The organism is uncultured Microbulbifer sp., assembly GCF_913055755.1.
Taxonomy (GTDB): Bacteria; Pseudomonadota; Gammaproteobacteria; order Pseudomonadales; family Cellvibrionaceae; genus Microbulbifer.
The window spans coordinates 1-56,629 of record NZ_CAJXKH010000008.1; the positions used below are offsets into that span (position 1 = coordinate 1).

55 protein-coding genes and 1 other RNA gene (1 of these 56 cut by a window edge) are annotated in these 56,629 nt (G+C 61.0%); 35 read left to right on the forward strand and 21 right to left on the reverse strand.

What is annotated here, in order from left to right:
- The 6 genes from mreC to QZ511_RS02975 all read left to right on the forward strand — a co-directional run.
- The coding region (gene mreC, locus QZ511_RS02950) for a rod shape-determining protein MreC (RefSeq protein WP_295798708.1) at window positions 1-453 on the forward strand (453 nt) is incomplete at its 5' end.
- A gap of 7 nt (window positions 454-460) precedes the next feature.
- Window positions 461-940 (forward strand): rod shape-determining protein MreD, encoded by a 480-nt coding sequence (gene mreD / locus QZ511_RS02955; RefSeq protein ID WP_295798712.1) that lies wholly within the window; start codon window positions 461-463, stop codon window positions 938-940.
- A 156-nt stretch (window positions 941-1,096) separates the two neighbouring features.
- Window positions 1,097-1,729 carry a nucleoside triphosphate pyrophosphatase gene (locus tag QZ511_RS02960; protein WP_295798713.1) on the forward strand — a complete coding sequence of 211 codons (633 nt, stop codon included), beginning with the start codon at window positions 1,097-1,099 and terminating at the stop codon, window positions 1,727-1,729.
- Window positions 1,730-1,757: 28 nt separating this feature from the next.
- The gene (gene rng / locus QZ511_RS02965; protein WP_295798716.1) at window positions 1,758-3,245 is read left to right on the forward strand and encodes a ribonuclease G; all 1,488 of its coding nucleotides are present in this window, start codon (window positions 1,758-1,760) and stop codon (window positions 3,243-3,245) included.
- A gap of 48 nt (window positions 3,246-3,293) precedes the next feature.
- Entirely contained in the window at window positions 3,294-7,637 is a 4,344-nt protein-coding gene (locus tag QZ511_RS02970; protein WP_295798719.1) for a YhdP family protein, read from the forward strand.
- A gap of 205 nt (window positions 7,638-7,842) precedes the next feature.
- Window positions 7,843-8,673, forward strand: coding sequence for a hypothetical protein (locus QZ511_RS02975; RefSeq protein ID WP_295798886.1), 831 nt, complete (start codon window positions 7,843-7,845; stop codon window positions 8,671-8,673).
- Window positions 8,674-8,723: 50 nt separating this feature from the next.
- Here the strand turns inward: QZ511_RS02975 and yjgA are convergent, their stop codons facing one another.
- The 12 genes from yjgA to QZ511_RS03035 all read right to left on the reverse strand — a co-directional run bounded on the left by yjgA (window position 8,724) and on the right by QZ511_RS03035 (window position 18,130).
- Window positions 8,724-9,251, reverse strand: a complete 528-nt coding sequence (gene yjgA / locus QZ511_RS02980; RefSeq protein ID WP_295798720.1) for a ribosome biogenesis factor YjgA — start codon at window positions 9,249-9,251, stop codon at window positions 8,724-8,726.
- A 47-nt stretch (window positions 9,252-9,298) separates the two neighbouring features.
- Entirely contained in the window at window positions 9,299-10,645 is a 1,347-nt protein-coding gene (gene mgtE, locus QZ511_RS02985; RefSeq protein WP_295798890.1) for a magnesium transporter, read from the reverse strand.
- A gap of 120 nt (window positions 10,646-10,765) precedes the next feature.
- Complete coding sequence (locus tag QZ511_RS02990) at window positions 10,766-11,035, reverse strand: HPr family phosphocarrier protein (protein ID WP_295798723.1); 270 nt, start codon at window positions 11,033-11,035, stop codon at window positions 10,766-10,768.
- A 25-nt stretch (window positions 11,036-11,060) separates the two neighbouring features.
- On the reverse strand, window positions 11,061-11,921 hold the full coding sequence (gene rapZ, locus QZ511_RS02995) for an RNase adapter RapZ (RefSeq protein WP_295798725.1): 861 nt from the start codon (window positions 11,919-11,921) through the stop codon (window positions 11,061-11,063).
- Window positions 11,922-11,990: 69 nt separating this feature from the next.
- Window positions 11,991-12,452 (reverse strand): PTS IIA-like nitrogen regulatory protein PtsN, encoded by a 462-nt coding sequence (ptsN, locus tag QZ511_RS03000; protein WP_295798729.1) that lies wholly within the window; start codon window positions 12,450-12,452, stop codon window positions 11,991-11,993.
- A 14-nt stretch (window positions 12,453-12,466) separates the two neighbouring features.
- Window positions 12,467-12,757, reverse strand: a complete 291-nt coding sequence (gene raiA / locus QZ511_RS03005; RefSeq protein ID WP_295798731.1) for a ribosome-associated translation inhibitor RaiA — start codon at window positions 12,755-12,757, stop codon at window positions 12,467-12,469.
- Window positions 12,758-12,944: 187 nt separating this feature from the next.
- Complete coding sequence (locus tag QZ511_RS03010) at window positions 12,945-14,396, reverse strand: RNA polymerase factor sigma-54 (protein WP_295798735.1); 1,452 nt, start codon at window positions 14,394-14,396, stop codon at window positions 12,945-12,947.
- A gap of 221 nt (window positions 14,397-14,617) precedes the next feature.
- The gene (gene lptB, locus QZ511_RS03015) at window positions 14,618-15,343 is read right to left on the reverse strand and encodes an LPS export ABC transporter ATP-binding protein (RefSeq protein ID WP_295798738.1); all 726 of its coding nucleotides are present in this window, start codon (window positions 15,341-15,343) and stop codon (window positions 14,618-14,620) included.
- A 71-nt stretch (window positions 15,344-15,414) separates the two neighbouring features.
- Window positions 15,415-15,951 (reverse strand): lipopolysaccharide transport periplasmic protein LptA, encoded by a 537-nt coding sequence (lptA, locus tag QZ511_RS03020; RefSeq protein WP_295798742.1) that lies wholly within the window; start codon window positions 15,949-15,951, stop codon window positions 15,415-15,417.
- Complete coding sequence (lptC, locus tag QZ511_RS03025; RefSeq protein WP_295798745.1) at window positions 15,938-16,501, reverse strand: LPS export ABC transporter periplasmic protein LptC; 564 nt, start codon at window positions 16,499-16,501, stop codon at window positions 15,938-15,940. Before lptC ends, lptA begins: the two co-directional genes overlap by 14 nt.
- 52 nt (window positions 16,502-16,553) lie before the next feature.
- Window positions 16,554-17,084, reverse strand: coding sequence for an HAD family hydrolase (locus QZ511_RS03030; protein WP_366935616.1), 531 nt, complete (start codon window positions 17,082-17,084; stop codon window positions 16,554-16,556).
- A 74-nt stretch (window positions 17,085-17,158) separates the two neighbouring features.
- A complete protein-coding gene (locus QZ511_RS03035) occupies window positions 17,159-18,130 on the reverse strand; it encodes a KpsF/GutQ family sugar-phosphate isomerase (protein WP_295798754.1) in 972 nt (323 codons plus the stop codon).
- A 472-nt stretch (window positions 18,131-18,602) separates the two neighbouring features.
- Between QZ511_RS03035 and QZ511_RS03040 the strand changes: the two genes are divergently transcribed.
- The 5 genes from QZ511_RS03040 to hisD all read left to right on the forward strand — a co-directional run bounded on the left by QZ511_RS03040 (window position 18,603) and on the right by hisD (window position 22,972).
- Entirely contained in the window at window positions 18,603-19,259 is a 657-nt protein-coding gene (locus QZ511_RS03040) for a phospholipid-binding protein MlaC (protein WP_295798757.1), read from the forward strand.
- Between the two features lie 96 nt (window positions 19,260-19,355).
- The gene (locus QZ511_RS03045) at window positions 19,356-19,589 is read left to right on the forward strand and encodes a BolA/IbaG family iron-sulfur metabolism protein (RefSeq protein WP_295798760.1); all 234 of its coding nucleotides are present in this window, start codon (window positions 19,356-19,358) and stop codon (window positions 19,587-19,589) included.
- 30 nt (window positions 19,590-19,619) lie between these two features.
- Complete coding sequence (murA, locus tag QZ511_RS03050) at window positions 19,620-20,882, forward strand: UDP-N-acetylglucosamine 1-carboxyvinyltransferase (protein WP_295798763.1); 1,263 nt, start codon at window positions 19,620-19,622, stop codon at window positions 20,880-20,882.
- Window positions 20,883-21,008: 126 nt separating this feature from the next.
- On the forward strand, window positions 21,009-21,647 hold the full coding sequence (gene hisG / locus QZ511_RS03055; RefSeq protein ID WP_295798768.1) for an ATP phosphoribosyltransferase: 639 nt from the start codon (window positions 21,009-21,011) through the stop codon (window positions 21,645-21,647).
- Window positions 21,648-21,655: 8 nt separating this feature from the next.
- Window positions 21,656-22,972 carry a histidinol dehydrogenase gene (gene hisD / locus QZ511_RS03060; RefSeq protein ID WP_295798770.1) on the forward strand — a complete coding sequence of 439 codons (1,317 nt, stop codon included), beginning with the start codon at window positions 21,656-21,658 and terminating at the stop codon, window positions 22,970-22,972.
- 17 nt (window positions 22,973-22,989) lie between these two features.
- On the opposite strand, the gene QZ511_RS03065 is transcribed toward hisD, so the two are convergent.
- Complete coding sequence (locus QZ511_RS03065) at window positions 22,990-24,123, reverse strand: trypsin-like peptidase domain-containing protein (protein ID WP_295798772.1); 1,134 nt, start codon at window positions 24,121-24,123, stop codon at window positions 22,990-22,992.
- 164 nt (window positions 24,124-24,287) lie between these two features.
- Here QZ511_RS03065 and sat point away from each other — a divergent pair, with 164 nt between their 5' ends.
- On the forward strand, window positions 24,288-25,478 hold the full coding sequence (sat, locus tag QZ511_RS03070; protein WP_295798775.1) for a sulfate adenylyltransferase: 1,191 nt from the start codon (window positions 24,288-24,290) through the stop codon (window positions 25,476-25,478).
- Between the two features lie 121 nt (window positions 25,479-25,599).
- On the opposite strand, the gene QZ511_RS03075 is transcribed toward sat, so the two are convergent.
- Window positions 25,600-26,061: a DUF1043 family protein gene (locus tag QZ511_RS03075; protein ID WP_295798778.1), complete on the reverse strand. Its 462-nt coding sequence runs from the start codon at window positions 26,059-26,061 to the stop codon at window positions 25,600-25,602.
- Window positions 26,062-26,263: 202 nt separating this feature from the next.
- Between QZ511_RS03075 and zapE the strand changes: the two genes are divergently transcribed.
- The 12 genes from zapE (at window position 26,264) to QZ511_RS03135 (ending at window position 38,097) form a co-directional block, all read left to right on the forward strand.
- Complete coding sequence (zapE, locus tag QZ511_RS03080; protein ID WP_295798779.1) at window positions 26,264-27,385, forward strand: cell division protein ZapE; 1,122 nt, start codon at window positions 26,264-26,266, stop codon at window positions 27,383-27,385.
- A 131-nt stretch (window positions 27,386-27,516) separates the two neighbouring features.
- Window positions 27,517-27,945, forward strand: a complete 429-nt coding sequence (gene rplM / locus QZ511_RS03085; protein ID WP_010132512.1) for a 50S ribosomal protein L13 — start codon at window positions 27,517-27,519, stop codon at window positions 27,943-27,945.
- A gap of 13 nt (window positions 27,946-27,958) precedes the next feature.
- Window positions 27,959-28,351, forward strand: coding sequence for a 30S ribosomal protein S9 (rpsI, locus tag QZ511_RS03090; RefSeq protein ID WP_295798788.1), 393 nt, complete (start codon window positions 27,959-27,961; stop codon window positions 28,349-28,351).
- A gap of 494 nt (window positions 28,352-28,845) precedes the next feature.
- The gene (petA, locus tag QZ511_RS03095) at window positions 28,846-29,445 is read left to right on the forward strand and encodes a ubiquinol-cytochrome c reductase iron-sulfur subunit (protein ID WP_295798790.1); all 600 of its coding nucleotides are present in this window, start codon (window positions 28,846-28,848) and stop codon (window positions 29,443-29,445) included.
- Window positions 29,442-31,643 (forward strand): ubiquinol-cytochrome c reductase, encoded by a 2,202-nt coding sequence (locus QZ511_RS03100; RefSeq protein ID WP_295798795.1) that lies wholly within the window; start codon window positions 29,442-29,444, stop codon window positions 31,641-31,643. Before petA ends, QZ511_RS03100 begins: the two co-directional genes overlap by 4 nt.
- 127 nt (window positions 31,644-31,770) lie before the next feature.
- Complete coding sequence (locus QZ511_RS03105) at window positions 31,771-32,400, forward strand: glutathione S-transferase N-terminal domain-containing protein (RefSeq protein WP_295798798.1); 630 nt, start codon at window positions 31,771-31,773, stop codon at window positions 32,398-32,400.
- 23 nt (window positions 32,401-32,423) lie between these two features.
- The gene (locus QZ511_RS03110; RefSeq protein ID WP_295798800.1) at window positions 32,424-32,816 is read left to right on the forward strand and encodes a ClpXP protease specificity-enhancing factor; all 393 of its coding nucleotides are present in this window, start codon (window positions 32,424-32,426) and stop codon (window positions 32,814-32,816) included.
- A 74-nt stretch (window positions 32,817-32,890) separates the two neighbouring features.
- The gene (locus tag QZ511_RS03115; protein ID WP_295798802.1) at window positions 32,891-33,568 is read left to right on the forward strand and encodes a response regulator transcription factor; all 678 of its coding nucleotides are present in this window, start codon (window positions 32,891-32,893) and stop codon (window positions 33,566-33,568) included.
- Window positions 33,565-34,830, forward strand: a complete 1,266-nt coding sequence (locus QZ511_RS03120; RefSeq protein ID WP_295798804.1) for a HAMP domain-containing sensor histidine kinase — start codon at window positions 33,565-33,567, stop codon at window positions 34,828-34,830. Before QZ511_RS03115 ends, QZ511_RS03120 begins: the two co-directional genes overlap by 4 nt.
- A gap of 163 nt (window positions 34,831-34,993) precedes the next feature.
- Complete coding sequence (locus QZ511_RS03125; protein WP_295798806.1) at window positions 34,994-36,598, forward strand: phosphoethanolamine transferase; 1,605 nt, start codon at window positions 34,994-34,996, stop codon at window positions 36,596-36,598.
- Window positions 36,591-37,328 (forward strand): phosphatase PAP2 family protein, encoded by a 738-nt coding sequence (locus QZ511_RS03130; protein WP_295798810.1) that lies wholly within the window; start codon window positions 36,591-36,593, stop codon window positions 37,326-37,328. Before QZ511_RS03125 ends, QZ511_RS03130 begins: the two co-directional genes overlap by 8 nt.
- A 151-nt stretch (window positions 37,329-37,479) precedes the next feature.
- Window positions 37,480-38,097, forward strand: coding sequence for a Yip1 family protein (locus QZ511_RS03135; RefSeq protein ID WP_295798813.1), 618 nt, complete (start codon window positions 37,480-37,482; stop codon window positions 38,095-38,097).
- A gap of 137 nt (window positions 38,098-38,234) precedes the next feature.
- Here QZ511_RS03135 and QZ511_RS03140 read toward each other — a convergent pair whose 3' ends face one another.
- Complete coding sequence (locus tag QZ511_RS03140) at window positions 38,235-40,214, reverse strand: M48 family metallopeptidase (RefSeq protein ID WP_295798817.1); 1,980 nt, start codon at window positions 40,212-40,214, stop codon at window positions 38,235-38,237.
- A gap of 11 nt (window positions 40,215-40,225) precedes the next feature.
- Window positions 40,226-40,822, reverse strand: a complete 597-nt coding sequence (locus QZ511_RS03145) for a LemA family protein (protein ID WP_295798820.1) — start codon at window positions 40,820-40,822, stop codon at window positions 40,226-40,228.
- Window positions 40,823-41,044: 222 nt separating this feature from the next.
- On the opposite strand from QZ511_RS03145, the gene QZ511_RS03150 reads away from it, so the two are divergent.
- Window positions 41,045-42,235, forward strand: coding sequence for an acetyl-CoA C-acyltransferase (locus QZ511_RS03150; RefSeq protein ID WP_295798823.1), 1,191 nt, complete (start codon window positions 41,045-41,047; stop codon window positions 42,233-42,235).
- 109 nt (window positions 42,236-42,344) lie between these two features.
- Here the strand turns inward: QZ511_RS03150 and QZ511_RS03155 are convergent, their stop codons facing one another.
- From QZ511_RS03155 to QZ511_RS03170, 4 genes are read right to left on the reverse strand one after another with little or no spacing between them, the layout of a single operon-like run.
- Complete coding sequence (locus QZ511_RS03155; protein ID WP_295798826.1) at window positions 42,345-42,911, reverse strand: BON domain-containing protein; 567 nt, start codon at window positions 42,909-42,911, stop codon at window positions 42,345-42,347.
- Between the two features lie 36 nt (window positions 42,912-42,947).
- Entirely contained in the window at window positions 42,948-43,541 is a 594-nt protein-coding gene (locus QZ511_RS03160; protein ID WP_295798830.1) for an SIS domain-containing protein, read from the reverse strand.
- Window positions 43,542-43,569: 28 nt separating this feature from the next.
- Complete coding sequence (locus tag QZ511_RS03165; RefSeq protein ID WP_295798833.1) at window positions 43,570-43,950, reverse strand: YraN family protein; 381 nt, start codon at window positions 43,948-43,950, stop codon at window positions 43,570-43,572.
- A gap of 28 nt (window positions 43,951-43,978) precedes the next feature.
- On the reverse strand, window positions 43,979-45,877 hold the full coding sequence (locus QZ511_RS03170; protein ID WP_295798835.1) for a penicillin-binding protein activator: 1,899 nt from the start codon (window positions 45,875-45,877) through the stop codon (window positions 43,979-43,981).
- A gap of 35 nt (window positions 45,878-45,912) precedes the next feature.
- On the opposite strand from QZ511_RS03170, the gene rsmI reads away from it, so the two are divergent.
- The gene (rsmI, locus tag QZ511_RS03175) at window positions 45,913-46,755 is read left to right on the forward strand and encodes a 16S rRNA (cytidine(1402)-2'-O)-methyltransferase (protein WP_295798839.1); all 843 of its coding nucleotides are present in this window, start codon (window positions 45,913-45,915) and stop codon (window positions 46,753-46,755) included.
- 74 nt (window positions 46,756-46,829) lie between these two features.
- An RNA gene (gene rnpB / locus QZ511_RS03180) (RNase P RNA component class A) lies at window positions 46,830-47,216 on the forward strand.
- Window positions 47,217-47,354: 138 nt separating this feature from the next.
- On the opposite strand, the gene QZ511_RS03185 is transcribed toward rnpB, so the two are convergent.
- Window positions 47,355-48,035 carry a phosphoadenosine phosphosulfate reductase family protein gene (locus QZ511_RS03185; protein ID WP_295798842.1) on the reverse strand — a complete coding sequence of 227 codons (681 nt, stop codon included), beginning with the start codon at window positions 48,033-48,035 and terminating at the stop codon, window positions 47,355-47,357.
- Between the two features lie 568 nt (window positions 48,036-48,603).
- On the opposite strand from QZ511_RS03185, the gene mraZ reads away from it, so the two are divergent.
- The 8 genes from mraZ to murD all read left to right on the forward strand — a co-directional run.
- On the forward strand, window positions 48,604-49,047 hold the full coding sequence (mraZ, locus tag QZ511_RS03190) for a division/cell wall cluster transcriptional repressor MraZ (protein WP_295798844.1): 444 nt from the start codon (window positions 48,604-48,606) through the stop codon (window positions 49,045-49,047).
- A 26-nt stretch (window positions 49,048-49,073) separates the two neighbouring features.
- On the forward strand, window positions 49,074-50,000 hold the full coding sequence (gene rsmH / locus QZ511_RS03195) for a 16S rRNA (cytosine(1402)-N(4))-methyltransferase RsmH (RefSeq protein ID WP_295798847.1): 927 nt from the start codon (window positions 49,074-49,076) through the stop codon (window positions 49,998-50,000).
- Window positions 50,001-50,004: 4 nt separating this feature from the next.
- Window positions 50,005-50,277: a cell division protein FtsL gene (gene ftsL, locus QZ511_RS03200; protein ID WP_295798851.1), complete on the forward strand. Its 273-nt coding sequence runs from the start codon at window positions 50,005-50,007 to the stop codon at window positions 50,275-50,277.
- Between the two features lie 64 nt (window positions 50,278-50,341).
- Window positions 50,342-52,108 (forward strand): penicillin-binding protein 2, encoded by a 1,767-nt coding sequence (locus QZ511_RS03205; protein WP_295798853.1) that lies wholly within the window; start codon window positions 50,342-50,344, stop codon window positions 52,106-52,108.
- A complete protein-coding gene (locus tag QZ511_RS03210; RefSeq protein ID WP_295798855.1) occupies window positions 52,105-53,649 on the forward strand; it encodes a UDP-N-acetylmuramoyl-L-alanyl-D-glutamate--2,6-diaminopimelate ligase in 1,545 nt (514 codons plus the stop codon). Before QZ511_RS03205 ends, QZ511_RS03210 begins: the two co-directional genes overlap by 4 nt.
- On the forward strand, window positions 53,646-55,016 hold the full coding sequence (murF, locus tag QZ511_RS03215) for a UDP-N-acetylmuramoyl-tripeptide--D-alanyl-D-alanine ligase (protein ID WP_295798858.1): 1,371 nt from the start codon (window positions 53,646-53,648) through the stop codon (window positions 55,014-55,016). Before QZ511_RS03210 ends, murF begins: the two co-directional genes overlap by 4 nt.
- A 12-nt stretch (window positions 55,017-55,028) precedes the next feature.
- Window positions 55,029-56,114 (forward strand): phospho-N-acetylmuramoyl-pentapeptide-transferase, encoded by a 1,086-nt coding sequence (gene mraY / locus QZ511_RS03220; RefSeq protein ID WP_295798861.1) that lies wholly within the window; start codon window positions 55,029-55,031, stop codon window positions 56,112-56,114.
- Window positions 56,115-56,166: 52 nt separating this feature from the next.
- Window positions 56,167-56,629: the beginning of a UDP-N-acetylmuramoyl-L-alanine--D-glutamate ligase gene (murD, locus tag QZ511_RS03225; protein WP_295798864.1), read on the forward strand. It continues 947 nt past the right edge of the window; 463 of the gene's 1,410 nt are visible here — the first part of the coding sequence; it begins with the start codon at window positions 56,167-56,169; its stop codon lies off the right edge, out of view.

Consider the following 56,629-nt stretch of genomic DNA (forward strand, 5'->3'; position numbering starts at 1 on the left):
GGTGTGTCGCCGGACCCGCTGGAGCACGTGCTGATCATCGACAAGGGGCGTAACGACGGGGTGCGCCAGGGCACTGCGATCATGGACGCCAGCGGTCTTTTGGGACAGGTGGTCGAGGCCGGGGATATATCCAGTCGCGTGCTGCTGATCACCGACGCCAGCCATGCACTGCCGGTGCAGGTGCTGCGCAACAGTGTGCGCGCGGTGGCCGAAGGCACTGGCGACCTGTATCGCCTGAAGTTGCGCCACCTGGCCAATACCAGTGATATCCGCGAGGGCGACCTGCTGTTGAGCTCCGGGCTCGGCGGGCGCTTCCCCGCCGGCTACCCGGTGGGCGAGGTCATTTCGGTGCGCCGGGATCCCGGCCGCGCCTTCGCCGATGTCGACGTCCAGCCCCGCGGGCAGATGAACCGCAGCCGGTTTGTGCTGGCGGTCATCGTCGATCAGGGCTGATCCCGCCATGGACGCTCACAACCGCTGGTTTATCCTGTTCACCATTCTGGTGGCGCTGCTGCTGGCAGTGATGCCGCTGCCCCTCGAATGGCTCTGGTTTCGCCCCGCCTTCTGTGCCCTGCTGGTGATCTTCTGGACCATACGCATGCCCCAGAGCCTGGGGGTGGGCTTTGCCTGGCTGGTGGGAATTGCCCAGGACCTGGTGACCGGGTCCACCCTCGGCGCCCACGCCCTTTCCCTGTCCGTGGTGGCCTATTTCAGTCTGCTGACCTACCAGCGCACCCGCGCCTTCAACCCGGCGCAACAGTTGATGTGGGTATTCGTGCTGGTGGGGATCAATCAGTTGCTCGGAAACTGGGTGCACAGCCTGGCGGGCAAGACGGTGCCGGGCCTGACCTTTCTGTGGCCGGCGCTGACAACCGCGCTGTTGTGGCCAGTGGTCACACCCTGGTTGCAGAGCATCGCTTCCCGGCTGCGGGTGCGCTGACAGGCCCGCGGGAAAGCTGTTACGGTGGTCATCCCAGGCCCCGGTTCGGCGTGCCCGCAGTCTGGCTGTAAAGCGGTGCAATGATTGCGGTTAATTTTCGACCGATACCGCTATAATCGTGTGCTTTAGCCAATAACCATAAGTAACTTTTTGCCCGTGCCCGAGATCAACCCTGAGAATCGACTGCTGCTCGCTTCAGCCTCTCCCCGCCGCGCAGAGCTGCTGGTGCAGGTTGGGGTGCCTTTTTCCACCGCGGCCACGGCGGTGGAGGAAGCCCGTGCCCCGGGCGAGGACCCACAGTCCTATGTACTGCGTCTGGCGGAAGAGAAGGCCCGCGCCGGGCGCGCCCTCGCCGGCAGCGCGGAGAATCTGTGGTCGCTGGGTGCGGATACTGTGGTGGTGGCGGAAAACCAGGTTTTGGAAAAGCCGCGGGATTTCAACGATTATGCGCGCATGATGCGCCTGCTGGCCGGTGCCGAGCACCGGGTGCTGACCGCCATATGCCTCACCGGGGCGGCCGCCACCTTCCGCGAGGTGGCGGAGACCCGGGTGCGCTTCCGCGACCTGAGTCGCCACCAGATCGAGGCCTACTGGGAGACCGGCGAGCCGGCAGACAAGGCCGGCGGCTACGGTATCCAGGGTATGGGCGCGCTGCTGGTGGCCGCCATCGAAGGCAGTTACAGCAATGTGGTGGGGCTGCCGCTGGAAACACTGGCACCGCTGCTGGAGCGCGCAGGTATCGGCTACTGGCAATTCGACAAGCGCAGTGAACTCGGCAGGGCGCAGTGAACCGGGAAGAATTGGGAGAGACGGGCCCGTGAGCGAAGAATTACTGATCAACGTGGCACCGATGGAAACCCGTGTGGCGCTGGTGGAGAACGGCGTGCTGCAGGAGGTTTACCTGGAGCGCAGCGCCCGCCGCGGCATCGTCGGCAATATCTACAAGGGCAAGGTTGTACGAGTATTGCCGGGAATGCAGGCGGCATTTGTAGACATCGGCCTCGAACGTGCAGGGTTTATCCACGCGTCCGATATTGCCCCGCTGGACGACGAGGGCATGGAATCCCGCGAGGGAGAGGTCGCCGATATCCGCGCGCTGGTGCGCGAGGGGCAGTCGCTGGTGGTGCAGGTGGTCAAGGACCCGATCAGCAGCAAGGGCGCGCGCCTCACTACCCATCTGTCGGTCTCTGCCCGCTATCTCGTATATATGCCCCAGACCCGCCATATCGGCATTTCCAACCGCATCGAGGACGACAGCGAACGGGACCGGTTGCGCAACCTGGTGGACCTGGCGTCGACGCGCCTGGCGGAAGAGGGCCTCAGCGGCGACGGCGGATTTATCCTGCGCACCGTGGCGGAAGGGGTCAGCGAGGAGGAGCTGCTGCGGGACATCCCGTTCCTGTACAAACTCTGGAGTGAGCTGGAACAGCGCATCAAGAGTGAAAAGGAGCCGGCGATCATCTACGAGGACCTGCCGCTGTTTATGCGCGCCCTGCGCGACCTTGCGCGGCCGCACACGGAAAAGATCCGTATCGATTCCCGCGAGGCCCACGCCCGCGCCGCCAAGTTCGCCGGCAAGTACGCGCCGGAAATCGCCCCGCGCATCGAGCACTATCCCGGCGAACGCCCGCTGTTTGACCTGTACGGTGTCGAGGAGGAGATCCGCAAGGCCCTGCAGAACAAGGTGACCCTCAAGTCCGGAGGCTACCTGATTGTCGAGCAGACCGAGGCCATGAGCACCATCGATGTGAATACCGGTGCATTTGTTGGCCACCGCAACCTGGAAGAGACCATCTTCAAGACCAATCTGGAAGCGGCGACCGCTATTGCCCGCCAGCTGCGCCTGCGCAACCTCGGCGGTATCATCATCATCGACTTTATCGATATGCAGGATCCGGAGCACCAGCGCCAGGTCCTGCGCACCCTGGAAAAGTCTCTCGAGCGGGACCACGCCAAAAACAGTATTACCGGAGTTTCCGAGCTGGGCCTGGTGGAAATGACGCGCAAACGCACCAGGGAATCCCTCGGCCAGATGCTGTGCGAGCCCTGTCCCGTGTGCGCCGGCCGCGGTACCCTCAAAACCGCGGAAACCGTGTGCTATGAGATTTTCCGCGAAATCATTCGCGAGGCGCGGGCCTATGACAGCGACAAGATTATGGTACTGGCGAGTCAGGTGGTCATCGATCTGCTGCTGGATGAAGAGTCTGCCAATGTGGCGGACCTGGAAGAGTTCATCGGCCGCCCGATCCAGTTTCAGGTAGAGCCCATCTACAACCAGGAGCAGTACGACATTGTGCTGGTGTAACCGCATTAACCTTGCCCGCTGCGCCGGCAGTATCGGGAGTGGGTCCTGATGCGCTGGTTGCGCTGGTGCGTGCGCAAGTTCTGGCTGCTGGTGGTGAGCATCGTGATCGCGCTCGCCATCCTGGTGCAGACCGGGCGTGTGCTGTCGCCGCAGGTGGGTAATTACAGCCCGCAGATCGGGCACTGGCTGTCGCAACGGCTGGGCGCACCGGTTTCCATCGGCGGTATCTCCCTGCGCTGGCAGGCGCTGGAGGTGGCGCTGCAGGTGGATGGCCTGAAGATGGGGGCCGGAGAAGAGGTGCACCTGGGGCGTGGGCTGTTCCACCTGGATCTGCTGGCGAGCCTGTGGCACCGCGAGCTGATCTGGAAAAACCTCGAGGTCGACGATTTCTCTGCGGATCTGCAACAGCGCGACGACGGCGGCTGGCAAGTGGTGGGTTTCCCCATTTCCGGCAACGCCGGCACTGCGCAGGCGGACAGCGGTGGTGTGCGCATCGGGGATCCGGCGCGGATATTTCAGCTGGGCCCCAAGGTGCTGGTGAGAAATGCGCGCATCGGCCTGGCGTTGACGGACGGTCAGAGCGCGGAACTGGAACTGCCGCGGGTCCTGCTGGAAAACAGCGGGATGTTTCACCGCCTTACCGCCAGGGCCTACGTCAGCGGGGCGATGGAAAACCTCCACAGTGGCGAAGAGAGCCTGCGCCTGGTACTGGAGGGCCGCGGCAACCCGCGCCATTCCGAGGATTTCACCCTGCACGGCTATGTGCAACTCAACGACCTGCTGGTGGACCGCGATCTGGTCGCGCTGCTCTATCGCCTGTCGCCATTACCGGAAAAGCTCCACTGGTACGGTCGCAAGATCGCCGGTGGACGCCTGTGGCTGGCGTCGGACGCCACCAGTGGATACAGCCTGCGCGGGCAGTTGAACCTGTCGCAGATGCCAGAAGAAAGGGATGAGCAATCATCTCCCGCGGCCGCTGCCACAAGCGCTACCGCGGTGAATAGCGAACCCACGGCCAAAACCCCGACACCCACCGGTTCCAATGCCCTGGCCTCCCTGCAGTCCCTCTCCAGCAACCTGTCCGGCCAGTGGCAGCCCGGAGAATCCTGGGGACTGGTATTGCAGCAGTTGAGCCTGAACTGGGAGCAACTGGAGGTTCCAGAGCTCAATCTGCGCGCGGGCGGTGACCGGGAGACCGGCGCCCAGCTGGCGCTGGATCAGATCGAACTCAAGGCCTGGCACCAGGTGTTGCGAGTGCTGGAACTGGTACCGGAAAAGGCGGACGAGTGGCTGGAAGCGCTGGAGCCCGAGGGGCAGCTGCGCAACGTGCGCCTGGCGCGCCGCCCGGATGGCGAGCTGACCCTGGCCGCCAACCTGCACCAAGTTGCCGCCGGCGCCCACCGCGGGGCGCCCGCGGTCAGTGGTGTAAACGGTTATCTCGCCCTGGATGGCAAGGGCGGGCGCGTCGAGCTCGACAGCCCGGCCGGCTTCAGTGCGCATTTCCCGCTGCTCTACGACCAGCCGTTCCAGTTCGCCAGCGCGCGCGGCACCGTGGCCTGGTCGCTGGATGCGGCCCACAACGAGGTGTCGGTGTACTCCGGCCCGCTGGCACTGCAGTCGGACAAGGGCAAATTTGGTGGCCAGTTCCTGCTGCAGCTTCCGCTGGTTCCCCATACCCGCCCATCGGATTTCACTCTCGCCCTGGGGCTTGAGGATGTGGCGGTTGCGGAGCAGCGCAACCTGGTGCCGACGGTGGTCAGCGACGACCTGCGCAACTGGCTGAATCAGGGCATCGGCGCCAACAACCGCGGCCATATCCGCTCTGCGGGCTTCGTGTATCGCGGATACGGATACAAAGAGGGCGAGGATACCGAACTGCTGGCACTGGGCAGCCACCCGGGGCGGCAGACGGTGCAGCTGCAGGCGGATTTTGAAGACAGTGACCTCGACTACGCCCCCGGGTGGCCCCGGGCCAGGCAGATCGACGGCCATCTCGCGATCAACGATGCCGAGGTAGTGGTCAATGCGCCCCGGGCGCGGCTGTGGAATATCGATGCCAGTGCTCTGCGGGTCACCGTCGCGCCGCAGCAGCGGGGTTCGCGGCTGGATGTGCGTGCCGACCTGTCCGGCCCCGCCGCGGATGGCCTGCGCCTGCTGCGGGAGTCCCCGCTGCGCGAGCAACTGGGAAGTGCGTTTGACGACTGGGCCCTGGGCGGGCGCCTTGACGGCGAACTGCGCCTGACCCAGGGGCTCGGCGGTGCGGCAATAGCGCCGCAGCAGCAGGTGGATCTATCCCTGAGTGAGGCGCAACTGGCACTGGAAAACCTCAGATTGGAATTCCAGTCGCTGAACGGTGAAGTGCATTACAGCAGCGATGCCGGCCTGACCGGAACCGCGCTCACGGGGCGCCTGTGGAATCAGCCCCTCAAGGCCCGCATTCAACACTTGGGGCAAGGGGATGAGCGCGACACCCAGGTCGTGGTGGAGGGGGCGGCGCGGGCCGAGGATATCGGCCACTGGAGTGGGCGTCCGGAGCTCACCTGGCTGAATGGGGCGCTGGACTACTCGGCCCTGGTCACTATTCCCGCCAGAGCCAAGGCCAAACCCTATGCTGCGGTACTGGAAATCAATTCCGACCTCAAGGGAGTGGCGGTAGACCTGCCGGTGCCGCTGGGCAAGACGGCGGAAGAGGAATCCCGTTTTGTGCTGCGGGTGCCCATTGGCGAGCAGGGCAACCTCTATCACCTGAGTTATGGCGAGCACCTGCAGGGACAGTTCTGGCAGGTGGGTAACCGGCTGGAGCGGGCATCCATCGCCCTGAACGCCCAGGCCAAATTGCCCAAGGCACCAGGGGTTTCAATTATTGGCGACCTGTCGGTAATCGAACTGCAGCCGTGGAAGCAGGCACTGGCGATCTATGGCGAACAGCCGCGCGGGGACGGCAGTGTCGATCGCGGCGCCGTGCCGTCGCAATCGGCGCAGGCGGATGAACCGCCCATGGCGGTGACCCTGGATCTCAGTACCGACAGCCTGAATCTGTCGGATAGTGTGCAGATCGAGAATATCCACGTACGCGGTCGCGGTCTGGGGGCGGACTGGCAGCTGGAGTTTGACAGCGAAACCGCGGCCGGCGCGGTGACCGGTATTCTGGATGCCGCGACCCCACTGCAGCTCAACCTCAGGCATCTGCGCCTGCCGGCAATGGCAACAGCGGAAGATGCGGTTCCCGAGGGCGCTGAGTCCGAGGCTGAAGTTGCGGCCCAAAGTCCGCTTGACCGCTGGCGCGGGTTCGATTTCGCCGGGTTGCCACAGGTCGACTTCAAGACGCAAAACCTGCAGGTCGGTGAGGAGTCCATGGGGCCCTGGTCTTTCCAGTTGCGCCCGTCGCCGGAGCGCCTGGTAGTCAGTGACATTCGCGGCAGCCTGCGCGGTGTGCAGATCGAAGGTCGCGGCGAAGGGGAGAACCGCCTCGGCGCACAGCTGATGTGGATGCGGAACGAGCAGGGCAGGGAATCCTCCCAGTTTATCGGCCGCCTGAGCGGCGGCAACCTGGGGCAGGTACTGCAGGCCTGGGGACAGGAAGCAGTGATCGAGAGCACCAGTGCCAGCTTCGACACCGCGCTGCGCTGGGATGGCTCGCCGGCCAATGCAAGTGCCGACGGATTGTCCGGCGAGATTCGCATCGATATCCGCCAGGGGCGCTTCCTGCGCGCCAGTGACAACGCTGGCACCTCGCTGCTGCGGTTGCTGTCGCTGTTCAACTTTGACACCTGGGCGCGGCGTCTGCGGCTGGATTTCTCCGACCTGGTGCAGAGTGGCCTTACCTTCGACCGGGTGCACGGGGAGGTGTATTTCGAGGGCGACGGCGAGCTGCTGATCGCGGTGCCGATCCAGGTGGAGGGGCCCACCAGTGAACTGCAGATGGCCGGGCGCGTGAACATCAAGCGCGAGGACCTGAACCTCACCCTGGTGGCAACCCTGCCGGTGGGCAACAACCTGGCGTTCGTCGCTGCCCTCGCTGGCGGCCTGCCGGCGGCGGCGGGGGTCTACCTGATCAGCAAGGTGTTCAAGAAGCAGGTGGACCGGGTCGCCAGCGTCAGTTACCGCATCAACGGTGAGTGGTCCGATCCGGAAGTGCGCTTCGACAAGCTGTTCGACGACGGCGCCGCCGGTCGCGAAGGGCAGAGCGCGGTGGCGGAGAGCGCCAGGCGCCGGCAACAGAACCGGCAGCAGCAAAGTGCCCAGCACGCCGAATCCGCCCCCGGGCAGGCTCAGCTGCAACCGGAAGGCCCGGAATCTTCCGGCGAACCGCTGGAGCCGCTACCTGCGACCGGGCCCCTGCGGCAGGACCTGGCGCCGGGTGGCACGCAACCGGGAACCGGTGAGGTCTGAGTGGCTGTCGCAGGACCGTTGCGGGATCGAGGGCGGGAGTCCGGCGAGCGCGAGGCTGTGACAGGTTCCGGCTTTCGCGGCAGGATGGCGTCAAAAGCTCCGTCGAGCCTTGAAAAAACTGAATAATTATTCGATATTGGCGGCATTAGCAACACGAACAATAAGTAATAATTACTACTACTAGAGGTTGTCGCCGATGTCCGAGGTGGTTTCTTTGGCCGGATTGTCCATTACCCGCTACGGGTTGTTCCGCCTTTTCAAGTACGCCGTCTATTGCCTGCTCAGCTATAACGTGTACGCCTTCTTTGTCGAAAACCAGGCTGCCGCGGGCACCGTTTTTGCCGACGGTGTGAGCTTCGGAAAGATCATTGAAGCCTACAACGACTCCATCGATACCCTGGCCTGGGTGTTGCTGCTACTGGTGTTCGAGCTGGAAACCTGGGGGCTCTCGGACGAGAAGCTGAAGGGCAGCACCAAGTGGGTGCTGAATGGCATATCCGCGTTCTGCTATGTGTTTATTGTCTACTCGTTCTACGGCTATGTCTCGGAGATGGTCTCGCTCAGTCATCTGCTGCCGGCGGCGGCTTCCGCCTGTGACCTGGCCAGTAGCGGTGGCTGGTCGATGGTGCTGGAGCAGGACGATTATGTGGCGCTGACTGCGGCCAACTGCGGTTCGCTGGCGGATGCCCACCTGCTGCGCCTGGCGGATGCCCAGATTGTCGGGGCGGCGACGGTGTGGCGCGAAATCCAGTGGCTGTCCTGGGTGGATGTGATCAATGCCGGCGCCTGGCTGATGGTGGTTGCGATCCTCTCATTCGATGTATGGCTGCAGCTGCGCCACGAGCTTTCCAACTCGATCATGCGCTATTCCTCGGTGATCAAGGGCCTGTTGTACTTCACCCTGCTGATTTGTGCCATTTACTGGGGAATCAACGGCAGCTTCCTGGATTTCTGGGATGCCTTCCTGTGGCTGGTGGCCTTCTTCTTTATCGAGATGAACCTGTTCGAGTGGCACGCGGAAACCAGTGCCGAGTAGAAGCTGTGCCCGCTGCGGCACCGGCGATACCGCTGCCGCAGCTCCCCTGATTATTGTTCCTGCATAAAGAAATCCCGCAGATAGCGGAACAGCTTGCGCTGGTTGGTGGGCGGCTTCTTGTTGGCGATTTCCTTGCCGGAAGCGCGGATCAGTGCGCGCAGTTCCTGGTGATCCACAGTCGGGTGGGCACTGAAAAATTCACTCTGGGCTTCTTTGCCCCCTTCCAGCAGGCGCTGGCGCCAGTCTTCCGCCATGCGATCAAAGCGCAGGTGCAGGTGGTCCTGCTCCTTGTGCCTGTTCAGTACCGCTTCAATGGCCTCCGCATCGGCACCGCGCATCAGCTTGCCGATGTACTGCAACTGGCGCCGGCGGGCCTCGTTCGACTTGATGCGGTGCAGGGTGTCGATTGCCTCGCGCAGGTCCGCATCCAGCGGAACCTCGGCGAGTTTAGCCGGGCTCAGTTCCGTCAATTGTTTACCCAGGTCCTGCAGCTCGTGCATTTCCTTTTTGACCTGGGTCTTGCTTTTGGGCTCGTCGTCAAAGCCTTCAAACTCGTCGAAATCGTCAGAATGTCCCATGAACTCTCTCAATATATACGTGCAAGATCTGCGTGATTTAGTAGAGGCTAGCCGGCAAAAAACCAGGTCGCGAGGCCGAGAAAAGACATAAAGCCCACAACATCGGTAACCGTAGTCAGGGCCACGCCGCCGGCCAGTGCGGGGTCGATGCGCATGGCCCGCAGCAATACCGGCAGTACCGCCCCGGCCAGTGCCGCGGTGATCAGGTTGATGACCATGGCGGCAATGATGATGATCGCGATGCGGTTGTCACCGAACCACAGTGCGGCGATGCCGCCCATTACCGCTGACCACAATATGGCGTTGAGGGCGCCGGAGCCCAGCTCCCGCGACAGCAGCCAGCTCAGGTTGCTGCGACCGATCTGGCCCAGGGCCATGCCGCGGATCACCACGGTCAGGGTCTGGCTGCCGGCCACACCACCCATGCTGGCGACAATCGGCATCAGCACCGCCAGCGCCACTACCTTGTCGATGGTGCCCTGGAACAGGTTGATGACCCAGGACGCCAGCAGTGCGGTCAGCAGGTTGATGCCCAGCCACACCGCGCGCCGCGGCGCGGTGCGCCGCACCGTGGCAAAGGTATCCTCTTCCTCGTCCAGGCCGGCGAGGCTCATCAGCGAGTGATCGGCGTCCTCGCGGATAACATCCACCACGTCGTCAATGGTGATCCGCCCCAGCAGGCGGTTGTCTTCGTCCACCACCGGGGCGGTAATCCAGTCGTATTTGGCGAACAGCCGTGCCACCTCGTCGTCCGGCATGTCCGCGGGGATCGCGTCCACGTCGGTCTGCATGACCTCGCGCACGGTGGCGGACGGATCCGTAGTCAGCAGCCGGGTCAGCGGCAGCAGGCCGATAAACTTGTCCTGGCGGTTGACCACAAACAGGTTGTCGGTGGATTCCGGTAGCTGTTCGTGCCGGCGCAGGTAGCGCAGTACCACGTCCAGGGTGAGGTTGGGGCGCACCGATACGGTATCCGTATCCATCAGGCCGCCGGCGGTTTCCTCGTCGTAGGAGAGTACCCGCTCCACCCGCAGCCGGTCGCGCTCGCTCATCGCCGAGAGCACTTCCGCCATCACCCGGTCCGGCAGTTGCTGCAGGATATCGGCCACGTCGTCCGCGTCGAGCCCCTCCATCACCGCCACCATTTCTTCGGTGTCCATGGTGGAGAGGATCTGGCTCTGGACGTCGTCGGTCAGCTCCTGCAGGACCTCGCCCTCGATCTCGCTGTCGATCAGCTTCCACAGTACCTGGCGGATCCGCGGCGGCGAGCTTTCCAGCAATTGCGCGATGCTCTGTGGGGACAGGGTGTGCAGCATGCGCTGCACTTCGCGCCCGGTGCCGCTGTCCAGGGCCGCGAACAGCTCCGCCAGCCGGTTCTGGGCGCGGAACTTGATGTCGGATTGAGGGCTGTTGGGCACGGAGGTTCCTGCAACGTCGGTCTGTGCGGGGTGCGCGCATTATAGCGGGCCGGGGATGGTGGGGATATTGCCAGTGGCAGGGGCGCTCGGCCCGGGTTATTCGCCTTCGCCGAAGCGGTCGTTGATCAGTTCACAAATGGCAGTGTGCGCCGCTTCTTCATCGCGGCCACAGACTTCCAGCTCCAGTTCCACGCCCTTGCCGGCGGCCAGCAGCATCAGTGCCATGACGCTTTTACCATCTACCGTTTTACCATCGCAAACCACTTTCACATCCGAGGAAAAACGGGCGCTGGTCTGGGCAAATTTGCTGGCGGCGCGGGCGTGCAGCCCCAGCTTGTTGATGATGGTGATACGGCTCTTCTGCATGGGCGGTTCTTGAATTTGAAAGAGGTTACTTCTGTTGTTCGCGGTGGCGAATCTGAATATTTTCAAACTGGCTGGCAAAGGTTTTGGCCAGTTGCTCCACCATATAGACCGAGCGGTGGCGGCCGCCGGTGCAACCGATGGCGACACAGGTGTAGCTGCGGTTGCTCTGCTGGTAGGAGGGCAGCCAGCGCTCGAGAAAATGGGTGATGTCCCGCTGCATTTCCTCGGTCTCTTTGTGCGTGCGCAGGAATTCTCCCACTTCCGGGTCCAGGCCGGTCATATTGCGCAGTTCCGCAACCCAGTAGGGGTTGGGCAGGCAGCGCAGGTCAAACACCAGGTCGGCGTCCACCGGCACGCCGTGCTTGAACCCGAAGGACTGGAACAGGATTGCCATGCCCGGGGAGTCCCTGCCCACCACCCGCGATTTGATCTGGTCCCGCAGCTGGTGGAGACTGAGGCTGCTGGTGTCGATCACCAGGTCCGCCATTGACGCCAGTGGCGCCAGCAGTTCTTTTTCCTGGTTGAGGGCTTCCCGCAGGTGGGTGTGGCTGTCGCTCAGGGGGTGCTTGCGGCGGGTTTCGCTGAATCGCTGTATCAGTATCGGAGAGCGGGCGTCCAGGTAGACCACGTCGCACTCTATGCCGCTGTCGCGCATTTCGCGGATGACCGAGGGGGCCTGGCGCACGTCGTGCCACAGGTTGCGCGCGTCGATACCGAGGGCGAGCTGGGTGTTTTCCGTCGGGGGCTGGTCCGAAACCCGCCGGATCAGTTCCGGAAGCAGGCTGGCGGGGAGGTTGTCGATGCAGTTGAAGCCCACATCTTCCAGCAGTTGCAATGCAGAGCTTTTACCCGAGCCCGAGCGACCACTGATGATGACCAGACGCATAAATCAAGCGCTCCTTGCTGCCTGAGGAGGGCGCCGCATCGCAGTTTGCGGGCGGCACGAATGCGTACATTATGCCGCGGCGGCGCTGTTGATGGCCAGTGCGTAGAGCTCGTCGCTGGTGGACGCGTCCCGCAATTTGTCGCGCACCCGGCTGTCGCTGAACAGGGCGGCGATTTCCGCCAGGGTGTCCAGGTGTTCCTGGTCGGAGTCTTCCGGCACCAGCAGCGCAAACAGCAGGTCTACCGGCTGGCGGTCAATGGCGTCGAAATCCACGGCCGGTGACGTGGTACACAGGACGCCGATGGGGCGGTCGCATCCGGGCAGGCGACAATGGGGGATGGCAACCCCTTCGCCGATGCCGGTGGAGCCCAGTCGTTCCCGGGCCACCAGCTGGCTGAATACGGTGTCGGAGTCCAGTTCCGGATACTGTTCTGAGATCGCCTGGGCGATGTTCAGTAATAATTTTTTTTTGCTACTCCCCGCCACGTGACAAAGACTCAGGCGGGGAGAAAGTAAGGCTTCCAATGTCATATTTTGCTGGCGATCTAGCGGTGACTGCGTAACTTCTCTTTGTGTTTGAGGAGCTGCCGGTCCAGTTTGTCGGTCAGCGAATCAATCGCGGCGTACATGTCTTCCGATTCCGAGTCCGCAAAAACATCCTTGCCGTTCACGTGTACACGGGCTTCGGCCTTCTGGATGAGTTTCTCGACGGATAGGATGACCTCGGTATTGGTAATCAGGTCATGGTGGCGGGAGAGCTTTTCCAGTTTGTTCAGGCAGTAATCGCGAATGGCCGGGGTAACGTCTACGTGATGACCACTGATATTAATCGGCATGGATTTCTCCTCATCAGGTACAACACAACGGCCGCACCCCCTTTTCAGGGCGGCAACCCTACTAGGAAGTGGGCCAGAATGGAAGGATACACTCAAAGATTGAGCGTCGGTTGTATAGATTCTAGGCGAAAGCAGGCGACAGCGAGGGGTTGCGGCCGCCGGCACTGGAACAATATGACTGGATTGGCTATACCAGTCGCTTCCTTTCGCTGGAGGAGGGGATACCCAGGGACTCCCGGTACTTGGCAACCGTGCGCCTGGCGACCTTGATCCCCTGCTTGTCGAGCTCCTGGGTGATCTTGTTGTCGGACAGGGGCTTGCGGGGCTGTTCGCCGTCGATGAGCTTGCGAATCAGGGCGCGGATGGCGGTGGAGGACGCGTCTTCGCCGGAGTCGGTGCTCACGTGGCTGGAGAAAAAGTATTTGAGCTCGAATACGCCCCTGGGGGTGAGCATGTACTTCTGGGTGGTGACCCGGGAAATGGTGGATTCATGCATGCCGATGGATTCGGCGATGTTGGCCAGCACCATGGGTTTCATGGCTTCCGGTCCCTGCTCGAAAAAGCCCTGCTGCTTCTCGACGATGCAGCTCGCCACTTTCAGCAGGGTCTCGTGGCGGCTCTGCAGGCTTTTCAGGAACCAGCGTGCCTCCTGCAGGTTGTCCCGCAGGTAGTTGTTTTCACTGGAATTGTCCGCGCGCTTGATCAGCGAGGCGTAGCTGTCATTGATGCGCAGTTTGGGGGTGGTTTCCGGGTTCAGCTCCACGACCCAGCGCTGTTGCTTGCGGCTGACGATGACGTCCGGCACCACGTACTGGGGCTCCTCACCGCCAAAGGCCTCTCCCGGATAGGGGGTAAGCGTCTGGATCAGGCGCATGACCTCGCCCAGTTGCGCCTCGCTGAGCCGTGTGCGCCGGCTCAGCTGGCGGAAGTCGCGCTTGCCCAGCAGGTCCAGGTGCTGGCCCACCACGGTCAGGGCCTGGGGCAGCCAGGGGGTGTGTTCCGGCAGCTGGCGCAATTGCAGCAGCAGGCTTTCGCGCAGGTCGCGGGCGCCGCAGCCCACCGGTTCAAACTGCTGGATGGTCTTCAGTACCGCCAGCACCTCGTCGGTTTCGGCTTTCAATCCACTGGCCAGGTCTTCCAGCGCGGTATCGAGAAAGCCGTTGGGGGCAATGGCATCAATCAGCGCTTCGCCGATAAATTTGTCTTCCGCGGACAGCGGGGTCAGGTTCAGCTGCCACAGCAGGTGGTCCTGCAGGCTCTCGGACGCCGCATTGCGCTGCTCGAGGGCGAAGTCCTCTCCCTCGCCGCCGGAGTAGCTGGTGTTGGTGTAGATGTCGTCCCAGCGGGTGTCTACCGGCAGGTCATCGGGGATCTCGCTGCTCCAGTCGCTGTCGGCGGCGGGCTCGGACGCGGAACTGGTGTCCCGGGTGTCCGCCTGCTCGCGGGGGGTGTTCTGGTCCTGGTGGGTTTCGTTGGCGTGATCATCGAAGTCCGCTTCCAGCAGCGGGTTGCTGTCGAGCGCCGACTGGATTTCCTGTTGCAGGTCCAGCGTAGACAGTTGCAGCAGGCGAATGGCCTGTTGCAGCTGTGGCGTCATGGTGAGTTGCGTGCCGAGTTTTAACTGGAGAGACTGCTTCATCGGGTGTGTATTCGCAGAAAATTCTGGCGCATAGCCGATTTGCCATACAAGCTGCTGGCAGCGGCGGTGTAAAGCTCAATTTCTGCAGCCTACCCCGGAGAAACCGGAAACACAAGCAATAAGTATGCCGGAAAGTTGGGGGCGCTCGAGGGGGAATCCCGGGATTGCGTTATGACTGTTCGGTAACTGGAGCGAGAGGCGGACAATCTGACGGAATTTCGTCAGATTGTGAATTCGTGTCCCAGATAAACATCCCGTACCTGTTCGTTGGCAAGTACCTCTTCCGGGGCGCCGGAGGCGATGATATGGCCTTCACTGACGATATAGGCGGTTTCGCAGATATCCAGGGTCTCGCGCACGTTGTGATCGGTGATGAGCACGCCGATGCCGCGATCCCGCAGGTGGCGGATAATCTGCTTGATGTCGTTGACCGAGATGGGGTCCACGCCGGCAAAGGGTTCGTCCAGCAACACGAACGCCGGGTTGGTGGCCAGCGCGCGGGCAATTTCCACCCGTCGCCGTTCGCCACCGGACAGCGCCATGCCCAGGCTGTCGCGGATGTGGCCGATATGGAACTCGTCCAGCAGGGCTTCCACCTGTTCCAGGCGCTGGCTGCGGTTGAGGTCCTTGCGGGTCTCGAGAATGGCCAGGATGTTGTCCTTGACGCTCAGGCGGCGGAAAACGGAGGCCTCCTGGGGCAGGTAGCCAATGCCCTTGCGCGCGCGGCCGTGCATGGACAGGCCGGTAATGTCCTCGCTGTCGATCAGTACCTGGCCGGCATCGGCGCGCACCAGTCCTGCGATCATGTAAAAGCAGGTGGTCTTGCCGGCTCCGTTGGGGCCCAGTAGCCCCACAATCTGGCCGCTGGTGACGCTGACAGAGACGTCCTGTACGACTTTGCGCTTTTTGTACTGCTTGGCAAGGTGTAACGCTTTGAGCGTCGACATAGTGAATTCCGCTATCCGGGCCGGCGGATGCCGGCCGTCACAATTCTGGTCGGGTCAGCTGGTGACCGGGCCTACTGCTCGTTGTTGCCGTTTTCCGCGGGCTTGGATTCCGGTTTCCAGATCATTTCCACCCGCTCCTTGTTCGAGCGACCCTGGGCTTTCATCTGCTCGCTTTTGAGATCGTAATCGATCCGTTCTGCGGAGAGGGTATTGCCGTCGCGGTCCACATGGGCCTCTCCGGTCAGCTGCAGGGAGTCGCTGCCCACCAGAAACTCGATGCGTTTGGCTTTGGCTTTTACCGGATTGGTACTCTCTTCAACCTGCTGCTGGAAATGCGCCGGTCTGCCGGTGGCGACCACCCTGTTGATTTCCCCCTGGGCGTTGCCGTGGACCTCAACGCGGTCGGCGCGAATCTGCAGGGAGCCCTGGGTAATAACCACGTTGCCGCTGTATACCGACAGGTTTTTGCTGCGGTTGGCCTCCAGGTTGTCGGCAGAGACCTTGACCGGTTGCTCGCGGTCGTTGGGCAGTGCCAGGGCGTTGAGGCTGAACAGCAGGCTGGCCAGCAGTGCCGCGAGGATCGGCCGGATTCGTTCAGCGTGTTTCATAACTGCTTTCCACATCAGACAGTATCTCTACCTTGTCCTGTTTCAGGTCGGCGCGCATGCCCTTGCCGGTGGTGCGGTTGGCGCCGTCGGTAATGGTAACAACTTTGTTGGTCTCGGCGAATTCCTCCCGCGGCTTCAGCACGATCTTCGCGGTGCGCAGGGTGATCCCCGGCTGGGGGAGTTCCGTCACCTTGACGTCCCCCTGCAAAACCACCTTCTGGCCATTGTCGAAGGCCACGCCCTTGCGGGATTCCGTGCGCCACTTGGAGTCCTTGCCCTGGTAGAACAGCATGCGCGGTTCGGTCAGGTCCGCGCGATCGCGACGGGCGAACTGGAAAAACGTAATCCGTTCGGCGTCCACGCGATAGGCCAGGGTGCCCTCGGGGCTGTAGTGCCGCGTGCGGGCGTCGCGGATGATCAGGTCCGCGGCCTTGTTGTGCTGTTGCTGTGTGGGTCGCTTGCCGAGCAACTGTTTCGGCGGGCTCTCTGTAAACCAGAGCCCGAGAGAAATCAGTGCAACCACAATGACCAGTGGCAGCCAGGTGCGCATGGGCAGTTACTTCCTCGAAGTTCCTGTTGTCCGGGTATCTCCGGGCATGTGGTTACTGGGCGAGATAGGGCGCCAGTGCGGCTTCATAGGTGCCCTGGGCCCGCATGATGCGGTCGCAGACTTCCCGTACCGCGCCCTCACCACCGTGCTTTTCCGTCACCCAGAGGGCGCGCTCGAGTACCGGGGGCGCCGCGTTGGGTACTGCAATAGGACAGCCGACCCGGGTCATCAGTTGCAGGTCCGGGTAGTCGTCGCCCACGTAGGCGATGTTTTCCAGATCGAAACTCTCGTTGGCGAACAGTTCCTGGAATGCGGAATATTTGTCTTCGCGCCCCTGGATCAGTCGCGTGATGCCCAGGTCGTGGGCGCGTTTCTCCACCACACTGCTGCGGCGGCCGGTGATGATGGCCACTGCAACCCCGGAATTTTGCAGCATTTTAATGCCGTGGCCGTCCAGGGTGTGGAAGGTTTTCAGTTCGTTGCCGTGATTGTCGAAATACAGCTTGCCGTCGGTGAGCACGCCGTCCACGTCCAGGATCAGGTGGCGCACCTGCGCCAGCTTGCGTTGAATTTTTTCTTCCAGGCTCACGCTTTGGTTCCTTGGTGTTGCTTCGCAATGCGAATACGGGGAAATTGCCGCGGGAACACCCGCAACTTTCAGATTACGCCGGCGCGCAGAATGTCGTGCATATGCAACAGACCTACCGGGTGGTGTTCGGGATCCTCCACAACCAGTGCCGTAATCTTGTTGTCTTCCATGATGCGCAGGGCCTCGGCCGCCAGGGTTTCCGCGCTGACCGTTTTCGGCCGGCGGCTCATCACCTGTTCCATGGTGGCCGTGTCCAGCTCTATCTTGTGGTCAATGACCCGGCGCAGGTCGCCATCGGTGAATACCCCGAGCAGCTCACCCTGGGTTCCCACCACGGTTGTCATGCCGAACCCTTTGCTGGTCATTTCCAGCAGTGCCTGCGACAGCAGGGTTTGCGGGGTGACCTGTGGCAGTTCGTCGCCGGCGTGCATAACATCTTCCACCTTCATCAGCAGCTGGCGACCGAGGGCGCCGCCGGGGTGGGAGAAGGCAAAATCTTCCGCAGTGAAACCTCTGGCCTCCAGCAAAGCCACCGCGAGGGCGTCGCCCATCACCAGGGTGACGGTGGTGGAGGAGGTGGGGGCGAGGTTGAGCGGGCAGGCCTCGGTGTCCACCGCGATATCCAGGTTGACGTCGGCAGACTGCGCCAGCGGGGAGTCCGGTTTGCCGGTCATGCTGATCATGGGGATGCCCAGGCGCTTGAGCAGTGGCAGCAGGGTGAGCACTTCCGCAGAAGTGCCGGAGTTGGAAATGGCGATGACCAGGTCCTGGCGGGTGATCATGCCGAGGTCGCCGTGGCTGGCCTCGCCAGGGGGCACAAAAAAGCTCGGGGTGCCGGTGCTCGCCAGGGTGGCGGCAATTTTGCGGCCGATATGGCCGGATTTGCCCATGCCGGAGACAATGACGCGCCCCTGGCAGGCGAGGATCAGTTCGCAGGCCTGCTGGAAGTCGCTGTCGATGCGGGATTCCAGCGCTGCTACCGCGGTGGTTTCCATGGCCACGGTGCGGCGACCTGCTTGTAGTATCAGTTCTTTACCCATTGGATGACTCTTTGGTGGGTTCCCGAATGTTCTTCATTGTAGAGAAGTCCGGGCGGCAGTTTGTTGCCGGAAATTGTCGCGCTGGCGCGATTTCAGTCGGGTAACCCGCTGACGTGCTAACCTTTATAAGCGCCGGGCAATCGGCCCGGGCAAAAGACGCCGGGGTAAAAATCCTTACATTTTGTATGGTGAAGGTGCGCCCTCCCCAACTATCGGGAGTACCCGCGTCCCAAATGTATTGAGACTGATGGTACTGCCGGAGATATATCCCGGTCGCAAATGTGCGGTGAACGAATCCCGCTTGTCCGGAGCGCCGCCATGGTATAGTTTGCCGCCGCTATTGTCAGCTACAGCGTCGGGTTGATCGCGTCATCGATCCGGATTTATCCGTCAGCGAGATATTTCGGCGCCGCCGTGACACTTTTTGATGTCGCTGGCATCCAAGGGACGAATTGCCAATGGGAGATATTCTGTGAGCGCACTCACTTCACCTGTAAAAACCGCTGTTTCCAGTCCGCTCCGCTGGCTGGTGGCCGCGCTACTGCTCACCTGCTGGATGCCCTTTGCCAGCGCGGCGCAGAATCCTTACGCGATGATCGAAGGTGTGTCCAACGATCTGCTGGGGGTCATCCGTGCCAACGGTCAGTACCTGAACTCCAACCCGCAGCGTTATTACAGCGCGGTAGACCGGGTGCTGGAACCGGTGGTGGATTTCAATTTTATCGCCCGCGGGGTCATGGGCCGGTACGCCAAGCAGGCGACGGCGGCACAGCGGGCCAAATTCACCAGTACCTTCCGCCGCGATCTGGTGGCGACCTTTGCCCGCGGTGTTGCCACCTTTGGCGATATGGACGTCAAGGTCGTCAACCCGGGTTCTGCACCCGGTGGCAACCGGGTCAATGTGCTGCAGGAAGTGCGCAGCAGCGAGGGGCTTACCAAGGTGTCCTTCACCCTGGTGCGCAACCGCAGCGGCCAGTGGAAACTGATCAACGTGATTCTCAACGGCGTGAACCTCGGCAAGACCTTCCGCGGCCAGTTCGCTCAGGCCATGCAGGCCAATGGTGGTGACATCGACAAGGTGATTGCCAACTGGTCGGCGGCAGACAAGGTTGCCGACGAGGTGGGTTGATCCCGCATACGCAGGTGCAGCTGCGGCAGCGGCTGCGCCAGTGCGGTGAATCCAGTACACTTGCGCGCTGATTTTCAAACCGAGTTCCCCCCACCTATGCAACCAGATCAAATCAAGGCCCTGATTGAAGGGCAGATTCCCGGCAGCCAGGTTGAGGTCGCTTTCGAAGGCAGCCACCTGAAATTGACCGTGGTCAGCGATGCGTTCGCCGGACTCAGCCGCCTGAAAAAACAGCAGCTGGTCTACGGCGCCCTTTCTGACAAGATCGCCGACGGCACCCTGCACGCCGTGCAGATGAAAACCCTCACTCCTGAAGAAGCCGGTCAATGATCGCTGCGCGGAAACTGGACACCAGACTGAATGGATAAGCTGATTATCGAAGGGGGCAGCCCCATCTCCGGAACCCTGAAAATTTCCGGGGCCAAGAACTCTGCACTGCCAATCCTGGCGGCGACACTGCTGGCTGACGGGCCGGTACAGATTCACAACCTGCCTCACCTCAACGATATCACCACGATGATTACCCTGTTGCGCTGCATGGGTACCGAGATCACTGTTGACGAAAAGCTCGGGGTGGAAATCGACCCCCGTTCCGTCAACGAGCTCACCGCGCCCTATGAACTGGTGAAAACCATGCGCGCGTCGATCCTGGTGCTGGGGCCGCTGCTCGCCCGCCACGGTGTCGCCAACGTCTCGTTCCCCGGCGGTTGTGCCATCGGCAGCCGGCCGGTGGATATTCACCTCAAGGGCCTCGAGGCGATGGGAGCGGAAATCACCATTGATGAAGGCTTTATCCGCGCCCGCAGTAACGGTCGCCTGAAAGGCGCCAACATCCTGATGGAAAAAGTCACCGTGGGTGGTACCGAGAACCTGCTGATGGCAGCCGCCCTGGCGGAAGGGACCACGGTACTGCACAACGCCGCGCGCGAGCCGGAGATCGTCGACCTGGCGGAGTTTCTGATCGCCATGGGGGCCGAGATCGAGGGTGCGGGCACCGACACCATCCGTGTGCACGGGGTAGAGCGCCTGCATCCCTGCAGCTATACGGTGATGCCGGACCGGATTGAAACCGGTACTTTCCTCGCGGCTGCAGCGGCCTGCCGCGGCAAGGTGCGTTTGACCCATACCCGCGCGGACATTCTCGATGCAGTGTTGGTGAAGTTTGAGGAGGCCGGCGCGCACCTCAGTATCGGCGACGACTGGATCGAGCTGGACATGAAGGGCAACCGCCCCAAGGCGGTGAGCTTCCGCACGGCTCCCTACCCGGCATTCCCCACCGATATGCAGTCCCAGTTCACTGCCATGAATGCGGTCGCAGAAGGCAAGGGTACGGTGGTGGAGACCATTTTCGAAAACCGCCTGATCCAGGTGCATGAGCTCAACCGCATGGGTGCCAATATCGTACTGGAGGGCAATACCGCGATTGTCACCGGTGTGGAAAAACTGAAGGGTGCCCCGGTAATGGCTTCCGACCTGCGCGCATCCGCCAGCCTGGTGATTGCGGGTATGGTGGCGGAGGGTACAACCATGGTTGACCGTATTTACCATATCGACCGCGGCTACGAGTGTATCGAAGAAAAGCTGCGTCAAATCGGCGCCAACATCCGCCGCGTGCCTGGCTGAGCCAGTTTGGGCCGCGGGTTGTACGACCCGCGGACCGGCAGGATGCGTAGCGAAGCGCGGTGAAAACGCACGCGCTCTCAATTCAATGCGGCGGGAAGCCGCACAATTCACACAATCATAAACGCCATGCAGATCACTATTGCTCTGACCAAGGGGAGAATTCTCAAGGAGACCCTGCCGCTGCTTGCCGAAGCCGGTCTCGAGCCCCTGGAAGATATTTCCAAAAGCCGCAAGCTGATTTTTCCCACCAACCAGGAACATGTCCGCCTGCTGATTTTGCGCGGGTCGGATGTGCCTACCTATGTTCAGCACGGTGCCGCAGATATTGGCGTGGCCGGTAAGGACAACCTGCTGGAACACGATGACAGCAATATTTACGAGCCCCTCGACCTGGGAATCGCCCGCTGTCAGCTGATGACCGCGGGAATCAAGGGTGCCGAACTGCCGAAAGGGCGTATCAAGGTGGCAACCAAGTTTGTGCACTCGGCCAAGCGCTACTATGCGGCGCAGGGGCGCCAGGCGGATATCATCAAGCTGTACGGCGCAATGGAGCTGGCACCGCTGATGGATCTCGCCGATGAAATCGTCGATATCGTGGATACCGGCAATACCCTGAAAGCCAACGGCCTGGAAGCGCGCGACCTGATCGCGGATATCAGTAGCCGCCTGATCGTCAACAAGGCGTCGATGAAAATGAAATACGGCCCGATCAACGGGCTGATAGAACAGCTGGCCGCGGCGGTGAAGTCGCGGGCCGGGAGCTGAGGACAGGGATGAGTAGCTTTTCCATTCGCCGGCTGGACGCCAACGGGGCGGATTTCGACACGGAGCTCGCCGGCCTGCTGGCCTGGGAATCGGTGTCCGACAGCAGCGTGGCGTCTGCCGTGGCAGACATTCTGCAACAGGTAAAAAACCGCGGCGATGCGGCGGTCATCGAATTTACCAACCGCTTTGACCGCCGCAACCTGCAGGGTGCGCAGGAGTTCTGCCTGGGGCAGCCGGCGTTGCAGCAGGCACTTGCGCGGATTTCCGCTGACAGCCGCGCTGCCCTTGAGGCCGCGGCGGCGCGGGTGCGGGGCTATCACGAGCACCAGTTACAGGATTCCTGGCAATACCGGGAGGCCGACGGCACCGTGCTCGGGCAGCAGATATCGCCGATGGAACGGGTGGGTATCTATGTGCCGGGGGGCAAGGCCAGTTACCCGTCATCGGTATTGATGAATGCGATCCCCGCCAAGGTGGCGGGTGTGGATCAGGTGTCGATGGTGGTGCCGGCGCCGGATGGCCAGCTCAATGACCTGGTGCTGGCGGCGGCGGCGATTGCCGGTGTCGACCAGGTGTTTACCATTGGTGGCGCCCAGGCCGTGGCCGCGCTGGCATACGGGACCGAAACCATTGGCCGGGTGGACAAGATCGTCGGGCCCGGCAATATTTTCGTGGCTACCGCCAAGCGCGCGGTGTTCGGCCAGGTGGCCATCGACATGATTGCCGGACCCTCGGAAATTCTGGTGATCTGTGACGGCAAGACGGATCCGGACTGGATTGCGATGGACCTGCTGTCGCAGGCGGAGCACGACGAGCAGGCGCAGTCCGTGCTGCTGTGCCCCAGTGCGGACTACCTGGATGCGGTAGAAGCCTCGCTGGAAAAACTGCTGGCAGAATTACCCCGGGAGGAAATTGCCGGCCAGTCCCTGCGGGACCGCGGCGCCCTGATTCTGGTGTCGGATATCGAACAGGCGATCGAGGTGGCGAATCGCATCGCGCCGGAGCACCTGGAGGTCTCCGTGGATGAGCCGGAGCAGTATCTGCCGAAAATCCGCCACGCCGGCGCGATTTTTCTCGGTCGTCACACCGCGGAAGCGCTGGGGGATTACTGTGCGGGCCCCAACCACGTGCTGCCCACCAGTGGCACTGCGCGTTTCTCCTCGCCGCTGGGAGTCTACGATTTCCAGAAGCGCAGCTCGATCATCTACTGCTCACCGCAGGGCGCGGATACCCTGGGCCGTGTGGCCTCGACCCTGGCGCAGGGGGAAGGGCTGGACGCACATGCTCGCTCTGCGGAATACCGGGTGCAGAAGAAAGGATCGTAGCGCACCCGGCCTCTGATTCATTCCTGACCCTGGGGCTGGAGCAGGCTCTGGGGCTGTTCCGACACCGTCGCCTCGGTGGTGTAAGCCTGGCCGTTGCGGATATAGGTGATGGTGACGGTTTCCCCGGGTTTGAGGGTGGCCATGGCGGCGATACCGTGATTGCCGTCATTGATCGGATCATCGTTGATCTGGATGATCACGTCCCCGGGTTTCAGTCCCGCTACGAAAGCCGGGCCGCCATTGTAAATCGCGGTGATGATCACTCCGTTGGTAGATGGCAGCTTGAATGCGCGGGCGAGGCGGGGATTGACCTCGGACGCCTCGATCCCCAGCCAGCCCGGGACTACACGGCCATACTCGATCAGATCCCGCATTACCTTGAGTGCAATATTCGCCGGGATTGCAAAACTGATACCGGCGGCCGAGCCTTTCTGGTCCAGGATGGTGGTATTGATACCCAGCAGCTTGCCATAGGTGTCCACCAGTGCGCCGCCGGAATTGCCCGGATTTACTGCCGCGTCAGTTTGCAGGAAGTTTTGCAGATAGCTGCCGCCACTGGCGAAGCTGAGATCGCGGCCGGTGGCACTGATGATGCCCTGGGTAACGGACTGGCCCACGCCCCACGGATTGCCAATGGCAAGTACCACATCGCCCACCTGCGCGTTTTCCGGATCGCCCACTTCGATGGCGGTCAGCTCTGACAGGTCGATCTTGAGTACCGCGAGGTCGAAGTTGGAGTCTGACCCCACCGGCTTGGCGAGGGCTTCACGTCCGTCCGCCAGAACCACCGCAATCTGTTCCGCACCCGCGGTGACGTGGTGGTTGGTGAGAATGTAGCCCTGCTCGTCCACGATAACCCCGGAACCGAGTGTGGGCTGGCTGCGCAACCTTTGCAGGCGGCGGATAATCGGATTTCTCGACGGGGCTTCGCTGGCCAGGGGGTCGTGCTTGCGGGTGTAGATATTGACCACTGCCGGTCCGGCGAGGTTGACCGCGCGGGCGTAGGATACCGGCGCCTGAAAACTCTGTGGCGAAACTGCAGTCGGCTGGAATCCCCGCAGGTGCGGGAAGGCAAACAGCAGCACTGCCGCCACCGCCAGTCCGATTGCGGCCGGAATGGCCCAGTCATGCAGAAATCGTTGTAGTGACACCCAGCTGCTCCTTCCCGATTTGCCGCCATTATACGCGTTTCGGTAATAGAGTCCTTATCAACCGTTCTAGCGCAATTCCCCCCGGGCGCTTGGTGTGGCGGCGGGAATACGTATAATGTGGCGCTCTAAAAAATGTGATTTGAGTTTGATTTCAGGAGTTGCACATGTCCCTGGTTCGCCCACACGGCAGTGAAGAACTGCAGCCCCGCTTTGTCTACGACAGCGCGCGGCACGAACAACTGGTCAAGGAAGCGGAGTCGCTGCCTTCCATCGTGGTCAGTTCAGCGGCCGCTGCCAATGCGGTGATGCTGGGCGCGGGTTATTTCAACCCTCTCCAGGGCTACATGAACCTGGCCGACGCCATGGGTGTGGCGGAGTCCCTGCACACTGCCGATGGCCTGTTCTGGCCGGTGCCAGTGGTGAACATGGTGGAAGATGCCTCCGCAATTGCCGGTGCCAAGCGCATTGCCCTGCGCGACCCCAATGTCGAGGGCAACCCGGTACTGGCGATCATGGACGTGGAGGCCATCGAAACCGTCTCCGATGAGCAGATGAGCACCATCGTTGAGCAGGTCTTCGGTACCCTGGACGAAAAGCACCCGGGTGTTGCAACCTTCAAGGCTGCCGGCCGCCAGCTGATCTCCGGCCCGATTGAAGTGCTGAACTTCAGCTACTTCCAGGCCGATTTCCCCGATACCTTCCGCACCGCGGTAGAGATCCGCAACGAGTTTGCGGAGCACGGCTGGAGCAAAGTGGTTGCCTTCCAGACCCGTAACCCGATGCACCGCGCTCACGAAGAGCTGTGCAAAATGGCACTGGATGCGGTGGAAGCGGACGGTGTGCTGATCCACATGCTGCTGGGCAAGCTGAAGCCCGGTGATATTCCCGCGCCGGTGCGCGATGCCGCCATCCGCAAAATGGTGGAAGCCTACTTCCCGGAAAACACCGTGATGGTGACCGGTTACGGCTTTGACATGCTGTACGCCGGCCCGCGCGAGGCGGTGCTGCACGCGGTATTCCGCCAGAACTGTGGCTGTAGCCACCTGATTGTCGGTCGCGATCACGCCGGCGTTGGTGATTACTACGGTGCATTCGATGCGCAGACCATCTTTGACGAGAAGGTGCCGGCGGGCGCGCTGGAAATCGAGATTTTCCGTGCGGACCACACCGCATACTCGAAGAAGCTGAACAAGGTGGTGATGATGCGGGACGTGCCGGATCACACCAAGGAAGACTTTATCCTGCTGTCCGGCACCAAGGTGCGCGAGATGCTGGGCAACGGCGTGGCGCCGCCCCCCGAATTCTCCCGTCCGGAAGTGGCGCAGATCCTGATGGATTACTACCAGAGCCTGTGATTCTGGCCGGTAGTGATTGCGGGGGCTGCGGCCCCCGGTTTCGCTGCGGACGGACACAAAAAAGCGGGGCAATGCCCCGCTTTTTTGTGTCCGTCCGGTTGTGTGCAGAACGTGTGTCTGGTTACCGGTTGACCACTTCATCACCGGGTGCCGGAGCGCTGGGTTCCTTTTCCAGTCCGAAATCCTCGGAAAGGGTGCCCTTGGCGCCGGGTGCCTTGGGGGCCCAGTCGCGGGGTGGCAGCACGCTCACGTTGTCGTCGTTGTCGCTGAGTGTGCCGCTGCCGGCCTCCAGCATCTGCCGGCCGATATCCTGACTGGACAGGCGCATGGCACTGTTGGCCAGGTATTCGTGCACCTCGCGATAGCTTTCGGTCAGGTTGTGAACCAGTTGGGAAGTCTGGTCAAAGTGTTCGTTAACCTGTAGCTGGAAATCTTCCAGCTTGGTGTTGGCTTCTTTCAGGCGGAGCTCCAGCTCCTGTGTGCGGTCGCTGTTCTGGCGGTTGCGGGTAGCCAGGAACGCCAGTAGCGCCCCCAGGGCCAGGCCCAGTACGCCGACCAGAATCAATACCGAAGTTGAGTGCACAGTTACTTCCTCCTCATGTGTTCAATGGCACCGGCCATCCGTGACGGTGCCCCCTATTATACGCAAATCCCGAGCTCGCGCCGCGTTGGTGTTTTATGCCAAACGGTTATGGATTTGCTAAAGTGCGCGCCTTTGATCCAGGCGGGAATTTCGGCGGCACAGTGCCGGAACGCCACAGTACAGTGAATACAAGAACTCAGCCATGCAGCAGGACTCCACACTTTCTCCCCGGCAGCGCTATGAGCGGGACCTTCAGCGCCCGGACTTTGTGCCCGATCCCGCGCAGAAGGCCGCGGTAGACGCATTGCAGGACCTGTACCAGCGCTTGTTGCGGTCCCCGGCAGGCGGAGGGAGTGTGCTGGCCGGGCTGAAGGCCTTGTGGCGCGGGCCCGGGAAGCCGGAGACCGGGCTGTATTTCTGGGGCGGCGTGGGGCGCGGCAAGACCTACCTGATGGATGCGTTCTTCGAGTCCCTGCCTTTTGAACGCAAGATGCGTACCCATTTCCACCGCTTTATGCGCGAGGTGCACCGCGAGCTCAGGTCCCTGGCGGGGGAGAAGAATCCGCTGGACAGGGTGGCCGACCGCATTGCCGAGCGCACGCGGGTGCTGTGTTTCGACGAATTCTTCGTCTCCGATATTACCGATGCGATGATACTGGCGGGCCTGCTGGGGGCGCTGTTCGATCGCGGTGTGACCCTGGTGGCCACCTCCAATATCGAGCCCGAGGGGCTCTATAAAGACGGGCTGCAGCGCGCGCGCTTTCTGCCGGCCATCGATTTGCTGAAGCGCCATACTAAAGTGATCAATGTAGACAGCGGCATTGACTACCGCCTGCGCGCGCTGGAGATGGCGGAGCTGTATCACAGCCCGCTGGATGCGGAGGCCAATGCCAGTCTCGCGCGCAGCTTCGAGGCTCTGATCGTGGAGGGGAGCGAAGTGCGCGAGCGGGTGGCGCTGGAGGTGGAGGGGCGCCCGATACGCGCGCTGCGGGTGGCGGATGATGTCGCCTGGTTTGACTTCAGTGAGCTGTGCGACGGGCCGCGTTCGCAGAATGATTACATCGAACTGGCGCGAGAGTTCCACACCGTGCTGCTGGCCAATGTGCCGCAGTTCGGCGAGCGCACCGAAAGTCAGGCGCGGCGCTTTATCAATCTGGTGGACGAGTTTTATGACCGCTGCGTCAAACTGGTCATCTCCGCCGCCGAGCCGATCGAGAGTCTCTACGCGGGGCGTCATCTGCGGTTCGAATTCGAGCGCACCAAGAGCCGCTTGCAGGAGATGCAGTCGCGGGAGTTTCTCGCCAGGGAGCACCGCCCGGAGTGATGTCGCCAGGCGGGTATCGCTGGTCAGATATTGTGCGATTTAGCGCTTGAAAAGCCTTGGGCGCTTATGTAGTATTCGCGCTCTTTTTGTGGGACGGCCCATATATGGGTCATATACAGGTGTTTTATAACATGAAGACTTACAGTGCCAAGCCGGAAGCGGTAACCCGCGACTGGTACATTGTTGACGCTGCGGACAAGACTCTCGGTCGCATTTCTGCCGAGATCGCCCACCGCCTGCGCGGCAAGCACAAGCCTGAATACACGCCCCACGTGGACACTGGCGATTACATCGTTGTGATCAATGCCGAGAAGGTTCGCGTGACCGGTAATAAGGCCAAAGACAAGATCTACCACAGCCACTCCGGCTACCCCGGTGGTCTTAAATCCATCAGCTTTGAGAAGTTGATCGACAAGGCGCCTGAGCGCACCATTCAGAGTGCAGTCAAGGGCATGCTTCCTAAGGGCCCGCTGGGTCGCGCCATGTTCAAGAAACTGAAGGTGTACAAAGGTAGCGAACATCCTCACGCGGCACAGCAGCCGATTGAACTGTCGATCTAAACGGAACATTCTCATGGCAACTACTCAATACTACGGTACCGGCCGCCGCAAGACCTCCACTGCTCGCGTATTCATCCAGCAGGGCGAGGGCAATATCAGCGTAAACGGTCGCACTCTGGACGAATACTTCGGCCGCGAAGTGGCGCGCATGATCGTGCGTCAGCCGCTGGAACTGGTCGAAATGACTGAAAAATTTGACATCAACGTCACTGTGAAGGGCGGCGGTTCCTTTGGTCAGGCGGGTGCTATCCGTCACGGCCTGACTCGCGCTCTGATGCAATACGACGAGTCCCTGCGTCAGCCGCTGCGTGCAGCCGGTTACGTGACTCGCGATGCGCGTGCCGTTGAGCGGAAGAAAGTCGGTCTGCGCAAGGCGCGCAAGAAGCCGCAATTCTCCAAGCGTTAATTCGCTACACGCATTTTTTTATTGGCCCGGCTTTATGCCGGGCTTTTTTTTGTGTGTGGAGGCGGCGGGGTGAGATTGCAGGCATTGCTTATTTTGTCGTCAGTTCGCGTCGGGTTTACCGACGTTCACTTCGGTATTCGCCTTGTATCAAATTGGCATTTTCTTTAACATTGCGCGAATTTCTATCCGCTTGCACTTGGGGTTTGGCCACTTTGTCCTATGGTCAGGCGAGCGGGCCAGATGTAGGGGAGTTTCTGTTCTAGGTCTTTTTGTCTGCGGCTGTCACTGTTATCGGCCGCGCGGTTGCTCTGTTCTGTCCCTGGCCTGGCGGTCGCGGATGGTTGGGCGATCGCTTTTGCAATGCGCGTGCTGACCCCTGATCAGGCCGACGTTGTAGTGTTGCAGGACCTGGAGCAGGAATTCACCGGTTTTCTTTGGGTTTGGGCCAGCTGGTCCCGGTTGTACCGGGGATGCTGTGATGGGAGAACTACGTCATGAGTGATGACGGTGTAAATGTAGGGCGTCGCCGGTTTCTGACCGCGGCCACCTCGGTAGTGGGTGGTGCAGGCGCAGTCGGGATAGCGGTACCTTTTGTCGCGTCCTGGAATCCGAGTGCCAAGGCCAAGGCCGCCGGCGCACCGGTAAAATACAATATCAGCAAGCTCGAACCGGGCCAGATGGTCACCGTTGAGTGGCGCGGCAAGCCGGTTTACGTCGTGCGCCGGACCCCGGAAGCGCTGGAAAACCTGGTAAAGGTCGACCCCTTCCTGCGTGACCCCCAGTCTGCTGAATCCAAGCAGCCCGCTTATGTAGATCCCGAAAATCGCGCCATCAAGGCTCAGACCCTGGTACTGGTCGGCCTGTGTACCCATCTGGGGTGCGCGCCCATGTATCGCCCGGAAGTCGGCGCTGCGGATCTCGGTGGCGACGAGTGGATGGGTGGCTTCTTCTGTCCCTGCCACGGTTCCAAATACGATATGGCCGGCCGCGTGTACAAAGGTGTACCGGCGCCGACCAACCTGGATGTGCCGCCTTACTCCTATGAAGGCGATGATGTAATCGTAATTGGCGTGGATCAGGAGGGCAGCGCATGAACTGGCTAACCGCATTGGGAGACTGGGTTGATCAGCGCCTGCCGATTTATCGCGCCTGGGATACCCACATGGGCAAGTATTACGCGCCCAAGAACTTCAACCTCTGGTACTTCTTCGGCGTGCTGTCGATGCTGGTACTGGTCAACCAGCTGCTGACCGGCATCTGGCTGGTAATGAGCTTCAACCCTTCCGCGGAGGGCGCGTTTGCCTCAGTGGAATACATCATGCGTGATGTGGACTGGGGCTGGCTGATTCGCTACCTGCACTCCACCGGGGCCTCTGCCTTCTTTGTGGTGGTCTATCTGCACATGTTCCGCGGCCTGATGTACGGCTCTTACAAGCCGCCGCGGGAGCTGGTGTGGATTTTCGGCATGTGCATTTACCTGGTACTGATGGCGGAAGCCTTCATGGGCTACGTACTGCCCTGGGGTCAGATGTCCTACTGGGGGGCCCAGGTAATCGTATCCCTGTTTGGTGCCATCCCGGGTATCGGTGAAGATCTGGTGCAGTGGATTCGCGGTGACTACCTGATTTCCGGTATTACCCTGACGCGTTTCTTCTCCCTGCATGTGATCGCGCTGCCGCTGGTACTGGTACTGTTGGTGGTGCTGCACATTCTGGCGCTGCACGAAGTGGGTTCGAATAACCCCGACGGTATCGAAATCAAGAAAAACAAGGATGCAAACGGTATCCCGCTGGACGGCGTACCTTTCCATCCTTACTACACAGTGCACGACCTCGTCGGCGTGGCGGTATTCCTGTTCGTTTTCTGTGTGGTGGTGTTCTTCTTCCCGGAGATGGGCGGTTTCTTCCTTGAATACGCCAACTTCGAGGAGGCCAACCCGCTGAAAACCCCGCCGCATATTGCGCCGGTATGGTATTTCACCCCGTTCTACGCAGTACTGCGTGCAGTGACCATGGATATTGGCCCGCTGACCGCGAAATTCCTCGGCCTGGTGGCCATGGGCGCGGCGATCGCGATCCTGTTTGTACTGCCCTGGCTCGACAAGAGCCCGGTGAAGTCCATTCGCTACAAGGGCTTTTTGCCGAAGATGCTGCTGCTGGCATTTGCAGCGATATTTATCATCCTCGGCTACCTGGGCGTTCAGTCTCCTACCCCGGGACGTAACTTCCTGGCGCAGGTTGCCACGCTGTTCTACTTCGCGTTCTTCGTGACCATGCCGATCTGGTCCAACCCGACCGAGCGCAAGGGCATGGTGTCGTGGATTGTGAGTGGTGCTTTCGCGGTCATGTTCCTGTGGATGGCTACGGTGAACTGGAAGGCGAGCCTGTTCGTGACTGTGTTGGCGTTGATCTTCACTGCGCTGTTCGCAGCACTGCCGTGGCTGACCTCTCGCGACGTGGTTTACCCTGAGCCCAAGCGTGTTACCAGCCCTTCTGGCAGCAAGTCATTTATCCTGCTGGTCGGCGGTATTATCGCGGTGCTGCTGATGGCCTTCGTACCAATCAAGGCGGTGGGTGCGGAAAGTTCGGTACAGCTGGATCACATCAAGATTGACCTGAACGACAAGCCCTCCCTGCAGCGCGGTGCCAAGTACTTTGTCAACTACTGCATGGGTTGCCACAGCGCCAACTTTTCCCGCTGGGAGCGCGTTGGCACCGACCTGGGCATCCCGTCGGAGCTGATGATGCAGAACCTGGTGCTGGGCGACGACAAGATCGGCGACCTGATGGAAATCTCCATGCGTCCGGAGGATTCCAAGGTGTGGTTTGGCGCTACTCCGCCAGATCTGACCCTGGTTGCCCGCGCCCGTTCGCCGGAGTGGTTGTACACTTACCTGCGCAGCTTCTATAAGGATGACAGCCGTCCCACCGGTGTGAACAACAAGGTATTCCCGAATGTGGGCATGCCCCACGTGCTGATGGAGCTCCAGGGATTGCCGGAATGCGCCCCGGGGCCCAAGCGTGAGCACGGCCATGTGGTGCGCGACGAGCTGGGTAACCCGATCATGGACGCCAACTGCGGCAGCCTCGAAGTGAGCAAGGTCAAAGGTTCCATGAGCGACGTGGAGTATGATCAGGCGGTCTATGACCTGGTGAACTTCATGGAGTACATCGCCGAGCCGATGGCGGAAACCCGCAAGAAAGTGGGCTTCTATGTACTGGCGTTTATCCTGGTGTTCTTTATCTTCGCCTGGTTGCTGAATCGCGAGTACTGGAAAGACGTACATCACTAAGCGATCGCACAGCCAGTAAATCGGGTGGTGGGCCGCCGGCGTTGCCGGATTCAGTCCCACCGCCCGTTTTGTATTTTTGATAGATGGCCGGCAATAGTGCCGGCATGTAGATTGAGGTAGTTCCACAATGGGTGTGCCGACCAACAAGCGCTCCTCCATGACCTTCTTCTCTGATGGTCGTTGTCATTTCAGCCACCGCGTGCGCATTGTGCTTGCAGAAAAAGGTGTGTCCGTCGATATCGTCGATGTGGACCCCGAAGACAAGCCCGCGGAACTGGCAGATCTCAATCCCTACAACTCGCTGCCAACCCTGGTTGATCGCGAGCTGGTGCTGTTTGAAACCAAGGTGATGATGGAATACCTCGACGAGCGCTTTCCACATCCGCCGCTGCTGCCGGTATACCCGGTTGCCCGTGCCCAGAGCCGCCAGATCATGTATCGTATCGAGCGCGACTGGTGCCCGCTGGTAGACAAAATCCTCGCCGGCGGTAAAGACGCCGCTGCGGCACGCAAGGAGTTGCGCGACAGCCTGGTGGGTATTGCGCCCATGTTTACCGATCTGCCGTACTTCTTTAACGAGGAGTTCTCACTGGTGGACTGCTGCATGGCACCGCTGTTGTGGCGACTGGAGCAGCTGGAAATTGCGCTGCCGAAAACCAAACAGGCCAAGCCGCTGCTGGACTACATGGACCGTCTCTTCAACCGCGAAGCATTCCAGCAGAGCCTGACCGAATTCGAGCGCGAAATGCGCTCCTGAGGTGCTGATTGAATAAACCGCCGATGACATCCAACCGCCCGTACCTGCTGCGGGCGTTTTACGAGTGGATCACGGACAACAAGTGCACGCCTTACCTGCTGGTGGATACACACCTCCCCGGAGTGTTGGTACCGCAGCAGCATGTTAATGAAGACGGGCAGATAGTGCTCAATGTCTCCGAGACCGCTGTGGTGGGGCTGACCATGGATAACTACGCTATCCGTTTCAGCGCCCGCTTCGGTGGTGTACCGACGGATATCCAGGTTCCCGTTGGTGCCGTCGTGGGTATCTACGCCCGCGAAAACGGGCAGGGAATGGTGTTTGAGCCGGAGGAGACCCCGGAGCCGCCGGAACCCACGCCGCCCACAACCCTGAAAAAGCCCGCCAAAAAGCCCTCTCTGCGCGTCGTGAAATAGAGGCGCGCAGCAGCTCCCGATGGGCCGGCTCTCGTAGCCGGCCATCACAGTCTTTTGCCGATAGTGAGTAGCTTATGCGTATCCTGGTGGTTGAAGACAACCCGGATATCCTCACCAACGTGCTCGATTATCTCGAGATCAAAGGCTATAGCGTCGATTGTGCCCAGGACGGCCTTACCGGCCTGCACCTGGCTGCCAGCCATCACTACGACCTGATCGTGCTCGATATCATGTTGCCGGGTATCGACGGTTACCTGTTCTGTCAGCGATTGCGGGAGGATGCCCGCCGTGACACACCGATCCTGATGCTGACGGCACGGGATGCCCTGGAGGACCGGTTGCGCGGACTCCGGGCCGGTGCAGACGATTACCTGGTCAAGCCCTTTTCACTTGCCGAACTGGTTGCGCGGATCGAAGCGATTACACGCCGCAGTCGCGGTGCAGGCGTCGGTGAGCTGCGTGTGGCAGACCTGATATTCAATCCGGCGACACACCAGGCCAGCAGGGCCGGACACCCCCTCAAGCTAAACCCGATGGCGACGAAGCTACTGGTGCTGTTGATGCAAAAAAGCCCGGCGGTGGTTCCGCGGGAGGTCCTGGAGCTGGAAATCTGGGGGGACGACGCCCCCGACAGTGACAGCTTGCGCAGTCATATTCATCAGTTGCGACAGGTGGTCGACAAGCCCTTCTCTCACCCCCTTATTCATACCGTGCACGGTGTTGGTTACCGTCTTGTGGAGCTGGTCGAGTGAAGGCAAAACAGCCATTGCGGCAGCGTATTGTCATCGCCTTTGTGCTGATGACGCTGCTGATCAGCGCTGGCTTTTCAATCGGTATCGTACAGATTGTCTATCTGGTCGAAGAGCATCTCGTAACTGAAGAGATGCACTCGCGACTGCAGGCTGCGATGGATGCACTGGGTACCGGCCGAGCACCTGCGCTCGATAGCGATCAACAACTGTTCACCGATTCCACGCCCCAGTTGTTGCCGCCGCTCGAGTTCGCCAGGGTCGGGAAGGGGTTTTCCGAAGTTGTGTCGGGGGAGCAGGCCTTCTACGCCTACAAAATAAACCGAGACGGTTTTGCCTATATCCTGGTGGAAGATCAGCAGGAGTTCGAAGCCCGCGAGCAGCTACTGTTCGATGGTGTACTCATCGGATTTGTGGCGAGTCTGCTGATCGCGTGGATCTTGGGCGAGCTAGTGGCGAAGCGGGTGATGCAGCCGGTGGTTTCGCTCGCCGACGAGGTGCGTACCGGTTCGACTGCCGGGGGTAAGGAGCGGCTTGCCAAGGATTATGCGGATGATGAAGTGGGGCGTTTAGCGGCGGCGTTTGATGACACGCTCGAGCAACTGGGGCGCTCGCTGGAGCGGGAAAAGCTGTTTATCGGTGATGTCAGTCACGAGCTGCGTACACCGTTGATGGTGATCGGAACCTCTTGCGAGCTGCTCGCTGGCTCACACGGGCTGGATGCAAAGCAACGGGCGCAGCTCGAACGGATCCGCCGTGCCAGTGAGGACATGCTCGAACTGGTGAAAACCCTGCTGCTACTTGCGCGCGAGCGCAGCGATAACGATGGGGGGCATTCTCTGGTTTCGCTGGCAGCCGCTGTGGGGGAGCAGAATGCAATCTGGAGTGCGCAGTTTACTGCCCGGGGAATCGATTATCGTTGTGTGGTAGAGAGCCCCGACCCGGGGCAATACCAGAGCACCTTTCTGCGCACCGTCATTTCCAACCTGTTGCGCAATGCACTGCACTATACCGATCAGGGGGGCGTACGCCTGGTACTGTACCGCGGCGGTTTTCGCGTCGAGGATACGGGACCGGGGATCGCCCCGGAACAATATGCGCACGTGTTCCGGCCGTTTCAGCGCGGAAGCCACGCGCGCGGGGAGGGCCTCGGCCTGGGGCTTTCACTGGTAAAGCGGATTTGTGAACACCAGGGCTGGGGGATCAGGGTCCTGCCGGGCGAGCCCCGCGGTTGTGTCTTCCAGGTAGATTTTTCCGCAAAGTAAATTCTGTGCGGTGTCGCTGACCTTGGCGCCAATATGACCCGGATACCGGATATTACGGGGATGTATTCCTGCATTTCACGAAATTTTGACATTTTTCTGACGCCCGCCTGACTCCCCTGCACTTAGTGTCACCTCAGTAATGGTCGCTGAAGGTAGGCACAGCATGATCCGGGTTGCTCAACGTCAAATTTCTGCAGGGGCTGCCGTTTTCGCCGCGGTACTTTGGATGGTATTGCTCTGCAATGTATCTTTTTTTTCCAACGTTTTTGACAGTTACCCAGCGAGTCCGGGGAATATCGCCTTTGTGGTATCCCTGGGTGTCCTGCTTGTTGCCCTGCTGATGTTGCTGATGGTCCCGTTCAGTGAAACCCGGGCCATGAAGCCGCTTTTGATTGTGAGCCTGTTGCTTGCATCCATGACCGCATATTTTATGGACTCCTATCATGTCATAGTCAGTACGGAGCTTGTCTCCAGTGCAGTTCAGACGGATTCGTCCGAGACACTCGGGCTGCTGAATCTGAAACTGGCTATCTATCTGGTTTTTTTGGGCGTGCTGCCGGCGATCCTTCTCTACCGGATCCCTGTGCGCAGACGGAAGTTTGCTGCGGCACTGGTTGCACAGTTGAAACTACTGGCTGTTTCTCTCTTCACGATCATTCTGGTACTGCTCAGTTTCAACTCTGCTTATGCGTCGTTTTTCCGCGAGCACAAGCCCCTTCGCTTTTATGCCAATCCCATCGCGCCGATCTATGCGGTAGTAAAGTATGCGGATGAACAATGGGGTAGTGAGCGTTCCCTGCCGTTTCAGCAGATAGCACCGGATGCGAAGCAGGTGTCGGCAGCGGGCAAGCGCAAACTGGTTGTGCTGGTGGTTGGTGAGACGGCGCGCGCGGATCACTTCTCTCTCAACGGGTACGCGGTCCCCACGAATCCGAGGTTGTCGCAAATGGGGGTCACCAGCTTTGACAATGTCTGGTCCTGCGGTACCGCCACGGCCATTTCTGTACCATGCATGTTCTCGGTGCTTGACCGCGCGCACTATGGCGAGCAGCGGGCTCGCAGCACCGAAAACGTGCTGGATATTCTGCAGCGAGCCGGGGTAAATGTGGCCTGGCTGGACAACAACTCCGATTCCAAAGGCGTTGCTCTCAGAGTCCCCTATATCAACTATCGCGACCGCGCAAACAATTCTGTCTGCGATGTTGAATGTCGAGATGAGGGGATGCTGGAAGGCGCCAGAAAGTATATTGCTGAGCATCCCGAAGGTGACATTCTGATGGTGTTACACCAGATGGGGAGTCACGGTCCCGAGTACGCCAAACGCTACCCTTCCAGGTTTAACCACTTCTCGCCCAGCTGTCACAGCAATCTGCTGGAAAACTGCAGCGAGGAAGAAATCAGGAATGCCTATGACAATTCGATCCTGTATACGGATTATTTTCTCAGTGAAGTGATTGGGTATCTGAATAGCGTTTCGGATGATTTCTCCCCGGCGATGATATATCTCAGTGACCACGGCGAATCCCTGGGGGAGAACGGAATTTTCCTGCATGGATTTCCCTATGCCCTCGCACCAGACGCACAGAAACATGTGCCGATGATTTTCTGGAGCGGGGAAGGTTACGGCCGGGAGCAGGCCAAGACGGCCGGGAAAGGTTTTACTCACCGAGAGTTTTCCCACGACTACCTGTTTCACACCCTGCTCGGGCTGATGGCAGTCGATACCAAGATCTATCAGCCGGAACTGGATATCTTTGCCAATGGATAAGCAGTTCTTTACGCGCCAGTTTGCCATTGCCGTAGCCTGCCTGCTGCTCGCGGTGGTGCTGTTTGATTTCACCAGCATTGATCTATGGGTGCAGCAAAAACTCTATCGCCCTGACGTCGGCCAGTGGATCCTGGACAAGCAGGATCCGACGTTGCGGATGCTGTTTTATGACGGGCCTAAATCGCTGCTGACTTTGCTGGCCAAAGTGGTACTGCTGGTACTGATTGTGTTTCGCCGCAACGAGCTGCTGGGGAAATATCGCTCGGGATTACTGATCGTGCTGGTGTCGACGCTGGTCACCGTAGCGCTGGTGGGTGTATTGAAGTCGCTGACCAATGTGCCCTGTCCAAAGGACCTGAGCCTGTTCGGTGCCGACCATCCCTACGTCACCTTCCTGCATCGCCTGCCGCTTGTGGACACGCTGCCGCGGGTGCGCTGCTTTCCTGCGGGGCACGCGAGCGGGGGATTTGCGCTGCTTTCGCTGTTTTTCCTGTTCCGGCGTCGGCGCAATCAATGGATTGGTTTTGCCGTGGGGATGACGCTGGGTTGGATTCTGGGGATTTACAAGATGCTTATCGGTGACCATTTCCTGAGTCACACAGTGGTGACCATGTGTCTCGGCTGGCTGGTGTCGCTGTCTGTGGCTGCCTGCGTCTATCGCTGCTCAATGCAATCGGCAACTCGCCTCGAGCCATCAACCGGGGAGACCGAAGCCGAGTCGGTTCGTTAATTGTTTTCCGGAAGCCGCGATTGATATTGCCGGTCAGTGAGTGGCGACAAATGGGAGGCGGTAAAAACTGACGCCTGATTCCTGTTCCGGATTGGTCAATTCCCCCCGGCCTTCCGATACTGCAAACAAGCCGTACTCGGGAGGAAATCGTGTGAAGCTTTTGAGTCATACCATCGGAATTTTTACCAATCCGGACAGGGAGTGGCAGGCCATTCGGTCTGACAAGCACTCATTCCTGCAGGTTTTTTTCAGCCATGTGCCGATTCTGGCCCTGCTTCCCTGTATTGCGGGTTACATCGGAGTTACCCGGATCGGATTCGAGCTGGGCGGTCATCTGACCAAACTGACGCCTGCGAGCGCGGCTGTGCTGGCGGTTGTCACCTATTTCGCCATGCTGGTGGGGGTTTATCTGCTTGGCGAGTTTATCAACTGGATGGCCAAGTCTTATGGTGTCGAGGGTGACGAGCCCACCAGGCATTACGAGGGAACTGCACTGGCGGTGTTTGTGACCACGCCGATTTTCCTCGCGAGTATGGTGGTGATTTATCCGCACCTGTGGCTGGTGACTGCGGTGGTGGGGCTGGCGGGCGTGTATTCCGTCTACCTCATTTACGAGGGAATTCCGATCCTCATGAATATGAGCAAGGAGCGGGCTTTTCTGTACGCCGGGGCGGTGATTACCGTGGCCCTGGTCATGATGGTAACCGTCATGATTGGCTCGGTTATCCTGTGGACCATGGGGATTGGCCCGGTATACCAGCACGCCTGACCCTGATGCGGGGCACGCCAGGAAGGGCGTGGGCGTCAGGTGGATAAATCGGGTGGAGAAATCTGGCCCGGAAAGAGTGCCGAATCGATAAAAAAGCCGACCAGCAAGGTCGGCTTTTTTACGCCTGGGAAAAAGCATCAGGATGTCTGGGGTGCGGACTCCGAAGACTTCCGCGCATCCTCTGCAAGTGGTTCTTGCGCTGATACTCCGTCAGGTGACAGCAGCGGCGGCATGGGGCAATCCAGGCAGTCGGCCACTGCCCGCAGGAGTTCGACCTCCTCCGCGGCAACACGGTTGTCGTGGCTGATTGTGGTGACCATGGCCTTGAGCAGTGCGGGCTTGCGCAGTGGCGGCATTGTCGCGGCAATGGCCAGCGCTTTGTCGAGCCGCTGCAACAGGATATCGCTCTTGGCCGGCAGTGGTGTAATCGCAAGGCCCAGTTGTGCCAGACCGGCGTCATAGGCTCGCTTCGCCGGCAGGTATTCACGGTTGTCGGCGTGGGCCATTGCCGCCAGTAAATAGCGGCTGGCATCGCCTTTCGCGCGCTTGTGGCTGCTCAGGCGCTGGCGATCCGGTGTGCCTTCCAGTGCGTGCATCAGCACCCGGTACAGTGCCCATTCCCACACATCCACACGCCCGTCGCTGCGCAGCAGCTTGATCAGGTTGCGCTTGAAAACCTGGTACTGCTGCGGTGCCAGGTCCTTGAGTGCCGGTACACACAGATCCAGTAGCGGTAACCGGCAGGAGGTATCGATGGATGTGACCTGGGGCAACAACTGCTGCAGCGTGCGTACCACCGCGGGGTGGGCCACTTCTGCGAGCAACGTTGTCTGCACGGTTCGCTGTTGCGGGTGCATCAGCAGCGCGTACACCAGTGCGCGGGCCGAAAAGGGGTCGCGGGCGGCGCGCTGCAGCGATTCCGGTACCCGCGCCAACAGCGCCTGGCTGAGGGCGTACTGGCGCCCATCGGGATTGCCGATACTGTTGTCGATGGCGTCAATCAGGGTTTTGCTGTCACTGCCGCGGCTGAGCCCACCGGCGGGGGGCGCGGCCATCGTGGAAACCTGTTCGTGCCCGGTTGCGTCGACCGCCAGGCCGGCGCCGGATTCACTGGTTGCCATCTGCCCTTGCCACTGGGGGTCCAGCCGCCGGATGCGGGCGGGCAGCGGCGGGTGGGTGGAAAACAGCGCGACAAAAGACTGCTTCAGTCCGCTGGCAAAATACATATGGCTGAATTCTGACGCGTTGGTGGCACTGATGCGGGAACCCGCGCTGTGGCCGCCGATCTTTTTCAGCGCCCCGGCTATTCCCTGATTGGTGCGGGTAAATTGCACCGCGGAGGCGTCCGCCAGGTATTCCCGCTGGCGACTTACCGCGGATTTGATCAGGTTGCCGAAAAATGTCCCGGTATAGCCAATGGCGATCAGGCCGGCACCGATGCCCAGCAGGGCACCGCGGCCGCGATTGTTGCGCCCGCTGCTCCAGGAGGAGCCGCGCAACAGCCAGTATCCCGCGAGGCCGATAATCAGAATGCCGTGGAGCAGCCCGACGATACGGATGTTCAGGCGCATATCACCGTTGAAGATATGGCTGAACTCGTGGGCCACCACGCCCTGCAGTTCCTCCCGGTTGAGCCGTTCGATACAGCCGCGGGTGAGGCCAATCACCGCATCGGTGGGTTTGTAGCCGGCGGCAAAGGCATTAATCGCCGGGTCTTCCAGCACATAGATGTCCGGTACCGGGGTGCCCGAAGCGATCGCCATTTCCTCGACCACGTTTACCGCGCGTTTTTCCGCGGCATCCCTCGGCGCAGTGTTGATTTTTCTGCCGCCCAGGGACTCCGCCACGGCGCGGCCGCCGTCCGCCAACTGGCGCAGCTTGTACAGGCTCGCCAGTGCGATCACCGCGGCAATGCACAGCGCTATACCGGCGACGGTGTTCCATCCGAGCACCTGTCCCATGGCGGCGACGGAAAATTCCTGGCCGCGGGAGTAGCTCAGGATCGCCGCACTGAACAGGGTGGTAATGGCGATAAGTCCCGCTACCGCGGTTGCGAACAGGCCGACAAGCAGCAGCGAATTGCGGCGCGCCTGCTGCTGGTATTCAAAAAAATTCATGGGTTACGCCGTCAGAATTCGATGCGCGGGGCAGCCTGAAAGGTTTCGGAGTCGGCAAATTCCAGCAGTTTGCCGTCGTTGCGGTGACCGAAAAAGCCGGCAAAAAACACCGGTGGGAAGCTCTGCTTGAAAATGTTGTAGGTCATCACCGCGTCGTTGAACGCCTGGCGGGCAAATGCAACCTTGTTTTCGGTACTGGTCAGCTCTTCGGTGAGCTGCTGCATATTCTGGTTGGCCTTGAGGTCCGGGTAGGCTTCCATCACCACGTTCAGGCGTCCCAGGGCGCCGGCAAGTGCGCCTTCGGCGCTGCCCAGGTCGGCAATGGCGGCGGCGGATCCGGGGTTGCTGGCGGCGGCCTTGAGGCCGGCGAGGGCGGTATTGCGCGCGCTGATCACCGCTTCCAGGGTCTCTCTCTCGTGCTTGAGGTAGCCCTTGGCGGTTTCCACCAGGTTGGGAATCAGGTCATAGCGACGTTTCAGCTGCACCTCGATCTGGGCAAAGGCGTTCTCATAACGGTTTTTCAGCGCAACCAGACGGTTGTAAATACTGACAACGTAGAAAAACAGTGCGGCGATGATTACCAGCCAGACGATCGTAGAGATATCCATAAATTGGGCCTTTATTATTCCTGCAAACAAGGTCGGGTGTTGCGTCGAATACTACCATGCTCGATTCCGACGGCGCCGGGGGAATTTATCGCAAATTCGCGTCGTTCCGCCCAAAGGCGGATAGTCGGAAGTTCGCTACTATCGGGTATAATCCGCCCCCGTAATGATGAGAGGCCGCCGGCGCCAGCCGGGGCGGCAGAATGCATAAATCGGAGTAATCCTATGAGTAATCACGCTTCAGACCCGGTAGTCATTGTCGGGATTGCCCGCACGCCCATGGGCGCCATGCAGGGCGCACTGTCCGCGCTGAGCGCACCAGAGCTGGGTGCCGCGGCAATTCGCGCCGCGCTGGCGGATGCCAAGGTGGATGCGGCAGACGTCGGCGAGGTGCTGATGGGTTGTGTTCTGCCTGCCGGTGTCGGCCAGGCGCCGGCCCGCCAGGCGGCCCTGGGGGCCGGTATCCCCGAAGGTGTCCCCACGACCACGGTCAACAAGGTGTGCGGTTCCGGTATGAAGACCGTGATGATGGCGCGTGACGCTCTGCTGGCCGGTGATGTCAAAGTGGTGGTTGCCGGCGGTATGGAAAGCATGAGCAATGCGCCCTACCTGCTGCCCAAGGCCCGCGGTGGCATGCGCCTGGGCCACGGTGAGGTCCAGGACCACATGTTTACCGATGGTCTGGAAAACGCCTACGACGGCCAGTTGATGGGGACCTTTGCCGAGGCGACTGCAGAGAAGTTCGGGTTCACCCGGGAACAGCAGGACGCCTTTGCGCTGGAGTCCCTGGCCCGCGCCAGCGCCGCCATCGAGAGTGGCGCATTCCAGCGCGAAATCGCTCCGGTCACGGTACAGAGCCGCCGGGGGGATGTGGAAGTGAGCGTGGACGAAGGCCCGGGCTGTGCCCGCCCGGACAAGATCCCGCAGCTGAAGCCGGCGTTCCGCAAGGACGGTACCGTCACTGCGGCCAATTCCAGCTCCATTTCCGATGGCGCCGCAGCACTGGTGCTGATGCGTGAAAGCGAAGCCAAGTCCCGCGGCCTGAATGTGCTGGCGGTCCTGCGCGGCCAGAGCCAGCACGCACAGCAGCCGGAATGGTTTACCACTGCGCCGGTGTGTGCCATGTCCAGCGTGCTGGAAAAAGCCGGCTGGGGCGCAGACGATGTGGACCTGTTTGAAATCAACGAGGCCTTTGCGGTGGTGACCATGGCAGGCATGCGCGAGCTGGGTCTTGCGCACGAGAAGGTCAACGTCAACGGTGGCGCCTGCGCCCTGGGTCACCCGCTGGGTGCCAGCGGTGCCCGGGTGATCGTCACGCTGCTGGCGGCACTGGAAAATCGCGATCTGAAAAAAGGTATTGCGAGCCTGTGCATCGGCGGCGGTGAGGCGACAGCGATTGCGATCGAGCGCCCGTAAGCACAGCGGTGTGAAGACACCCTGAAAGTAGATCTTGGAAATAGATCGCCAATAAAAAACGGAGGCCAGTGCCTCCGTTTTTTTTATTGGCCCGGGTGTGGGAAGTCCGTCAGTCGATATACTCCACCGCTTTCACCACTTTCTGAACGCCGCCGACGGTGCGCGCGACTTCCGCCGCATTCTCCGCTTCCTGGCGGGTCAGCAGTCCCATCAGGTAGACCACACCATTCTCGGTGATCACCTTGATGCGGCCACTGTCTATTTCCTTGTCCGCCAGCAGCACACTCTTGACCTTGGTGGTGAGCCAGGTGTCACTGGTGCGAGCCAGTACCGAGGTGGTACCGCGGACCTGAACCTCGTTATACACCTGGCGCACCGAGTGCACCTGTTGTGCGGTGCGCCCGGCCAGGTTGCGCAGTTCGTTGTCGGGTACCTGCCCGGTCAGCAGTACCACGCCGTTAAAGCTGGTGACATCGATATTCGCCGCCTTGAGTGCGGGGTGTGCCTTGCCGATATTGACCTTGGTAATGGTTTCCAGCTGCTGGTCATCGATATAAGTACCGAAGGTGCGCTCGCCCGGATCCGGCTGGATGGGGCCGTCATGGGTGGCGTCGAGTACCGTCGCGCAGCCGCCAAGCAGCGCAACCAGGCTGCCGGCTAAAATTACTTTGATCATTTTTCCCTTCTTTCCGGAAACGGAATTATTCATGGTTTATTCCTCGTATCCGCCAAACAGACTGCTGTCGACCAGGTCGCACAGGCAGAAAATAGTCAGTAGGTGAACCTGATGTACCTCGGAGGCTACCGCAGAGGGTACGCAGAGTTCGATGTCGTGAATATCGAGCAGCGCGGTGCAGTCGCCGTCCCCCTCGCCCCCGGTCAGAGCGAGCACGCCCATATCGCGGTCGTGGGCGGCGCGGATGGCCTGAACCAGGTTCGAGTCGCGGCCATCGCTGCTGATGATTACCAGCAGGTCTCCGGGCTGGCCCAGCGCGCGCACCTGCCGCGCGTAAGACTCCGCACGGCCGTGATTGCGGGCCACGGTGCCGGTGGTAACGCCGTCACCGTTGAGCGCAATTGCCGGCAGGCCCGGGCGCTCCCGTTCAAATCCTCCCAGTAACTGGGCGCAAAAGCTTTGTGCCAGTGCGCCACTGAGGCCGTTGCCGCAAACTAGCAGCTTGTTTTCTGCCAGCAGGGTATGCACGATCATTTCGCTGGCTTCGGCAATCAGGGGCGCCAAAAGTTCACCGGCATTCATCGTCGCTTCAATGCTGTGGTGAAAGAGGGTTACGACTCGTTGTTCCATTTAGCTGATGCTGTCCTTTCGGCTGGGACTATTGTCCGAATGCATTTTTTATCCACTCAATATTCAGGGGTGGTGTTTCCCCGTGGCCTGCAGGCGCCCCGCCTGCGTGCTCAATTGCGATTACATCGAAACGGCAGGGGCAGTCGAGCCTGCGGTACTGCAGGTAATTGCTGGCGGTCGCGTGTAATTTTCGCTGCTTGCGCCAGTCCACCGACATGCCCGCACCACCGAAGCGATTGCTGCGGCGGAAGCGCACTTCGACAAAAACCAGTGTTTCGCCATCCCTGGCAATCAGGTCGATTTCACCAAAACGGCTCTTGAAATTGCACTCCAGGATTTTCAGGCCGGCGGCGCGCAGGTGCTGGGCCGCGACCACCTCCATTTGGGTGCCGACTGTCGTGGTATCCATAAAATTCCTTTTCCATGGAGGGTTTGAATCAGTTTGTCGCGGCGCTCCGGTCTTCCACCTGCGGCTGTGTGCGATTGTCTTCGGAGGAAGTGATCGGAACCGGGGCGCCTTGGTCGATCTTGGCCCAGATCTGTTCCCGCACCACGCGGCCGTCCGGCGACAGGCTGAGTGCACCGGTGAGGCCATACACCCGTTGATTGGGGAATTGGCGCAGCATCGGCAGGCGCGGGTACAGGCGGAAGGCATCGGCGCCCAGCGCATACAGGCGCGCAAACGCCGGTGCGGGGGCGGCCTGCTCTTCAATGTTGCGCTTGGTCTTGTTGTCGCCCTCGAACAGCCACGGCATCGCGGTAAAGCGCACCCCGTTGAGGTCGCGGTCGCGCTGGCGGTTCACGGTGCCGGCAAAAACCTGTGAAGTGGAGAATACCGGCAGCTCGCTGGCATAGAAGTAGGTCAGCATGGGATTGATCTGGCGTGCCTGCTGGGGTTGCGCCAGTACAAACAGCATGTCGACATCCCCGCGGCGGCGGGGGGTGAACTTGAGCGGCGCGGCCAGCTTGCTGCGCAGTTCGCGCTCGCGGGCCTTGCTTTCGGGAATCAACAGAGCGTCGCTGACGAGCTGGGAAAAATTGGTATTGTCGCGGTAATTGCGGCTGATGCTCACGCTGCCGCCCAGGCGGTTCCACTCTTCGGTGAAGGCCTCGACCCCGCGCTGCCCCCAGTTGGATTCCGGGGCCAGGATCATCGCCTGGCGATGGCCCAGTCGGTAGGCCTGTTGCGCCACCTGGCGGGCCTCGTCCTCGATGGCGAGGCCGAACTGCACCAGGTCGCCGGTGAGGCGGCCGCTGTCGCCGTAGTTGAGGGCCAGGGTGGGCACCGGCAGCGTTTCGGTGGCGAGCAGGTTGGCCACCCTGTTTTTGTCCAGGGGGCCGACAATGGCCTGGGCACCGTTGTCGATGGCAGTCTGGTACACCTCTTCAAACGGGCGCTCGCTGCCGGTGTCGTACACCTGTACTTCCGGCGTCGGTGCACCGGCGTCCAGGGCGCTGTAGTAAGCCGCCATGAAGCCGTCGCGAATCGCGCGCCCGGCGGAACCCAGTGAGCCGGAGAGCGGCAACAGCAGGGCGACGTTCTGGGCGCGCTGGTTGGCGAGTTGCTCCAGTAACTGCAGTGCCTGCGGCGGGTGACTCGCCGCGGTGTGTGTCGGCCACTGCTGTTGCCAGCGGGAGAGGGCAGTCAGCTGGGTGCTGATGTCGGCCTGGGTGTCGCGGCCGAGCAGGGCCAACTGGTACCAGGCGCGCATATCCGCACTCAGGGCCTCGTCGGCGCGCAGGCGCAACTCGCTGGAGGGCAGCTGGGTGAGCAGTTGCCAGAAACCGTCATTGTTGGCATTGATGGCCTGGTCGTCGCGGGCGATGGCGGCGATGCGCTGGCGCTCGTGAATACCGCTGTCAATATCGCCCATCAGGCTCCACAGGTCCGCGCGCAGGTTGCGCAGGGGCAGTGCCGTTTCCGCGGGAATCTGGTACCAGGCCTGTTCCAGGCGCGGCGCGCTAACCAGGTCCAGGGCCTGGAAGAAGTCGTCGTCCGCCGCCAGTATCTCACCGTAAACCCGCGCATACTGGGCGAACTCAGGATCGCTGAGGTTCTGTGCGTCGATCTGACTGGCGGCCTGTTCGGCAGTCGCGTTATCGCCCAGAGTGTATAGAATGGCGGCCGCCTGCAGCTGCTTGCGGTCTTTTTCCGGGGATGGCAGCTGGCGCGCGCTGTTCAGTAGCTCGATTGCGCTCTGGCGGTCGGCAATGGCGGCGCTGGGTTCCGTGGGGATCTGGGCGCCGGGCTGCGAGCTCGGGGTCTGGCAACCGGCCAGGGCCAATGCCAGCAGGCTGGCGGCAAATACAGGGGTGCGCCGTAAAAGGGCGGACATATTCTTCTCCCACAAAACTTATTCTGGAGTGAACTATGGGGCCGGATAAAGCGTTGCTTTATATCGTCGCTACGCCCATTGGTAATTTGGCGGATATGGTACCGCGAGCGGCTGAAGTTCTACAATCCGCCGATCTGGTTGCGGCGGAGGACACCCGTCACAGTCAGAGACTTTTTTCCCATTTCAATATCGAAACCCCCCTGGTGGCCTACCATGACCACTCGGACGACCAGCGTACCGAGCGTTTGTTGGCGGAGCTGGAGGCGGGCAAGACCGTGGCGCTGATCTCGGACGCCGGCACCCCGCTGATCTCCGATCCGGGCTACCGGCTGGTGCGGCTGGCCCGCGAGCGCGGTTTCCGGGTGGTGCCCATTCCCGGTCCCTGTGCCTTTGTGGCCGCGCTGTCGGCAGCGGGGCTGCCCAGTGACCGATTCACCTTTGAGGGTTTCCTGCCCGCCAAGCCCCTGGCCCGGGAGAAGGCGCTGCAAAACCTCGCGTCAGAAGTGCGCACCATGGTGTTTTACGAGGCGCCCCACCGGGTGGCCGACACCCTGGATGCCATGGCAGCCGCATTCGGCCCTGAGCGGGAGGCGGTGATTGCGCGGGAAATTTCCAAGGCTTTCGAGACCATCCACCTGCTGCCGCTGGCACAACTGGCGGACTGGGTGCGAGCCGACAGTAACCAGCAACGGGGTGAGATAGTACTGCTGGTGCGGGGCGCGGAACCGCAGAAGAGCTCAGAGCTGGATGCAGAGGCCCGCCGGGTCATGGAACTGCTGCTGGCGGAGCTGCCGCCCAAGCGCGCTGCAGCCATCGCTGCGGAGATCACCGGGGTCAACAAAAAGGCCCTGTACAACTGGTCGCTGGAGCGGAAATAGGCAGGGTTGAGGTTGTCCTGAAACCGTCAAAAAAGCCCCTTGCATTGGCCGCCCGTGCTCATTACTCTTCGCGCCGAGTCAGCCAGGCAATCGCTGCTGCCAGGCCTTCGGGTCGGGCGGTGGAGGAAAGTCCGGGCTCCATAGGGTGGGACGCCAGGTAACGCCTGGGGGGCGCGAGCCTACGGAAAGTGCAGCAGAGAGTAGACCGCCGATGGCCTTCAGACTTCGGTCTGGGGCACAGGTAAGGGTGAAAGGGTGCGGTAAGAGCGCACCGCGCGGCTGGTAACAGTCCGCGGCATGGTAAACCCCGTTCGGAGCAAGACCAAATAGGCCCCCTACAGCGCAAGCTAGAAGGTGTGACCCGCACTGGGGGCGGGTAGGTCGCTTGAGGTGTGTGGTGACACACATCCCAGATGAATGATTGTCCGCGACAGAACCCGGCTTATCGGCTGACTCACCTAATTCCTGTCCTTCGACCGCGGCGCTTGCGCCGCCGGTTGAATGCCCTCCCTGGCAGTACGTCCGTGTATCTTCCCGATAGGTCCAAACTGGCTTCGGCCCGGGCCCCGTTGGCTGGTACCCGGTAAATACGCCGTGAATTACTTCTGCAGCAGCAGGCCGCACTCGCGGTGCTCTTCGCCCTTGGTGGGGTCGAAGTAGACGTCGTTGTCCGGCAGATCCTGCTCGTACACATACTCTTCCACGTCAATTTCCTTGAGGTGGAACATGGGCGCCACGCGAATGGTGCCATGGTTGCCCTTGGTGAAGATATCCAGCCCTTTGCGGTGGGCGTTCTGGTCGTGGCGGATGCCGTTCAGCCACACGTCCGGTTTCAGCTCCTGCATGGCGCGGTTGAAGGGCTCGAGCTTTACCGTGCGGGAGAAAAAGTCGTGCTCCGGGGTGTCCAGCGGGGGAATGCCGCCGTACACCGCGTTGTAGTGGGCAGCAGACATCTTTGGCGAGAAGGTGTGCAGGTTCAGGTCCAGCAACTTGATCACGCGCTCTATGTGGCGGTAGGTCTCCGGCGTGTTGTAGCCGTGATCGACCCAGATCACCGGAATATCCGGCTTGGCCCGGGTAATCAGGTGCAGGAAGGCCACTGCCAGCGGGCGGAAGTTGGTAAACACCACCGGGTTTTCCGCCTGCTCGACGGTGAACTGCATGATTTCGCTGGGCTTGCTGTCTTTGAAGCGCTGGTTCAGGGCATCCAGGTCGGCGCCGTGATGAAAGGTGCGCACCTGTTCCGCCGCCTGTCTGTTGAGTCCTGCTGTAAAGCCCATGGGTGGTTTCCCGCTGGATTGATCGATGGTGCAAAGCTACCCTGACTTCATCTCGGTGAAAAATAATAAAAGCTGATTTTTATATGCGTTATAGTTCTAAGGTGTCCCATTGCCTGCAGTCGGCGGGGCTGCGACTGGCGGGAATCCGTTAGCGTCCACTCACATTTTTCCTTTCTGTTCCCCCTCAAGGGGCTCGCTCGCAAAGTTAAAGTAACTTGTCAGGTTGCATGAGTAAGTGCTTGCTCTGTTGTGCATTTGCTCGCCACTCGTCTTGCCTGAAATGTAAACACTTCGCCTGCAGGCCGCGAAACTACTGGGTTTTTTCTTCCGGGAAGCCGTCGATTTCCTTGACTTTGCACCATCCAGATTTATAGTGTCGTTGGTGGGGAAAAGTGGATATTTGTGGGTCTTAGTGGAGCATTTGTGGAAGTGAGTGGATATTCACGTACCGCAGGTGAAAAACGCGCAAGTTTTGATCGGTTTATGGCGCGTGCCTCCCGGATCATCCACTGTCTCGGGCCCGTGTGTCGGGCCGCAACTGAACTGAAATTAACCAACGGTTGGGACCGTGTATCTAGGTAGCCACGCAATCAACATGGACGCCAAGGGGCGTCTGGCGATTCCGGCGCGTGTCAGGGACACGCTGCTGGAGGATTGCGATGGCCGTCTGGTCGTAACCGCGCATACGGAAGAGCGCTGCCTACTCGTCTATCCAGAGGCGCAGTGGCGTGAGATTCTTCCTAAAATTGAAGCGCTGTCCAGCTTCAACAAGGTTGCCCGGCGGGCGCAGCGACTGTTGATCGGTTACGCCTGCGAGCTGCAGGTGGATACCAATGGCCGGGTGTTGATCCCGCCCACCCTGCGGGAGTACGCGGGGCTGGAGAAGAAGTTGATGCTGGTAGGGCAGGGCAAGAAGCTCGAGCTCTGGAGCGAAGATCGCTGGATGAGCTGGCTGGACGACAGCGAAGGCGAGGGTGAAATGCCGGAAGAAATGGCCTCCCTCTCTCTTTAATTGGCAGATAAACGCAGGAGAACGGGGTGTCCCAGGAGCTGCATCGCAGTGTGTTGTTACGCGAGGCCGTGGATGCCCTGGTGGTGGATCCGGCCGGCTTCTATATAGACGGCACTTTCGGCCGCGGCGGACACAGTGCGCTGGTTCTCGAGAAGCTCAGCCCCGAAGGGCGGTTGCTCGCGGTGGACAAGGATCCCCAGGCTATCGCCTACGCCGGCGAGCGATTTGCCGGGGAGCCGCGGTTCCAGATCTGGCACGGGTCTTTTGCGGATATGGATCAGGCGGCCGCGTCGATGGCCGGCCAGGTGGATGGCATCCTGCTGGATCTGGGGGTTTCCTCGCCGCAGCTGGATCAGGCGGAGCGGGGCTTCAGCTTCCTGCACGACGGCCCCCTGGATATGCGCATGGACACCAGTCGCGGCATGAGCGCGGCGGACTGGGTCAACAGTGAGTCCGAGGCGGAGCTGGCAAGGGTATTCAAGGAGTACGGCGAAGAGCGATTTGCGCGCCGTATGGCCGGGGCCATAGTGCGCCGGCGCGGGGAAAAGCCGTTTGAGCGCACGCTGGATCTCGCGGAAGTGGTGAAGGCTGCCAATCCGGCCTGGGAAAAGGGCAAGCACCCGGCGACCCGGGTGTTCCAGGCGATCCGGATACACGTGAACGGGGAGCTGGATGATCTGCAGCAGGCGCTGGAAAAGTCGCTCTCGCTGCTAAAACCGGGCGGGCGCCTGGTGGTGATCAGCTTCCACTCCCTGGAAGACAGGATGGTGAAGCGGTTTATCCGCGAAAAAGAAAAAGGGCCGCAGCTGCCCCGCGGGCTGCCGGTGATGGAGAGCCAGATCCAGAAGACTCTGAAGTCGGTGGGTAAGGCGGTCAAGGCCGAAGGGCGTGAGATCGATGAAAACGTCCGCTCCCGCAGCGCGGTGATGCGCATCGCAGAGAAGCTGGGCTGAGGGAATGGGAAACAAGGGGTTGCTGGTTGGGCTCTGGTTACTGGTGATGGTCTCGGCGCTCGGCGTCGTGCATACCACCCAGGAGAGCCGGGCGCTGACCGCCAGGCTGGAACAGGCGCAGCGCCATCGGGACGAGCTGCGCTACGAGCAGGAAAGGCTGTTGCTGGAGCGGGGCGCCTGGTCCGCCTATAGCCGCATCGAGCAGGTTGCCAAGGACAAACTGGACATGCGGGCGCCGAAGCCCGCCGAGCGGGTTCTGGTGTCACCGGAACATTGATTTCGCAAGCAGATAAATAAGCGCGCGGGAAAGGCGCAGATAACAGCGTGGGATAGCGAGCATCATGAGTGCAGTGAAAAAACAGCAACAACAGCCGGGTATCGCCCGCTGGCGCTTCGCGCTGGTGGCGGGCCTGCTGTGCCTGCTGGCGCTGGCACTGGTGGTGCACCTTGCGGGACTGCAGGTTCTGCCGGAGCAGGATCGCGGCTATCGTTTCCTGCAGGATCAGGGGCGCGCCCGCACCATCCGTACCGAGGAAATTGCCGCCTACCGAGGGTCCATTACCGACCGCAACGGCGAGTTGCTGGCGGTGAGCACGCCGGTGCAGACCCTGTGGGCAAATCCCCAGTTGCTGAAAGAGGCCTCGGCAGACCAGTTGCGCCACCTGGCCGGGGCCCTGGATACGCCGCCGGCCCGCCTTGCTAAACGCCTGCAGAAATATCGCAACAAGGGCTTTATGTACCTGCGCCGGCACATGACTCCGGAGCAGGCGCAGCGCGCGCTGGATCTCGATATCGCAGGAGTCTACAGCAAGAAAGAATACCGCCGTTTTTATCCCGCCGGTGAAGTGACGGCGCAGCTGCTGGGCTTTACTAATATTGACGACCGCGGTCAGGAAGGCCTGGAGCTGGCATTTGAGCAATCCCTCGCTGGCCAGGCGGGCAAGCGCCAGGTCATGAAGGATCTCAAGGGGCGCACGGTGCAGGACCTGGCGGTCAAGCAAGAGGCGCGCCCGGGCCGCGACCTGCAGCTCACCATTGATATGCGCCTGCAGTATCTCGCCTATCGCGAGCTGAAGAAGGCGGTGGCGGAAAATGGCGCGGCATCGGGCTTTATGGTGATCCTTGATACGCGCACCAGCGAAGTGCTGGCGATGGCGAATCAGCCGTCTTTCAATCCCAACAACCGGGAGGGAGTGAAGGCGGCGGCGATGCGTAACCGCGCGTTGATCGACCAGTTTGAGCCCGGTTCTACCATCAAGCCGCTGACCGCGCTGGCGGCGCTGGAGACCGGCCGCTATACGCCGCATACGCAGATCAATACCAGCCCGGGGTACATCCGCCTGCCGGGGAAAACCCTGCTGGATCCGGTGAACTACGGCCTGATTGACCTGACCAAGGTGATTACCAAGTCCAGTCAGGTGGGGATCACCAAGGTGGCGATGGACCTGGAGCCGGAACAGTTACGTGAACTTTTTTACCGTCTGGGGCTCGGAGAGGCGGTTGGCAGCGGGTTTCCCGGGGAGGCCGCGGGAATCCTGCCCACCAGGCAGCGCTGGCATCCCATTGAGCTGGCCAACTTCGCCTTCGGCTACGGTTTAACGGTGAATGCGGTACAGCTGGCTCAGGCCTACAGTGTGGTGGCAAATGCCGGGCAGAAACGCCCGGTTTCCCTCATTCTGGAGTCCGGGAAAAACGCCCGTCGCGCGGTTCCCGAGCAGGTGGTGGCGCCGGAGCTGACCAAAGAAATTGTGGCCATGCTGGAGACGGTGATCGGTCCTGGCGGCACCGGCAAAAAGGCGGCGGTGGAAGGTTACCGGGTAGCGGGCAAAACCGGCACGGTCCACAAGGTGGGCAGTGCGGGCTATGCGGACAACCGCTACCGCTCGGTTTTCGCCGGTTTTGTACCGGCGCAGAACCCGCGCCTGGCCGCGGTGGTGGTGATCGATGACCCCACCCACGCCAAGTACTATGGCGGCGAGGTTGCGGCGCCGATTTTCGGCAAGGTGATGGCCGGGGCCATGCGCCTGCTGCAAGTGCCGCCGGAAGAAGTTATGTCAGCGGAGCAGCAGCTGGCCACGCAGTTGGACGAGAGAGGTACCACGTCGTGACTCTGCGCAAGAATGCACAAACAGAAAACCGCACCGTTTCCCTGGTGGAACTGGTGCCGGGCTATGCGGGGATTCCCGATATCGCCGTTTCCGGCGTGGCCCTGGACAGCCGCCGCGTATCCGCGGGGGATGTGTTTATGGCGCTGCGCGGCACTCAAGTCGACGGGCGCACTTTTATTGACGCCGCGATCGAAAACGGCGCCGCCGCGGTGCTGGCGGACGGTGATGCCATCGGTACCGAAACCCGCAGCGGAGTCGCAGTGGTCACCGTGCCGGGGCTGGCTGCCCGGGTCGGGGAGATTGCTGCGCGCTTTTACGGCCATCCCACCGAGGCCATGTATCTGGTGGGGGTGACCGGCACCAACGGCAAGACCACCTGTGCCTACCTGACTTCCCAATTGCTGGCGCGCCATTTCGGCAGCGCGGCGGTGATGGGCACTATCGGCAACGGCATCTGGCGCGACGGCGAGATCGCTCTGGAAGATACCGGACTGACTACCCCGGATCCGGTGCGGCTGCAGGCAGATTACGCAGAATTTTCCCGGCAGGGTGCAAAGGCCGGGGCCATGGAAGTGTCCTCGCACTCCCTGTCCCAGGGGCGGGTACACGGGGTGGTATTCGACACCGCCATTTTTACCAACCTGTCCCGGGATCACCTGGATTATCACGGCAACATGGCCGCCTATGGCGCCGCCAAGGAAAAGCTGTTCGGGCTGCCGAAGCTGAAGCGCGGCGTGATCAATATCGATGATCCGTTCGGCGCGCAGATGGTGGAGCGCTGCAAGCTGCGCGGCCTGAAAATCATTACCTACGGGCTGCAGAATGGCGATCTGCAGGTGCGGGACCTCAAGCGTCTTGAAGGCGGTTTTTCCCTGCACCTGATCACGCCCTGGGGCGAGGGCGAGCTGAAAACACCGTTGATCGGCGATTTCAATATTCACAACGCCCTTGCGGTGGTGGCGGCAGTGGCCGCGGCTGGTATGCCGCTGGCGGATATTCTGGCGGCGTTTCCCGATATCAAACCGGTGCCGGGGCGTATGGAAAGGGTTGACGCCACAGGTGCGGAAGATATCAGCGTTCTGGTGGACTACGCGCACACCCCGGATGCCCTGCGCGCTGCGCTGGACGCGGCGCGTCCGTATTGCAAGGGACAACTCTGGTGCGTATTCGGTTGCGGCGGTGATCGCGATACCGGCAAGCGCGCGCCCATGGGGCGCATCGCCGCGGAGCTGGCGGATCGCGCGGTCATCACCAGCGACAATCCCCGCAGCGAAAATCCGCAGGTAATTGTCGATGAAATCCTGCAGGGGGTAGACGGTGGCGAATCCACCGAGCGCGTAACCGTCGAGGTGGACCGCGCAAAAGCAATCCGCTTTGCCATTGAGCATGCCGCCCCTGGCGACACTGTCGTGATTGCCGGCAAGGGCCATGAGGATTACCAGCTGGTCGGCGATGAAAAACTGCACTTCTGTGACCGCGAACAGGCCGCGGCAGCACTGCAGCTGCGGGCGCAGCGAGATCTGGAGGGCGCGGAAAAATGATCGGCGCACTGTCACTGGAGCAACTGCAACAGCGCTTTGGCGGCGAGCTGGTAAACGGCTCGGTGCAGTTTGCTGCGGTATGTACCGATACCCGCAACCTGGATGCGGATGCACTGTTCGTGGCCCTGCGCGGAGAGAGTTTCGATGCCCATGATTTCCTGAGCGAAGTGGACGGAAAGGTGCTGGGCGTGGTGAGCGAAAAGCCGATTGCGGGTTCCTCGCTGCCGCAGTGGCTGGTGGCGGATACCACGGTGGCCCTGGGCCAGATCGGGCGCCTGTGTCGCGAGCAGTTCAGCGGCCCGGTAATCGGCATCACCGGTTCCTGTGGCAAGACCACGGTGAAGGAAATGCTCGCGGCAATATTCGGACAGCGGCACAGCGTCTGTGTTACCCGCGGTAATCTGAATAACCAGTTCGGTGTGCCCATGACCCTGTTTTCACTGGCGCCGGAGCACCAGGTGCTGATCGTGGAAATGGGGGCCAGTGGCCCGAATGAAATCGGCTACCTGTGTGGTATTGCCAACCCGGAAATTACCGCGGTGAACAACGTAATGCCGGCCCATGTGGAAGGATTTGGTTCCGTCGACGGAATCGCCACCGCCAAAGGGCAGATTTACACCAGTCTGCAACCGGGTGGTGTGGCAGTGATCAACGCGGACGACAACTATGCAGATTACTGGCGCGGCGAGATGCCGGAAGGGGTGCGCACCCTGGAAGTCGGTTTGGGGCATCAGTGGGCGGTACACGCGGATAATATCGCAGTGGACAACAGCGGCTGTGCCAGCTTCGACCTGGTGATCGAGGGCGTAGCGCATCCGGTACGGCTGAAACTGCTCGGCGAACACAATGTGCACAACGCGCTGGTCGCCGCCGGCTGTGCCTATGCCGCGGGTATTCCCGTTGCCGAGATCGCAACCGGCCTGTCGCAACTCCAGGGTGTCGGCGGTCGCTTGCAGGTCAACATCGGACTGTCCGGTGCGGCGGTCATTGATGACAGCTACAACGCCAATCCGGGCTCGGTAAGCGCCGCCATCGAATTGCTGGCACAGCGCGGGGGCAAGAAAATCCTGGTTCTCGGCGATATGGCGGAACTGGGGCCGGAAGCGGACCGGGCCCACCGCGATATGGGGCAGCTGGCCCGCGAGCGCGGCATCGATCAACTGTTTACGCTGGGGCCGCTGAGCGCCGCTGCCAGCATCGCATTTGCCGCTGGCAGGCAACATGTACAAAAGAATTTTTCCGATCGCGATGCGCTGGTGAAGGCGCTCGCACCGGAGCTGGATGAAACCACCACTGTGCTGGTGAAAGGTTCCCGCAGTGCGCGCATGGAACTGGTAGTGCAGGCACTCACCAACGGGAATCAATAGAAGGGCTGGATAATGCTGCTTTGGCTGGCTGAGTATTTACAACATTACGTGAAAGGCTTTGCGGTCTTCGAATACCTTACGGTGCGCGCAATTCTCAGTGCGCTGACCGCGCTCGGTATTTCGCTGCTGGTGGGCCCGCGCATGATCACCTGGCTCAACCGGCTGCAGGTCGGGCAGGCGGTGCGCGATGACGGTCCGCAAACCCACCTGAGCAAGTCCGGCACCCCGACCATGGGCGGTACCCTGATTCTTGCCTCGATTTTTTCCGCATCACTGCTGTGGTCGGATCTCGGCAACCGCTACGTGTGGGTCACCCTGCTGGTGACTTTCGTATTCGGCGCGGTGGGGTTTGTGGATGACTACAAAAAGGTGGTCGAGAAAAATTCCCGTGGCCTGATCGCGCGCTGGAAGTATTTCTGGCAGTCCGTGGCCGGCCTGGGTGCGGCGATTTACCTGTATATGAGCGCCACCTCTCCGGCGGAGACGCAACTGTTCGTGCCGTTTTTCAAGGATGTGGCGATTAATCTCGGGCCGGTGGCTTTTATCCTGCTGACCTATTTCGTGGTGGTCGGGTCGAGCAATGCGGTCAACCTGACCGATGGCCTGGATGGCCTGGCGATCATGCCGTCGGTCATGGTGGGTGGCGCGCTCGGAGTTATTGCCTACCTGGTGGGTCACGTTGAATTTGCCAGCTACCTGCACATTCCCTCCATCTCCGGGGCCGGGGAACTGGCGGTGTTCTGCGCTGCCCTCGGGGGATCAGGGCTTGGCTTTTTGTGGTTCAACACCTATCCGGCGCAGGTATTTATGGGGGACGTGGGCGCACTGGCACTGGGCGCCGCACTGGGCATTATCGCGGTGATTACCCGTCACGAAATTGTCCTGTTCATCATGGGCGGTGTCTTCGTGATGGAAACGGTTTCCGTCATTCTGCAGGTCGCTTCCTTCAAGCTGACCGGCAAGCGGATTTTCCGCATGGCGCCGTTGCACCACCACTTTGAATTGAAAGGCTGGCCGGAACCCCGGGTGATCGTGCGCTTCTGGATCATTACCGTGGTGCTGGTGCTGGCGGGGCTGGCGACCCTCAAACTGCGCTGACGATTGAATGGATAAACAGCAGATAGCAATAAAGAAGCCCTGATACGAACTTATGAACTTAATCGCAACCTCTGAGAAAAAAGTGGTGATCGGACTGGGCGCTACCGGGCAATCGGTAGTGCGCTTTCTGCTGCGCCAGGGTATTTCTCCGCTGGTTGTCGACAGCCGCCCGCAGCCGCCGGCGCTGGCGCAATTCCGCAAGGAGTTTGCGGAAGTGCCGGTAGAGTGCGGCCCACTGAACCCGGAAACACTCAAGGCGGCGAGCGAGTTGATCGTGAGCCCCGGCGTGGCCCTGGCGGAGCCGGCCATTGCCGAGGCGATGGCCGCGGGCGTACCTGCCATTGGCGATATCGAACTGTTTGCGCGGGCGCTCGGTGAGCTCGAGCAGCGGCCGCAAATTGTCGCGATTACCGGTTCCAACGGCAAAAGCACGGTGACCACCCTGGTGGGGCAGATGGCGGAAGCCGCCGGTATTGATGTGCTGGTGGGGGGCAATATCGGTGTACCGGTGCTCG

Excerpts from the sequence above, each read along its gene's own strand:
- QZ511_RS03145 (WP_295798820.1), bottom strand. The coding sequence starts at position 40,822 with ATGGATATCTCTACGATCGTCTGGCTGGTAATCATCGCCGCACTGTTT.
- murA (WP_295798763.1), top strand. The coding sequence starts at position 19,620 with ATGGATAAGCTGATTATCGAAGGGGGCAGCCCCATCTCCGGAACCCTG.
- QZ511_RS03185 (WP_295798842.1), bottom strand. The coding sequence starts at position 48,035 with ATGGGCTTTACAGCAGGACTCAACAGACAGGCGGCGGAACAGGTGCGC.
- QZ511_RS03140 (WP_295798817.1), bottom strand. The coding sequence starts at position 40,214 with ATGAATTTTTTTGAATACCAGCAGCAGGCGCGCCGCAATTCGCTGCTG.
- QZ511_RS03115 (WP_295798802.1), top strand. The coding sequence starts at position 32,891 with ATGCGTATCCTGGTGGTTGAAGACAACCCGGATATCCTCACCAACGTG.
- ftsL (WP_295798851.1), top strand. The coding sequence starts at position 50,005 with ATGGGAAACAAGGGGTTGCTGGTTGGGCTCTGGTTACTGGTGATGGTC.
- lptC (WP_295798745.1), bottom strand. The coding sequence starts at position 16,501 with ATGCGCACCTGGCTGCCACTGGTCATTGTGGTTGCACTGATTTCTCTC.
- QZ511_RS03160 (WP_295798830.1), bottom strand. The coding sequence starts at position 43,541 with ATGGAACAACGAGTCGTAACCCTCTTTCACCACAGCATTGAAGCGACG.
- QZ511_RS03205 (WP_295798853.1), top strand. The coding sequence starts at position 50,342 with ATGAGTGCAGTGAAAAAACAGCAACAACAGCCGGGTATCGCCCGCTGG.
- mraY (WP_295798861.1), top strand. The coding sequence starts at position 55,029 with ATGCTGCTTTGGCTGGCTGAGTATTTACAACATTACGTGAAAGGCTTT.
- rapZ (WP_295798725.1), bottom strand. The coding sequence starts at position 11,921 with ATGCGTCTGGTCATCATCAGTGGTCGCTCGGGCTCGGGTAAAAGCTCT.
- zapE (WP_295798779.1), top strand. The coding sequence starts at position 26,264 with ATGCAGCAGGACTCCACACTTTCTCCCCGGCAGCGCTATGAGCGGGAC.
- QZ511_RS03010 (WP_295798735.1), bottom strand. The coding sequence starts at position 14,396 with ATGAAGCAGTCTCTCCAGTTAAAACTCGGCACGCAACTCACCATGACG.
- mreD (WP_295798712.1), top strand. The coding sequence starts at position 461 with ATGGACGCTCACAACCGCTGGTTTATCCTGTTCACCATTCTGGTGGCG.
- raiA (WP_295798731.1), bottom strand. The coding sequence starts at position 12,757 with ATGCCGATTAATATCAGTGGTCATCACGTAGACGTTACCCCGGCCATT.
- hisD (WP_295798770.1), top strand. The coding sequence starts at position 21,656 with ATGAGTAGCTTTTCCATTCGCCGGCTGGACGCCAACGGGGCGGATTTC.
- QZ511_RS03045 (WP_295798760.1), top strand. The coding sequence starts at position 19,356 with ATGCAACCAGATCAAATCAAGGCCCTGATTGAAGGGCAGATTCCCGGC.
- rplM (WP_010132512.1), top strand. The coding sequence starts at position 27,517 with ATGAAGACTTACAGTGCCAAGCCGGAAGCGGTAACCCGCGACTGGTAC.
- murF (WP_295798858.1), top strand. The coding sequence starts at position 53,646 with ATGATCGGCGCACTGTCACTGGAGCAACTGCAACAGCGCTTTGGCGGC.
- QZ511_RS03105 (WP_295798798.1), top strand. The coding sequence starts at position 31,771 with ATGGGTGTGCCGACCAACAAGCGCTCCTCCATGACCTTCTTCTCTGAT.
- petA (WP_295798790.1), top strand. The coding sequence starts at position 28,846 with ATGAGTGATGACGGTGTAAATGTAGGGCGTCGCCGGTTTCTGACCGCG.
- hisG (WP_295798768.1), top strand. The coding sequence starts at position 21,009 with ATGCAGATCACTATTGCTCTGACCAAGGGGAGAATTCTCAAGGAGACC.
- QZ511_RS03100 (WP_295798795.1), top strand. The coding sequence starts at position 29,442 with ATGAACTGGCTAACCGCATTGGGAGACTGGGTTGATCAGCGCCTGCCG.
- QZ511_RS03165 (WP_295798833.1), bottom strand. The coding sequence starts at position 43,950 with ATGGATACCACGACAGTCGGCACCCAAATGGAGGTGGTCGCGGCCCAG.
- QZ511_RS03130 (WP_295798810.1), top strand. The coding sequence starts at position 36,591 with ATGGATAAGCAGTTCTTTACGCGCCAGTTTGCCATTGCCGTAGCCTGC.
- ptsN (WP_295798729.1), bottom strand. The coding sequence starts at position 12,452 with ATGACATTGGAAGCCTTACTTTCTCCCCGCCTGAGTCTTTGTCACGTG.
- lptB (WP_295798738.1), bottom strand. The coding sequence starts at position 15,343 with ATGTCGACGCTCAAAGCGTTACACCTTGCCAAGCAGTACAAAAAGCGC.
- QZ511_RS03110 (WP_295798800.1), top strand. The coding sequence starts at position 32,424 with ATGACATCCAACCGCCCGTACCTGCTGCGGGCGTTTTACGAGTGGATC.
- QZ511_RS03125 (WP_295798806.1), top strand. The coding sequence starts at position 34,994 with ATGATCCGGGTTGCTCAACGTCAAATTTCTGCAGGGGCTGCCGTTTTC.
- QZ511_RS02970 (WP_295798719.1), top strand. The coding sequence starts at position 3,294 with ATGCGCTGGTTGCGCTGGTGCGTGCGCAAGTTCTGGCTGCTGGTGGTG.
- QZ511_RS03155 (WP_295798826.1), bottom strand. The coding sequence starts at position 42,911 with ATGATCAAAGTAATTTTAGCCGGCAGCCTGGTTGCGCTGCTTGGCGGC.
- QZ511_RS03170 (WP_295798835.1), bottom strand. The coding sequence starts at position 45,877 with ATGTCCGCCCTTTTACGGCGCACCCCTGTATTTGCCGCCAGCCTGCTG.
- QZ511_RS03150 (WP_295798823.1), top strand. The coding sequence starts at position 41,045 with ATGAGTAATCACGCTTCAGACCCGGTAGTCATTGTCGGGATTGCCCGC.
- QZ511_RS02990 (WP_295798723.1), bottom strand. The coding sequence starts at position 11,035 with ATGCAGAAGAGCCGTATCACCATCATCAACAAGCTGGGGCTGCACGCC.
- rpsI (WP_295798788.1), top strand. The coding sequence starts at position 27,959 with ATGGCAACTACTCAATACTACGGTACCGGCCGCCGCAAGACCTCCACT.
- yjgA (WP_295798720.1), bottom strand. The coding sequence starts at position 9,251 with ATGGGACATTCTGACGATTTCGACGAGTTTGAAGGCTTTGACGACGAG.
- rsmI (WP_295798839.1), top strand. The coding sequence starts at position 45,913 with ATGGGGCCGGATAAAGCGTTGCTTTATATCGTCGCTACGCCCATTGGT.
- sat (WP_295798775.1), top strand. The coding sequence starts at position 24,288 with ATGTCCCTGGTTCGCCCACACGGCAGTGAAGAACTGCAGCCCCGCTTT.
- lptA (WP_295798742.1), bottom strand. The coding sequence starts at position 15,951 with ATGAAACACGCTGAACGAATCCGGCCGATCCTCGCGGCACTGCTGGCC.
- QZ511_RS03035 (WP_295798754.1), bottom strand. The coding sequence starts at position 18,130 with ATGGGTAAAGAACTGATACTACAAGCAGGTCGCCGCACCGTGGCCATG.